The following is a 40,466-nucleotide window of genomic DNA, read 5'->3' on the forward strand; positions in this document are numbered from 1 at the left end:
AATTCGCGGACGGTCTTGGTGGCAGATTGAGTCCTGTCGAATACTTCTAACGCTTTAAGTCGTTGCGCATTCGTGTATCGAATATTAGTCATGCGGAAAATCTCTCCAAGATTTCGTCCGCATCCCCTTTTGTCGTATATCCCCCGTGCGGGGCAACGCAAAGAACCCCGGGTCAGCTGGGGTTTAACCCTAAACTCAAGGAGCTACATCTCAACGCGAAAACACCCCCGCCGCGATGCTTCAGGCTGGGCCTGGTGTTCGGACGAGAGTGCCTTCTATATGGGGTTCAGTATGCCACTTATGGCATCTGCCCTCTCACTAAATGAGAGTATAGATCTATGGCGAAAAAATCAAGGAGACAGGCTCAGCGCGACCAGGATATCCTTAAGCGCATTGGCACCGACCGTATGCATCCCTATCTCATAGAAATGCAGAATAACCCTGGTCGCGCTCTTGATCTTTACCGTTGGAACACTGAATTATCCTCATCATTCTGGCCACTTATTTCGGTGACTGAAGTCAGTCTCCGAAACGCCCTCGACGAACGCCTCGGGCAGTGGTGTCAAAACAACGGCGGCCACCGTGATTGGCTGGTATATATAGATCAGGCTCCCCCTGACCTCAAAAACGAGTTTGGCGGAAAGGCTCGGACATTTAGGAGCAAGGCAGAGGACGCCAAGGAGATCCGTGATACCGGTACCGGCCTGGTGACTGGTTCACATCCTCGAAAAAATGCTCCCTTAACCAACGGCGACATTCTTTCCCAGATCACCCTCGGAGAATGGGGACATTTCATTCCTTCAGCTCCAAGGATCCGTGCTGACGGATCGAAAGCTCCGTTTCCCGATCCCACTACAGCACAGCGACGAGAACGACTCTGGAACGCGGTGATCCGGCACGCTTTTCTTTCTAATGTAGAGACCCACGCGCTAGCAGCAGATCTTAATCGGCTAAGACTCTTCCGTAATCGGATCGCCCATCATGAACCCATATTCGCGGTTGAATACCGCCGCCACAGGAACGAATTGCTTAGGCTACTCGGTAACGTGGCACCACCGGTTCACCAGTGGTACACCTCCACTGATCACCTGCCAGAAGTATTCAAGAATGACCCCCGTAACCCTAAATAAAAATGTAATACTCTGCGTAGAGGAACGGACGAATCGGGTTAAACGACAAATGTCTGCACCCCCTTTTGGCGATTAATACTGCATTGCCAATGGAGAATTCGCTATTCCGCTGGCACGTCGATGTCCTCTAAACGCTGCAAAATCTTCGCAATCGTGCCATCGATGCAGGCGGTGCGGAACTGCCCTGGCACGAAAGCCTCGGCTTGCCGTAGTGCTGACAATGATGCCAGCAGTTCCTCAATGCTCCGTTGAGAAATCAATGCAGGATCACTCACGTTCGGGTAGCTGCCGTCTGCCAAAAACTGCTGCCAGTCTGAGCGGGCAAATTCCGCCAGTGCCTCGTTATATTCGGACTGCAAACTCGCGATGTCGGAATCGGAGGCCCGCGATCCTTCTAGCTCTTCAAATTGTGGGATGAATTTAGTTAGTTCGGCATGTTTTCCTACCAGCTCATCGTGGCCCTCATCTGTGCCGCTCGGTTCTTTGCGCAGCGTGATCACCAAAGAATCAGTGTCGATGTCCAAGTAATGGAACAAACGACGCAGCACAGTCATTTTCTTGTTGGTATTGCAATCCAGCAACACCCAAAGTCCAGGAGTGAGCTCGCCGAAATCTTTTACAGGCTCATTGCTCAGCTCGAACCCGAAGCCATTGTCCTCGGCATAGGCGTACAGTGCTTCGTGGTGTTCACTGAGTAACTGCAGGCAAACGCTGCGCACCATGTCTTTGAAACTTTTGACGGTGTATTTGGAGTCGTCGAATTCATACGCAACGATCTTGCGATGTTTAAAGTCCGTATTTTCCCCGAGTGGCACAGCCGGTAGCGGCTCGACTGCCGGGACGAACTCGGTGTGCAGCATTGGCCAATATTCCAGGGCCTGCCGGGTTAGCAGCTCAGTTCGCTGCGAGATCTCTTCTGCGCCCCAAGAATCTACTTGCCGCACGTAGTTGTTCAGCCGGTACGGCGAGGAGTCAAAGCCTTCGGGAAGCGACTTCTTTTTAGCAAAGCTGTAGTTGCTGTATTCGGAGTTGTAGCCGGTGACGGTCAGGTTTCCGATGCGGTGTACCCATTCTTCGTGCACTTCTTCGGCATTGGTGCCCAGCTCATTTCGCCAATCTTTGGTCAGCGTGCGTGGCATGATGTGCTCGATGGAGACGCTACCGTCTTGGAGAGCAGCAGCGATGTCCAGGCGGTCTTTCGAATCGCGGTTTTCTAGGCATTCAAAGAGATACCGGCGGTAGTGCCTGCGGAATTTATAAAAGTTGCGGGTAGAGAAATCATGCCGGAATTCTTCGTCGTCCGGGAAACGCCCGGAGGTATCCGCACGTTTCAGCAGTAAGTAGCTGATCACTTCTGCTAGCTCGGTGTCTTCGGGGCGGATGCGGGTGGCTTCGTTGTATAGCGTGGCGAAGATCTTGTTCAGCGAATTTGATGCATCGCCGACGACGATGCGTCGGAAACAATAAGAATCAACGATGGTGATAATCCGGGTGAAGTCTTCCGGTGTAATCGTCCCGTTCTTTAGGTCGGCCACCAGCGGCATCATGGTAGGCAATGCGACGTCGCGTTGCACCAGGTTGAAGCGACGAAGCCGACGGTCAGCTGCAGACACCCCAGTCGAGGCTGTGTTGAGTTCGCGGAAATAGCCGGCATATTCGTGCATTTGTTTGAGCACGGTTTCGATTCCGACGCTCTGCTCATGCAAATATGTGCGGAACGCCTCGTTGCATCGAAGCGTGGCGTCTTCCGTGTACGTGAGACCAGGTACAAGCGTACGAAGGTGTCGGTATCGAAGTCGACGTTCTTTTCGATCCGGTTCCAGTAGCGCTCGTACAGATCATTCTGGGTTTTCGTGTCCAGCCCCATGAGTACAAGGTTGCGGATTTTGTCTGATTCCTTGAGCTCTTTACCCGTGGAGTTTAAAGATTCGAATATGCGCTGTGGATCATCGTGTGATTCCAGATCCAAAGCCATGACTTCCAGCCGGTTGACTGCATTCCAGAGCTCGTCGCCGTCGAGTTCTTGTTTGGCGATGCGCTCCCGGAAGTACCGGTAATTCGCCGTTACTGTGGACTTCTCGATCGGCTGCTCGCCGGAAAGCAGACGTCGGTAGGCATCGAGGTCGTCTTTCACTGGCTTGAGCTTGAGCTTGTTTTCTCCGGACATCGTGCTACCTGGACGTACCAAATAGTTCCGTTTGATGATCTTGCCGAGTTCCGGGTCGGAGCTCTTGACGACGCCTTCCTCCAGGCTGTCTGCGATAGCCAGCATAAGGATGCTAGTGGTGGTTAGGCGCTGCTGGCCGTCGATGACTACCCAGGTGAGCAGCTCTGCATTGCCGACGACGGCGCCGAAAAAATGTTTCTTGCGGTCGAAGCGGATAACCTCAATCAGATCATCGAATAAACGGGCACATTGTGCTTCACCCCAATCATAATTGCGCTGGTAGACGGGGATATGTAGCTCATTATCGACGCCGCCGAATAGTTGGACGATGTCGCGGACAGTGCCCTTCATAGACTAACTTTCTGGGTTTAGCTCTGTGTTAAGGTTTTCAATCACTCTATCTCATTGCCTGTTTACGCTCGGCGCCTTTTTATGTTCGCCTGTTTCCTGATGCGAGCTAATAACATCCAATTTCCCTGCCCTGGACGCTTCAAATCGTCGACGCTGCATTAGACCCAAGATGAACCAGGTTGAATAGTACTATATATGGTACTATTTTGGCATCGGGAAGAGTATTGACAGTATCTTGCGTGCAATGAAAAGGTCACCAAAGAATTTGAGGTTTGCCGATTTAGAAAAAATTTGCGATCACTACTTTGAATGCCGTAACTCAAAGAAGACGTCGCACCGCACTTACAAAACCCCATGGCCAGGCAACCCCCGTGTCAATATTCAAAATGCCAACGGCAAAGCCAAGCCATACCAGGTCATTCAAGTTCTAGAAGCTATCGAGAAACTTAATACGCTGAACAAGTAAACGGAGTAATTGAGATGGATATTAACAAGTACACCTATCAAGTCTCGTGGTCGGAAGAAGACCAAGAATACGTGGCTACCGTAGCTGAGTTCCCCTCGTTGTCGTGGTTGGATGTGGATCGGCAGCAGGCAGAGCAGGGCTTGCTTGACCTCGTTGCTGAGGTTGTTGAGGATTTAGAAGCCTCGGGAGAGGTAGTTCCTACTCCGTTAGGTAATCGTCGGTACTCTGGCAAATTCAATGTACGTACGTCGCCCTCATTGCATCGACGGCTATCAATTGAAGCTATATCTGAAGGTATTTCGCTTAACGCATTGGTGAATCAAAAACTCGCATCGGGCTAGTTATAAGGCTTCGAGGTAGAGACAGCTAGCGTGGCCTCGGTGCAATCGGAGCATTGCTAGTCATTGTCCTTGCGCTATTTCCAGGTATACTAATCTCATTAGTATAGTCGGCTAAATCTGGCATGATTCGGTGGCCAGGCTTAGGTCTGCTGGTGATGCATCGGTGGCGTGTGCTCAAGCCTTTGAAGTCCCATGGCTGTTGATGATTCGTGCGGCTTTCTTGTAACTTTTGCGCTAATAAGACCATCAGAATGCATCTTTAACCTGGGTTTTCGCGGGTGTTGACCTATTTATAAAACGAGGAACGATTCAGCTGTAAAACATGGCACATCTGTGTAAGCCGGATATTCGATTCGGTGGTCATAGACACACTAGAAGTGGATCGCCAGTGAGTCTTGTCGGCAAAATATTTCGCAGCCTTGCCCAGAATATAGCGTTTTCGCGCAGTTTAGCGTTTTCTTTTGTCTCACTGCCGGATGCGCTCAGATTCTGTGGTGGCTTGGGCTTTATCGCGTAGGGTTTTCGTGCGGGACTGTGTGCCGGTGCCCTATTTTTTGACCCATGAATGTAGCGATGCCTGGTTGATGCCGAGCTCTGCTGATGCTGACTTCAGTGAGGGCTCCTCACTGTTTTCATACAGGGCTACGGTATTACGTCTAAACTCTTCGGAATACCTGGATGTGGTGGTAGGCTACCAATCTTTCCAGCCCGACTGGGCTGGGGATCAGGCGTCCACTAAACAGGGGTCAGGTCCCAATTTGGTTATTGCGGTTGCGCATAAAATTGCGCACCAAACGCGGGCCATACGTCGTTGAGGCAGTACTGATCACCGAAATGGTGATGGAAAAGGCCGTGCCCGCCACATCCAGGAACGCGGCGACGGCAGAAAGCAACGAACGCGCGCCGCCGACACCAGTGGCAAACAACAGATTGTGTAAGAAAGCCGGGGGAATAGTACTAAACTTAGTGCACATCAGTGGTGCGGAGCAGGAATTGAGTAGAGGCGGAGTCAACGGTGAGCAACAACGAACAATGGGGCCAGCAGAAAACAAGCTATGACTGGGGAAGCCAACCGGCAAGCTCTGGTTATTACTCCAATGACGGTCAGAAACGATCGAACAGTTTGCCGATTGTTGTCGTCGTCATCCTAGTTGCCGTTGCGCTTGCAGCGGGTGCCGGACTGTTTTACTGGTGGCAGGGGAGCTCCGATCATGATGGGGGAGCAGGGGCAGCGTCGACAAATGAAACGTCGACAAGCTCCGAGCACAGCCCAACGGAAAGCTCGACAAAACGCAGTGAAGACAGGGAAACCACCACGACCCGTGCGACCCGTGCATCCGAACCAGCCACACAGGTGAACTTTTCCGGCGGACGCCCAGGAACATCGGTGACTTCCGGAGCATTCGCGGAATCGGTTTACTACGCTTACATGGACAATTACCGCAGCACAGGAAAGATCAATGCACGCATTGATGCCTACAGTCCAGTGACAGGGCAGATGTATTCTATGAACTGCACCGGAAACACGAGCTCCGTGACGTGCCGGGGTGGGAACAATGCTGTAGTGCATATTTCTTAGCGGTACTCTGACAGATGGTCGCAGAAACCAGAAACGTACCCGAGGAGAAGACCAATGGCTAGCCACTATGATTTCTACGAATCGCTGGAACTCGATAAAAATTCCAGTACCGCAGATTTACGAGCCACGCTTTCGCAACGCCTGGAACAACTGACGGCCGAAGGCGCGGATGACTCCGACCCAAAATTTCATGAGCTATCCACTGCCCGAACCATTTTGGGCGAACAGGTGCGTCGCAAGAAATACGACGACCGGCTGGCCGACGATTCCGCCGCCGCAATACAGATCAACGACCTAGTGCACCTGGCCGACTACGGTGAATTCCCCGGCGCTAGCAATTATTCCTGGACAAAGACCGCACAGGATTCGTCAGACAGCGCTGCGCAAATGAGCGCTGTATCGCGAACTTTTAGTATTGAAACGCGCAAAGTGGAAGAAGTAGAACCGACAGGAAAACCAATTGCGCGATTCAAGCTCGCGCCTGCCGTCATGAAAATAGCAATAATTACTGCAATCATTCTTGTTGTCTATTTGGTTTATTCGGTTGTCGACATGAGCTTCGACCTTGCAGGCAGCGATGATTCAGACTTGGGAAGCGGGATGGTCGGATTCCAAACCGCATATAATCAGCAAGCAATGATTGCTTTAGCAGTCGCGGCATTTCTTAACTCAGTATGGGGCGTGTACGTTGCTCGTGCCTGTCTTAGCTTCCCACGTGCAAATGAATTATTTTATATCTGGTGTTTGACCGGTGCTTTTGCAATCATTGATTTTGCGCTGTTCATTAATGCAACTGATGTCCTGGTGCTTTTTGTTCCTTGTTTCCTTGCCCACGTTGTCGTGATCATTCTGCTTTCACTGCGCGCCACCCGTCGCTGGTTCGACGGTTACGTCGAAAACCGGGTGGCGGTGAGCTAGCGCGGGTTTCCGGGTTGTTGCTGCGGCTCGCGCCGTCGCCGCGGCTGGCGAAGGCTCGAGAATTACCGCAGTTCGCGAGGCTGCTGGTTCAGGTGGCGCGGGCCATCCGCTTCCAGCACCACAATATCCTCTAGGCGCATGCCCCACTTGCCCGCAATATAAATGCCGGGCTCGATGGAAAAAGTGAAACCTTCCTGCACCGGCTGCTTATTGCCCTCCAGGTAGAACGGATCCTCGTGCGTCGACAAGCCAATGCCATGGCCTAAGCGGTGGCTGAAGTTCTCGCCATAGCCGGCTTCTGTGATGATCTCGCGGGCAGCACGATCAATCGACTCCGCCGTCGCTCCCGGCTTCGCAGCGTCCCGGGCAGCATGGAACGCGCGGGTGACAACCTCATAGGCATCGCGGAATTCCTGTGGGGCCTTGTCGACGGCGCCATCGACGACGTAGGTGCGGGTGGAATCCGAACGATAGCCATCGCCAAAGGCTCCACCCAGGTCGACAACCACCGGCTCGCCCGTGCGCAATACACGATCCGAGAACGAGTGGTGCGGGTTCGCGCCGTTTTCACCACAACCGACGATGATGAAATCAATGCTGTGGTGCTCGCGCAAGATCAGATCATGCAGCTTATCGGCCACTTCGCGCTCGGTGACGCCATCGCGCAGCAGCGCCGGAACCTGCTCGTGCACGCGGTCAATCGCGGCCGCTGCTGCCGCTAGCTGCGAGATTTCCTCCTCGCCCTTGGCCAACAGCAACTGGCTCATCGCATCCGAACCCAATTCGATGCTGTGGTTCGGCAACGCAGCATCCAGGCGCAACACGTGATCGGCGGTCATCGCATTAGCCACCGCCACGGTTTTATGCTCGCTGTTTTCCTCCAACAGTTTGCGGGTGATCTCATACGGGGACTGCCCGTCGCGCCAGGCCTCGAAGCGGAAACCAAGCTCGTCCAAGTTTTCCTGCTGCAGCGTCAGCACGTCGGTCTCCGGGCACACAGCCACCGGATCTTTGCCCGCACGCAGCACCAGGAAGGTGGCGCGCTCGTGGGAACTAAAAGTGGAACCAGTCAGGTACTGAAACTCTGGGCCCGGGCTGACCAGGAAGCCAGCCAGGTTCTGCTCGGCGACGATTTTTTCCGCTTTGGCTAGGCGCGCGCGGAAATGATCCGCGGTGACGGGGATATACGTGCTGTGAGCAGCAGAATTAGCGGCGGCGCCAGCAGCAGATTCAGCGGCGGTGGAATTATTGTGAGACGACAAAACCTAGGCCTTTCGATTCGTGGTGTTTTCTCGTTATCTATGAACGGGTTTTCCCGCCAGAATAACAGCGAATCGGGCCTAGGTTTCTGGTGTGTGAGGAGTATAAAACTCCCGGCAGGTGCCAGTTGAGAGCAAGTTAAAAGCTAGTCGAGCGCTAACTGAGAGTCTCGAACTTGCCGACGGCGTGCACCTTCTTCGGATCTGAACCCTTAGTTACCTGCGCGTTCCAGGTAGCTGGGGTGTTGGTAGCGGGCCCTGGTTGGGCGCCTTCGCCGCGGAACGTGTAATACGCGATGCGGGCAGGCAGGATCACTGGCTTTTGGAATTCCACCGTGTAGCGCAGCGCGCCGGGTAGTTCGCCTTCCAAACCAGCGACCATCTTCGCTGCCGTCCACATGCCGTGGGCAATCGGGGCCGGGAAACCGAAAGCCTTCGCGCCGATCTTGGACACGTGCAGCGGATTCTTATCGCCCGAGGCTTCCGCATAATCGTCGATGGTGTCGCGGTCCACCTTCCAGTTCACCGTGGCGGTCTCGTCGGCAACGTCCAACCGCTCCAGCAGGGAGCCGGAATCCTCGCCGCGGGTGCGCACCTCATTCGGCGTCTGCGCGGAAAACTTCGCACCCATGCCCAAAAACGCCGACGTCTGGCGCCACACCAGCTCGCCGTCAACAGAGATCTCACTGATGAAATCCACCAACAAGCCCTTACGGTGCGGGCGCAGGTTTTCTGCGTGCACGCGCAGGGTCAGCTCGTCGTCGATGCGCAGCGGGCGGGTCTGTTCAATCTCGTTGGTCAGATGCACCATACCGGCCGCGCGGCACGGGAAGTCCGGTGCCAGCATCACCTGCAAAAATAGCGGGAAGGACAGCACGAAAGGATAAGTGATCGGCAGTTCGTTGCTGTAGCGCAGGCCGGTCGCGCGGGTATAGGCGGCCAGATGCTCGCGGTCCACGGTGAAATCCGCGACCTCAAACGCCGCCTGCGGGTCACCAGTGGCGTGGCGCTTGGTGCCCAACACCGGCAGAGTGTCCTTGACGACGCCGCGCAGCAGCTTCGACATGTCGGGGACTTCCGCCAGCTTGGTGTAGTTGCGGGAATTCTGTGCAGTCATTGAGTACAACTCCTTTACGCGCCCATCATGTTCTGGCCACACACGCGCACGGCATTGCCGTTGACCGCGCGGGAACCAGAGCTAGCGAAAAACGCGACCGTTTCTGCAACATCGACTGGTAGACCACCCTGGTTCAGCGAGCTGATACGACGGCCGATTTCCCGCGGTCCGGTAGGCATGGCGGCAGTCATCGCGGTTTCGATAAAGCCCGGGGCCACAGCGTTGACGGTGCCGCCAGCGGCTGCCATTTTCTCGGCCAAAGCGTCGACAAGCCCGATCATGCCGGCTTTGGTGGTGGCGTAGTTGGTCTGGCCACGGTTACCGGAAATACCCGCCATCGACGAGATGCCGACGATATTGGCATCGGCTGCCAGGCCGCCGTTGTTCAGCATTTGCTCGGTGATGCGTACCGGGGCCACCAGGTTGATGTTTTGCACCATCTGCCACTGGCCCTCGTTCATATTCGCCAGCAGCTTATCGCGGGTAACACCAGCGTTGTGCACGATGATGTCCACGGCCTTGCCGTAGCGCTGCTGCGCGTGCTCGGTGATGGCTTCGGCGGCGTTATCTGCGGTGACATCCAGTGGCAGGGCAGTGCCTTTGACCTTGTTGGCAACCTCGGCCAGTGCCTCGCCTGCCGGTGGGATGTCGATGCAGATGACATCAGCGCCATCGCGGCCCAGCACCTCGGCGATGGTGGCACCGATGCCGCGGGCGGCACCGGTAACCACGGCCAGCTGGCCAGCCAGCGGGCGTTCCCAGTCAACGTTCTCGTTCTCGGTCGCAGAAACGCGAATAACCTGGCCGGAAACAAAGGCGGATTTGCCAGACAGCAAGAAACGCAGCGTGGATTCCAACGCAGAAATCGGTGCGCCCGGTTCCACATAGACCAGCTGGCCGGTGGCGCCTTTGCGCAGTTCCTTAGAAATGGAACGAGAGAAACCTTCCAGGGAGCGCGCGACAATGCGGGCGTCGCCTTCCAGGTCATCCGGGTTATTACCGATTACGACGACGCGCCCCGAAGCGCCGAGCTTGCGCATCTGTGGGTGGAAGAAATCGTAGAGTTCGTGCAGCTGTTCCGGGCGAGTGATGCCGGTGGCGTCGAAGACGATGGCGGCGCGCTTGGAATCCGCCTCGGCGTCGAGAAGCTGGTAGTCCAGCTGCAGCAGGGAACGGATGTCGTCGGCAAGATCGCCGCCACCTACCACCACGGGACCATCCAGGAAGGGCTCGCCAGGGGTGTAGCGGCGGAGCTTGGTGCCCTGGGGGATGCCGAGTTTTGCGCCAAAGTCTGAGTTAATGACGCGTTCCAACATGGATTTCTTCGCCATAATGGGCCTCCTGTAGGGGGTAGAGACGAATTGTACGAATGGTTATGCGTGATTAAGGTTACACGAAATTGTGTAAAGTGAATCCTGGCACCCTATCCTAGGGTCATGGAAAAACTGCAGCAAGCAGACTGTTTTCTGAGACAAAACAAGGGAGAAAATTATGACCCAGCGCCGAAAAGTCGCGATTTTGGGCGGCAACCGCATCCCGTTCGCCCGCTCGAACAAGGAATACTCCTCCGCATCCAACCAAGACATGCTCACCGCAGCCCTCAATGGCCTGGTAGCACGCTACGGGCTGCAGGATGAGCGGGTCGGTCAAGTCACCGCAGGCGCCGTCCTGAAACACTCCCGGGACTTCAGCCTGACACGCGAATGCGTATTAGGCTCGCCGCTTGATTCGCAGACCCCAGGCACGGATATTCAGATGGCCTGCGGCACCGGTATCGCAGCTGCCGTACACGTGGCCGACGCCATCGCAGCCGGACGCATCGAATCCGGCATCGCCGGTGGTGTCGATACCACCTCCGACGCACCACTGGCCGTCGGCGACCGCCTGCGCCGCACCCTGCTGGAACTGTCCCGCGCCAAGACCGCCAGCCAGCGCCTGAAACTGATCGGCTCCATCCGGCCGAAAGACCTGGCACCAGAAACCCCACGCAACTCCGAGCCACGCACTGGCCTGTCGATGGGTGAGCACGCCGCAATCACCGCCCGGAAATTCGGCATTTCCCGCCAGGCACAAGACCAACTGGCTGTGGAATCACACCAGAAACTGGCGAAGGCCTACGACGAAGGCTTCTTCGACGACCTGATCACCCCATTTTTGGGTGTCACGCGCGATACCAACCTGCGCCCAGATTCCACCGTCGACAAGCTCGCTAAGCTCAAGCCAGTATTCGGCAAAAAAGATGCCGAGCGTCACGGCGCCCAGGCCACGATGACCGCTGGTAACTCCACCACTCTGACCGACGGCGCCTCCGTCGCGCTGCTGTCCAGCGAAGAATGGGCACAGCAGCACAACATCCCCGTCCGCGCATACCTGGTGGACTCCGAAGTAGCCGGTGTGGACTTCGTGCATGGCGACGACGGCCTGCTGATGGCACCGACCTACGCCGTGCCACGCCTACTGGAGCGCAACGGCCTGAGCCTGCAGGACTTCGACTTCTACGAAATCCACGAAGCCTTCGCCTCCCAGGTGCTGGCCACCCTTTCCGCGTGGGAAGATGCAGAATACTGCCGCGAAAAACTCGGCCTGGACCAGCCACTGGGCGCTATCGACCGCGACAAGCTCAACGTCAAAGGATCCTCACTGGCAGCCGGTCACCCATTCGCAGCTACCGGTGCACGCATCCTGGCAACCGTCGCCAAGACCCTGGAAGAAAACGGCGGCGGGCGCGCACTCGTATCCGTCTGCGCCGCTGGTGGACAAGGCATCACCGCGATCGTTGAACGTTAAACGTTGAACGTTAAACCAGCGTGAGAACAACCTGAGTAAGACCCTCCTGGAAGGAGAATCCCATGAACCGCATCGCAGAATTTGCCAAGAACCTGGGCAAAGATTCGGACAACGGCGTGAAAGACAACGGCGCTAAAGGTGCCGGTGAAAAAGGCACTGACCTGGAAACCAACTCGGCCAAGGGCACGCCAGAGCCATCGTCGCCACGCACCCTGCCGAAAGAACCAGACCACTCCGCCGCAGCGGGCCTGCAGAAACTGCTCGACGGTAAAGCCGCCCCATACCGGAAGGCAGTGCGCGAGGCACTGGAACAAAAAGACCTGAAACTGAACTTGGATGGTGGCATCGATGCGGTACGTGACCGCATGTACGACCACATCAAGTTCTTGGTGGAATCCGGCGAATCCCGCCACTCTTTTTCTAAGGAAAACGGTGGTTCCGGAAACGCGCTGGCTGCAGTGTCCGGAATTGAAACCATCGGGTCGATCAACCCATCGCTGACCATCAAATCCGGTGTGCAGTGGGGCCTGTGGGGCGGTGCTGTCGACAACCTGGGTAGCGAACGCCACCGCCATTACATCGAGAAGATCAAGAACGCAGAACTGCTCGGCTGCTACGCGATGACCGAACGCGGCCACGGTTCCAACGTGCAAGAGCTGGAAACCACCGCAACCTACGATCCAGACACCCACGAGTTCATCATCAACAGCCCAACTGACTCGGCCCGCAAGGTCTACATCGGTAACGCCGGCCGCGACGGTCGCATGGCAGCGGTATTCGCGCAGCTCTACACCCCAGGCGAAGAAGAATCCCACGGCGTGCACTGCCTGATCGTGCCCATCCGCGACGAAGACGGCAACCCGCTCGACGGTGTGGAAATCGGCGACCACGGCCGCAAGGGCGGCCTGCTGGGTGTGGACAACGGCACCCTGTTATTTAACAACGTGCGCGTGCCACGCGAAAACCTCCTGAACCGCTTCGGTGACGTGGAAGAAGACGGCACCTACGTCTCGCCGATTGACTCACGCAACCGCCGTTTCTTCACCATGCTGGGCACGCTGATCCGCGGCCGCATCACCGTCGGCGGCGCAGGCCTGGCAGCCACCCGTACCGCCAGCGACATCGCCATCCGCTACGCCAACCGCCGTCGCCAGTTTGAAGGCGGCGAAAAGGGCGTCGAAAAGCGACTGATTGACTACCGTCAGCACCGTCGTCGCTTGCTCATCCCGCTGGCGCGCACCTACGCGCTGACGCTGCTGCAAAACCGGATTCTGGAACGCTACGACGACATGCTGTCTAAGCAGGCCAGCGGTCAGTGGTCGGTGACCGACCCAACCGAAGAACAGCTGTTTGCCTCCCGCGAGATGGAATCGCTGGCTGCCGCCGTTAAGGCCGCATCCACCGAGCACGCGAACAAGACGCTGCAAGAAATGCGCGAAGCCTGCGGTGGTGCCGGATACATGTCCGAAAATCTGCTGACCACCCTGCGTGCCGACGCCGACATTTACTCCACCTTCGAAGGCGACAACACCGTGTTGATCCAGATGGTGGGCAAGCACCTGCTGACCGCCTTCGGCCGCGATATGCAGGACCTTTCCCCATGGGACATGGTCAAATACGGCGTGGAAACTGCCGCGGATACTGTGCGTCGCCGCACCGGCATCCGCTCCGGCGTGCAGTCCGTTATTGATCTGGTCTCCAACCGCGACGAGGACTCGCTGTTCGACCCCGGTTACCAGGTCAAGCTCATCGAAGACCGTGAGCAGGCCGTGCTGCGCTCGCTGGTGCGACGCATTGCCCCGGCCCGCAAGGCGGACCGCGCCGAGGCCGCTGAGATCATCGACAAGACCCAGGACCACCTGATTGCCGTGTCCTGGGCGCACGTCGACTCGCTGCTGATGCGCACCATGGTCGAAGCCGAACTGGAACTGCCAGAAGGCTCCGCCGAGCGTCAGGTATTCGAGCAGGTCCGCAGCTTGTTCTTCTTCGATCTGCTGATCAAACACGCCGGTTGGTACCAGGAACACAACATGCTGCCATCCGGCCGCGTGAAAGCCGCCCGTGCCGCCATCAACGACCTGGTCGACTCCCTGGGCCCATGGTCACAGGTGCTTTCTGAGGCCTTCGCTACCCCGAAGAGCGCGTGGAACGTGCCAATGCTGAACGACGGTGGCGTCGACGGCGGCGACAACGAAGCCTAAAAAATCTCCATCCGGCCGCCGGTGGATTCGGTTTGCCGGAGCTGGTTCACCCAGCCCGGTGAACCCGGATGGAACCGCAGCACCGGGCGGGAAGAAATCTTCACCGGCGACACCGATTCACGGCGCGCACCGGTGCGTGCCTCCAAACGACGCCGCGCCCGGTTACCCGCCACAGCCAGCTCACGGATCGACGGCGGATCCTGCGACAGCGTGTCGTGCGCCTCGGCCAACAACTCGATGGCTTCTTCCAATGCTTCGCACAGCGCCACCGAGTTGGTCTCGCACATCGCCTGAATCAACTCCGGGTTCGTGCCTGCCACGCGCGTGGCGTCTTTAAACGAGCCAGCCGCCAGCGATTGCGCCAAAATTCCACCGTTATCGCCGGTGACAGACAACGCCAAGGCCATTAAGTGTGGCAAGTGTGAGACTCGGGCGACGGCGTGGTCGTGATTGACCACCCGTGCCGGGATAGCTTCGGCGCCAGTGGCCGTCGCCATGCGCACGACGTCGGTAAACAACTCGATCCAGCCCGGATCAATGGGCTGGCCTTTTTCTTGCTGCTGGTCAGCGTAATCATAGGTAATTGCCCAGGTAGCGCGCTGGAATAACCCTTTACGGGAGGCATTCCAGCCAGATTCAGAGGTGCCAGCCATCGGGTGGCCACCAACATAGCGCGCCTCCATCCCGCGCTTGCGGATCTCCGCATAGACCTCCCATTTCACGCTCACGACATCGCTGATGCCGCAGCTCGGGGCATATTCTGCGATCTGGTCCAGCACCTTGCCGACCGCAAACATGGGCACGGCGATAACGATCAACGCGTTAACTTCCTCGGCCCGGCGCAACACCTGCGGCAGATCGTCGGAGACATCGTAGCCCTCCGAGACGGCCGTGCGCGTGCCGGACGTCGACCGGTTGTAGCCGAAGGCGGTATCGCCAGCCGCGTGTAAATCGCGCAGCAAAGAACCTCCGATCAGCCCGAGACCGACTAAACACACTGGACGCGAAATTCTGGAGGAAAGCACGGTATCAATTTTGCCAGAATGCGACTAGTCTCACGAGGTATGAACCAGCAAGATTTTGGCCCGAGCTTTTCTGTCGTCGTCACCACCGTCGACGGCGCCTGGACTGTGCGCAGCTACGCGGACGATTTCGACGACATCGCCGAGTCGATAGCCCAGGTGCGCAACCTGCGTTCAGAATCTGCCGCTTTCGCGATGCTGTGCATTGACGACGACTACTTCGTGCTGGTCCGCCCCACGCCCGGCGGGGTGCGCCTGCTGCTTTCTGATGCCACGATGGCCGTCGACGACGACTTCGCAGCCTCCGTGCTCGACCGCCTGGACATTGAGGTGCCGGATATCGCGCTCGAAGAACTCGACGAGATTGAAGGCTGGGCCGACGGCGACTTCGACATCCTGGCAGACCTGGGTTTGTCCGAGCAGATGTTGGAAGTGATGACGGATAACCTGGATGAATCCCCGAGCGATCAGCTGGTGCGCATCGCCGAAGAACTGGGATTCGACGAGGAGTTTTTGGACGTTACCGGGCTGGATTAGTGGAACCCGCAGAGTCGAGAAGGCGTGCAGGGGTGCAGGGGCGTGCAGGGGTGCAGGAGCCCCAGGCGTCGAGTGTCGACCCGGCGAGCGCCAACCCGGCGAACGTCGACCCGGCGTTGCGAGCACTCCCAGAACAGGCGGCAGTGCGGCAAGCCCGATCTCGCATGGACGAAGCCCTCGCGGCTGCGCGAACTGCCCCCGCCGGTGAAGTGCCGGTCGGGGCGGTGGTGTTTGGTCCGGACGGGCAGCCGATCGCGGCGGCCACCAACCGTCGTCAAGCAAATAACGACCCCACCGCGCACGCAGAGGTACTGGCGCTGCGTGCGGCGGCGGAAAAACTCGGGCGCTGGCGTTTAGAGGACTGCGAGCTCGTGGTCACTCTGGAACCCTGCGTAATGTGCGCGGGGGCAGCGGTGGCGGCGCGGGTCGGCAGCATCGTGTTCGGGGCGTGGGAACCGAAGACGGGCGCGTGCGGATCGTACCTGGACGTGGTGCGTGCGCCGGGAGCCTTGTACGTGCCGGAAGTGCGTGGCGGGGTGGCAGAGTACGAAAGTCAGCGGTTAATTCACAGCTTCTTTTCAGACTTGCGGCGGTGATCTCCGGTACAGTGGTTCGTGTTAGCTCCACAAACGTTTCCTAGGAGGGAAAATACAATGGCTGATGCAGAAAGCTTCCTGGACAAGGCTAAGGCTAAGGGCAAAGAGATCGTTGGAGAGGTTCTCGACAACGACGAGATGAAGAACGAAGGCAAGGGCGAGGCTGCAGCTGCTGAGGCTAAGGGCACCGTTAACGACGCCAAGGACCAGGTCGAAGACAAGGCTGGCGACCTGAAGGACAAGGCTTCCGAGACCCTCGGCAAGCTGACCGACGACAAGTAAGACGTCTGTCTCACTCGATATTTGAGTGATCACGCCCCGTTAGTTTTTGGGGCCGGATTTCCGCCCGTTCGCGTGTGGTGCATTGTGTACTGCGCGCGGCGGGCGGTTTTTATGCTTGGCGACGGCCGGATGCGACGGCTGGTTTTGGTGTGCGGTGGGGCGGGCGTAGATGCGTGCCGACGGCTGGGCTGATGCCCGGGTTCGGTTCCCATCCCCCGGGTTCGGTGCGATTTTTGCAAATAGTGGTCGGTTTGGGGCCTGTTTTGGCCGACTATTTGCAAAAATCGCACATTCGCCTTGCACTTCGCACATTCGCCCAGCCAACCCGGCCGTCCACCCGGTTTTGGCCTCTGGGGGCTCGGAAATGGTGCCGTTTTACAAATAGTGTCTGATTTGGGCCCTGTTTTGGGTGCCTATTTGTAAAACGGCGCCATTTTCGCCGTTTATTCGTCCGTGCCCGCCCGGTTTTCTCTCTGCAGCGGCCGTCCACCCGTTTCACCCCGCACCCGCGCCCCGTCTTGCCCGCCCCGGATTTGGATACAGACCGCGGTCTGTTCTATCCTTATCGGCGGTGGCGTGTCCGAGCGGCCGAAGGTGAACGCCTCGAAAGCGTTTGTTGGGTAACCCCCAACCGCGGGTTCGAATCCCGCCGCCACCGCCATTTACAGCAGATCCTTATTTCAAGGGTCTGCTTTTTTAATACCAACACGATTTAATAGAGTTGACGGAATCAGCAACACGGCGAGCAGTGGCGTGGACGCCGGCTACACACCCCTAGACCACGCCCCAAGCAGCAGTGCTTAGCAACAACGCTCAAACGGCAACGGCTCTGTGACGGCCCGACGCCGTAAGCCGCAGCGTAAAAGGCACGACAAGACTAGGCACGACAAGACGAGGTAAGGCGAAAACGTGGCAAAATTTTTATACCGGCTGGGTTTGTTCTCCTTCCGCCACAGCTGGAGCGTCATCATCGCGTGGCTGGTCATCCTCGCCGCGTCCGTCGGTGCAGCACTGAGCCTGTCGGGCTCCTTCACCGGCGACTTCGAAATCGACGACACCCCAACGATCGACACCACCAAACGCGTCGTCGAGCTTTTCCCGGAAGACGGCAACCCGGCCGCCGCGGCAACCGTCAACCTGGTTTTCCAAGCCCCGGAGGGCGAAAAACTCAGCGACCCCGACAACACTGCCGCGATCGACGAAGTCATCGCCAGCCTGGAAGAAAACCTCGTCATCGAAAACGAGATGCGATTCGGCAACCCCGTCACGCTGTCGCCGGAGCTGGTGGAAACCGTCGAGCGCATGGGCGTCGAACAGGGCCTGCCGGAAGAAACCGCCCGCCTGGACGCGGAACACCTGCGTCTTCTTAACGACGATGAAACCATCGGCTGGACCACCTTCCGCTTCGATGCGCCGAACGCCTACGAGGTGCAGCCGGAACAGTACGACGCCGTCTACCAGGCCATGGACATTGGCCGCGATGCGGGTTTGACGGTGGAAGCTTCTGGTGAAGGTTTTGGTGACCCGATCGAGATCGAGTTGTCCAACGAGTGGATCGGTTTGTCCATCGCCTTCATCGTGCTGGTGGTGACTTTCGGCTCGATGATTGCGGCGATTCTGCCGATCGTCACCGCGATCGTGGCCGTGGCCATCGGCGCATTGTGGGTCATCACGGCCACCGGCTTTGCAGAGCTGAATGACATGACCCCGGTGCTGGCGCTCATGGTCGGCCTGGCTGTGGGCATTGACTACGCGTTGTTTGTGATGTCGCGCTACCGCAGTGAGCAGCAGCGTCTGCCGAATGAGAAAGCCATCGCCCTGGCCTGCGGTACGGCGGGGTCCTCGGTGGTTTTCGCGGGGCTTACCAACTTCATCGCGCTGGCCATGCTGTGGGTTGCGCAGATTGAGTTTCTTACCGCGATGGGCTTGGCCGCGGCAGCGACCGTCGCGCTGGCTACCGTTGTCCCGTTGACCCTGCTGCCAGCCATTTTGGGCTTGCTTGGCGATCGCGCCTTCGGCTTCGCACTCCCCGGCATTGCTGGCCGCCCGCGTCGTAACGGCAAGGTGAAGCAGGGCCCGACGCTGGGTCGGCGCTGGGTGGGGCTCGTGCAGCGTTTCCCGGCTGTGATGTTGTTGCTGGTCGTGCTCGGAATGGGTGCGGCTGCTACTCCGTTGACGCGCCTGGAGCTCGCGTTGCCGAACGACACCACTGGTAACCCGGAAACCACTCAGCGCAAGGCCGCGGATTTGAAGGCCGAGGGGTTTGGTCCGGGCACGAATGGCCCGCTGTTGACGCTTGTCGACGCCCACACCGTCAACGAGGATGCTGTCGCGCTGCAGGCGATGATCGAGCTGCAAGGTGATGCTGAAGAGCTCACCCGCGAGGACAAAGCCGCCCGCGCGAGCTACCTGTACACCGTCAACCAGATCAATACCCTGGCTGCCGTCGAGCACGCCCAACTGGTTGCGCTTGCCGACGATGGCCGCGCCGCCCAGATCCTGGTCACCCCGAAAACTGGCCCGGCTGATCCCGCCACCGTCGACCTGGTGGAAAACCTGAACCGCATTAACGCGGAGGTCGAACGTGCTACGGGGGTCAGCGTCGGCCTGACGGGCCTGACCGCGGTGCAGGTGGATATCACTGAGCGCCTGGCCCAGGTTATGCCGGTGTATCTGGCGGTAGTCGTCGGCGTGGCTGTGCTCTTGTTGATCATGGTTTTCCGGTCCCTGCTGGTGCCGCTGGTCGCTGGGGCCGGGTTCCTGCTTTCGGTGGGCGCGGCTTTCGGCGTTACGGTGCTGTTTTGGCAGGAAGGCCTGGGCGGCTTCGTCGACGCTCCGGGGCCGCTGATCTCGTTTATGCCGATCTTCCTCATCGGCCTGACCTTCGGGCTGGCGATGGATTATCAGATCTTTTTGGTCACCCGCATGCGGGAGGCTTTCGCCGCGACGCACGGGGATGGTTTGCAGAAATTCGCCCGGCACGACCCGGATGCGCGTGATTACAACCAGATCGACTATTCCACCATCGCTGGGTTTAGCCAGGGCGCGCGCGTCGTCACGGCCGCAGCTGTCATTATGATCGCGGTGTTCGTCGGCTTCATCGGCCAACCGCTGCCGTTCATCAGTATTTTCGGTTTCGCCCTGGGTGTGGCGGTGCTTTTCGACGCGTTCTTCATCCGCATGACGTTTGTGCCCGCCGCGATGTTCTTGATGGGCCGTGGCAATTGGTGGTGGCCACGCTGGCTGGACAAAGTGATCCCGCACCTGGATGTGGAAGGCACCAGCCTGGAAGATGACGACGAGGTGGCGGCGCTGGATCGGGAAGAACGGCAAAGCGAGCATGCCATGCGTAATGAGCAACCCAGCAAGCATCGCACAATAAATTAAGCGCAGCACGATAAACTAGCGGCTATGACCGATCTGAGTTTCACCGTCAACACCCACCTGGATCTACCGGGAATGCAGGGCCGCACGGGCACGATCACCACCCCGCATGGCCCGATTAATACCCCGGCGTTTATCCCGGTAGCGACCAAGGCGACGGTGAAAACGCTGAGCCCGGAACAAATCCGGCTCACCGGTGCGCAGGCTATCTTGTCCAACGCGTACCACCTGTACCTGCAGCCGGGCCATGACATTGTCGACGAGGCCGGCGGCGTCGCCAAGTTTGAAAGCTGGCATGGGCCCACCTACACCGATTCTGGTGGGTTCCAGGTGATGAGCCTGGGCGTGGGGCATAAAAAGACCATCAAGATGGACTATGAGCAGGAGATGGCGGAGTTCACCCCGCGGAAGGTGAATAAGGACTCGTTGGCGATTGTCGACGAAGACGGCGTGAATTTCCGCAGTGTGTTGGACGGTTCGCGGCACCGGTTTACTCCGGAGAAGTCGCTGCAGATCCAGCACGGTTTGGGTGCGGATATCATGTTTGCGTTTGATGAGTTGACCACGCTGGTGGATACCCGCGCTTACCAGGAAGAATCGGTGGCGCGCACGCATCGTTGGGCGGAGCGGTGCTTGGCAGAACACGACCGGTTGACGCGGGAGCGTGCGCACCGGCCGAAGCAGTCGCTGTGGGGCGTGATCCAGGGGGCGCAGCATGAGGATCTGCGCCGGCAGGCCACCCGTGGGCTGGTGTCGTTATCGCAGGAGGCCGAGGCGGCCGGTCGGCGTGGTTTCGGTGGCTATGGCATTGGTGGCGCGTTGGATAAGGGCATGCTGGGCACGATCGTCGGCTGGGTGTGCGACGAGCTTCCCGACGATAAACCTCGCCACCTGCTGGGCATTTCCGAACCGGACGACGTGTTCTGGGCGATTGAAAACGGCGCGGATACCTTCGATTGCGTCTCGCCGACGCGCCTGGGCCGCCGCGGTGGTGTCTACACGCTGGATGGCCGGATGAACCTGAAGAACAAGCGCTTTGAGCGGGACTTTTCTGGTGTCGATGAGGAATTCGGTGGCTATGTTTCGCAGAATTATTCGCGCGCGTATATCCGGCACTTGCTCAAGGCCAAGGAGTTTCTGGCGGGCACGTTGTGCACGATCCACAATCTGGAATTCATGATTCGCCTGGTTGATAGCATCCGGCAATCGATCGACGGCGGTTATTACCGCGAGTACCGCGATGAATTCCTGGGCCGGTACTATGCACACACCAAATAGCGCTGCTGCGGCTGGTGCTACAGCTAACTCTGCTGGCACCTGGGGTGTCGGCCGCTACGCGCCGTCGCCCACCGGGGACCTGCACTTTGGCAATCTGCGCACCGCGGTGGCGGCGTGGTTGTTTGCGCGTGCCGACGGGCTGGGCTTTGTGGTGCGCGTCGATGATTTAGATTCGCAGCGCTGCCGGGAACACTTCGTCGACAGTCAGTTGGCGGATCTGCAGGCGATTGGCCTGGACTGGGATGATCGCGGTGCAGAGTTGCGACAGTCGGATCGGGAGGCGGCTTATGCCACAGCCGTCGACAAGCTGGCAGGCCAAGGCTTGGTGTATGAGTGTTATTGCTCGCGCAAGGATATCCAGCAGGCGGCGTCGGCGCCGCACCAGCTTCCGGGCGAGTACCCGGGTACGTGCCGGGATTTGAGCGAGACGCAGCGCGTGAAAAAACGTGAGGAACTTGCTGGTCAGGGCCGGGGTCCGGCGTTGCGGTTGCGTGCGGGGTGTAGCGAGTTTAGCATCACCGACCGGTTGCACGGGGAATACACCGGTCGGGTGGATGATTTTATTGTGCGTCGTGGCGGCAATGTGGCACAGGCGCGTGATTATGCCTATAACCTGGCGGTTGTGGTCGATGATGCGCATCAGCAGGTCACGCAGGTGGTGCGGGGGAATGATTTGTTGTCGTCTGCGCCGCGGCAGGCCTATCTGGCGCAGCTGTTGGGTCTGACTGCGCCCGAGTATGCGCACGTCGGGTTGGTGGTCAACGCCGACGGGCAGCGGCTGGCGAAGCGCGATGGCCCGATTTCTTTGCGCACCATGCCTGCCTCCCGGGTCGTCGGTGAGATTTTCGCATCGATTGGTTGCGCTGGTGCGACGTCGTTGCACGAAGCTCTCGAGAGTTTCTGCCCGGAAGCGCTTGCCGACGACTACGTGTGGGCACGAGGCTAGCAGCGCTAGTTCTCTAAATCTTCATCGCGTTTAAGAAGCATGGAGCTGAGCGCGCCCAAGTGTTCAAATTGCGCCTGGAAGGCATGAGCATGCTCGAGATTGCCAACTGTTGCCCCGGACGGCTATGCGTGCAAAGCAAATAATGGTTCAGCCAGACGGATCTGACTGAACCATTATTTCACGATTTTGCTGCTCGTTTCGCTACAGCTTCCCGCCCCAATATATAAGTAGCTCCTACGAACCCGAAAAACGCAATAACCCAAAGAAGAGTCGTAAACCCTGAGCTGGGCAACGAAGTTGCCAGAAGCAGCAAAGCTGAACTCAATAATGCAATTAGAATACCCAGTCCTACGTTTTTATTGTTCCGAGAAGTATTCATCTTAACTCCAAACTCTTCCGGTATTGTGGCTTGAAACACACGTTAGTCGCACCCCAGCGCCACGTCTAGGAGATTGTTGAAAGCTAGTAATCATTACTACCCTTTATTTGGGGGTGCGTGCCTATTTTTTGCCACCCGGAAGCGCTTGCCGACGACTACGCGTGGGTGGGACGCTAGCAGCGCTAGCAGTGCCAGCGCGCTAGCGCGACTGTGCCGCTCACCGGGCGTTACTTACCCAATTGCGCCGCATAGACCTTCGCGAGCGTCGCCAAGCTGGCATATAGGGTGTCGTCGTCACGATCAATCAGCCACAGTTGCGCGGTGCCAAACAGCGCACCGAGGATATTTTCAGCCAGCATATCCGCTGGCTGGGCCCACGTTTTCCCGGTGGTGGTGGAAAGGTAATCCAGGATGCTGCCGATCAATTCACGGTAACTAGCGTTCGATTCCTGCATGATGACCCGCAGCTGCTCATCCCGGGCGCACATTAGCGCGAGTTCTTGCTGCGCGGCTTCTTCCCACGGGTCGCCGATCAAGTTATCGGCGTAGCTGGCAAAAGCGGCGTGCAGAATGCCTTCTGGAGAAACGGCCTGCTCTGTTTGAGCCGGGGTTGCGGCTGAACCGGTGGCCTGCTCTGCGGGGCTTGCCGCATGTTCCGGGGTGGCGTCTGAACCTGCTGCTTGTCCCGCATGTTCCGGGACGTTGGCTTCCGGGGCGGCGAAGCGTCGAAAAGCGGCCGTCGAACGATCAATATCATCTCGGACGACGGCACGGATCAGCTCGTCTTTCGAGTGGAAGGCGTAGTGCACCGAGCCATGCGGCACCCCGGCTTCCTTAGCGACGGCGCGCGTCGTCAAGCCGAAGGCCCCATCGCGGGCCATGACGGTGTGGGCGACGGCGGTGAGTTCGCGGCGGCGTTGCTCCGCGGGGATGCGTTTGCGGGACTGCTGGGAGCCAGAGCCGGAGTGTGTGCTGTTCATCGCGGTGAAATCTCCTGCGGGTGGTGGACGGATTCCTCGATGCGTCGGGAATATTCGCGGATGCCCCACCAGCCGGCGGCTGCCGCGCCCAGGGCGATGAGTGCGCCCGCACCGGTGGCGACATTCATGCCGGTCAGGTAGGCGTCGTTGGCGGCGTCGATGAGCTGGCGTGCCTGGTCGGCGGGCAGGCTAGCGGCGATCTCGTGTGCCCCGCCGAGGGTATCGCGGGCACTGACGGCTTGCGCGCCTTCCAACCCATGCTCGTCGGCATGCAGGTTCCGGGCATATACTCCCAGCCCCAGGGTGCCGAGCAGCGCGGTGCCCATCGCGCCACCGAATTCGTAGCCGGTTTCCGAAATCGCCGAGGCCGCAGAGGCGCGCGCCGGGGGAGCGGTGCTGAGCACCACCTCGTTGGTCAGGGTTTCCGAGAAGCCGATGCCGAAACCAACCGCAGCCGCCGCAACCACGACCAGCAGCATCGCCGATCCGGTGTCCAAGAATGACGCCAGACCGAAACCAAACGCGGTGATCACAGAACCAATGGTGATGACCTTCCGGATGGAGACCCGCTTGGCGACGGACGGCGAAACGAAGGTTCCGGCCATCGTCGCCAAGGCCAGCGGCAGCATCCACAGGCCCGCGCTCATGGAGCTATGGCCTTTGACCAGCATGAGGTACTGCGGATAGAAGAACGTGAGCCCCAGTAATGCGAGGGTAGCCAGCATGTTGACGGTGATCGCGGCGGCGAATCCGGGGCGCGCGAAAAGCTCCAGGTCGATCATCGGGTTGGCGATGCGACGCTGGCGGCGGAGGAACAGCGCGATGAAAGTGATACCCGCAACTAACGCGACGACGGAGGCCACCGATGGTTGCTTGATCAGGGTTTTCAGCGCGTAAACGACTGGGAGTAGACCGGCGATGGACAGCGCAGCCGAAGGGTAGTCGAATTTCTGCGGGTTCGGGTCGCGCGATTCTGGCAGCAGGTACCACGCGGCGGGTAGGAATAGCGCCATGACCGGGGCGTTAATCAGGAACACTGAGCCCCACCAGAAGTGTTCCAACAGTAGCCCGCCGAGCACCGGGCCGAGCGCGCCACCGCCACCAAAGGCGGCTGCCCACACGGCGATGGCTAGGCGTCGTTCGTGCGCGTTGTCGAAGATGGTGCGGATTAACCCCAGTGTCGACGGCATGAGGGTGGCCGCGGAGGCACCCAGGGCGGCGCGGGCGAGAATCAGTAGCTCCGGGTTGGGTGCGAATGCCGTCGCCAAGGAGGCCAAACCGAATGCGGGGGCGCCGATCATGAGCATGCGTTTGCGGCCGAAGCGGTCGCCGAGTGAACCCGCCAGAATGAGCAGGCCTGCCAGCAGGAAGCTGTAAATATCGATGATCCACAGCATTTGTGCGGAGGTGGGGCCGAGGCCTGCGCTGATGGCGGGTACGGCGATGCTGATGACACTCATGTCGATACTGAGCAGCAGTACGGGACCGACGAGTGTGGCCAGCGCGAACCAACGTGCCGCGGGGGATTGCATCGCTGTCATGGGTTTTCAGCACCGCCTTGTGAACTAGATGTGTGATTTCGGATCCTGAGCAGGTGCACAGGACTATTTGGCCGGGTGGCCAAGTTGACTCCAGCTATTGTGCCACATACTTGGCCGGATGGCCAACAATGGATGCTAAGAACGCGCTGAATATACAACGTGATTTATGCGACAGCCTGCCTTATAGTTGCTTAGCAGTTGTCTCGGAATTTGTTGAGAAATGCTGGGAACGGCAAAAACAGCAAAAACAACAAAAACAACAAAGAGAACACACCCCAGAATTGAAGAACAGCTACAAGGAGAGCGGCGATGGCGGAAAACGACGCAGAAGGCGCGGGCACGAAAGCCAAGCGCATCCTGCGGGAGGTGACGTACCCGCACAATATTCACCCCGCGATGGTGCCGGGCGTGTCCGTGGAGGATCAAAAGATCCGGTATCGCGTCGACAAGCCCATGCTCACCGTGGTGGGTGGCTTGGTTGTGGCGTTCATCCTGTGGGGCGTGCTGGCGCCGGAGCAAGTTTTCGACGTGTCATCCACGGCGCTGGATTGGATCATGACCAACCTGGGCTGGGTGTTCACCATGATCGCCGTGGTGCTGTTCTTCATTCTGCTGGTGCTCGCCTTTTCCAAATACGGCCGCATCCCGCTGGGGCTGGACGATGAGAAGCCGGAGTATTCCACGCTGTCCTGGGCAGCGATGCTGTTTGCGGCTGGTATTGGTATTGGCATTATTTTCTTCGGGCCGTATGAGCCGCTCAGCCACTATTTATCCCCGCGGCCGGGCGCGTATGAGGCCGCCAGCGAAGAAGCAATCAAGGGTGCGATGGTGCAGTCGACGCTGCACTGGGGTGCGAGTGCCTGGGCGATTTATGGAATCGTCGGCCTGTGCGTCGCCTATGTTTCTTTCCGACGCGGCCGCGTACCGCTGATGAGCTCGATCATGCTGCCGCTGCTGGGCAATAGGTCGACGGATTCGCTGCCAGCGCGCATTATTGATGGCTTGGCGATCATTGCCACGCTATTCGGTACCGCCGCCACATTGGGTATTGGATCTTTGCAGATCGCCAGCGGGTTCGAAGTGGTTTCTGGCTGGTCGACGGCGGGCAATACGGTTGCACTGATCATCATCATGGTGCTGACCATTGCGACGATCGCCTCGGCGGTCTCCGGCGTGGCCAAAGGCATCCGAGTGCTGTCGAATATCAACTTGGTGCTCTCGATCGGCATCGCGGTGTTTTTCTTTGTCGTTGGCCCGACCGCGTTTTTGATGAACGCATTGCCAGCGGTGATGATCGAGTATTTCGCATCGTTCGGTGATGCGATGTCCGCGCACATGGGGGAAGGCGAAGAGATGCAGGCGTTCTTGTCTGCGTGGACCACGTTCTACTGGGCGTGGTGGATTTCCTGGGCACCATTCGTCGGGGTGTTCGTCGCCAAGATTTCGCGTGGGCGCACCATCCGCCAGTTTGTGCTGGGTGTGTTGTTTATTCCGTCGACCATCATCATGACGGCGTTTGCTGTGCTGGGTGGTACGACGATTTGGCTGCAAAACCGTGATCATTCGATCGCGCCTGATGGCACGGCAGATACGATGCCGGCCCCAGAAGAGATTTTCTTTGTGGTGCTAGACCAGTTGCCGGGCGCGCACATTATTGCGCCGATCATCATCGTGGTGTTGATTATTTTCTTCGTGACGACGGCAGATTCGGCGTCATTGGTGAACTCGCAGCTATCACAAAAAGGTAACCCTAACCCGAACCCGTGGATTACGACATTCTGGGTTTTATGTATGGCTGGTATCGCCGTAGTGATTTTGCTTTCGGGCGGACAGGACGCGCTACGCGGTATGCAGAACCTGGTGGTGGTTACGGCGTTGCCGTTCGCGTTCATTTTGATTTTGATGTCAGTGGCATTGTTCAAAGAGCTGCGGAATGACCCATTTACCGTGCGCCGGATTTATGGCGACCGCTTGGTGGTGAATTCGGTAAAACAAGGCGTGTCGAAATACGGCGACAACTTTGCGTTGTCGATTGAGGAATGCCCACCGGATAGCGATTATTCTGCTGGTGGTAACTGGGATTCGCATGCCACCGAGAATGTTGGGTGGTACACGCGCACCGACGAGCAGGGGCGCGCCATTGAATACGATTACGAGACCGGCGAGTACCTGGAAGACGTAGAGCCGTACGAAGCGACTGAACGTGCTGCACGTGGGATAGCCGAGCAGGTTGCGGTGGACGGCGGGGATGTCGCTGATGACGCTCACGATGCTGGTGGCGCTGGCGATACTGACGACGCTGGTGGCGCTGGCGAAACGGGGTCTAGAAACTCTAGCGGGTCTTAACGTCCATAGTGGTATCTGCAGGACACAATGCGAAGTTCATCGCCGAAAATTTTATAAACTAGCCGGTGCTCATCTGTGATTCTCTGCGACCAGTAGCCTAGAAAACCCGTTGAGTGCCGTCACCACTTTCGAGCTGTTCAATTGAGGCTAGTAGTCGGCGAGCATTAGCCGGGCTTATGGTGGCAATCTTTGTGCTCCTACAATGAAGCAGGTGACTGAATCGCCGCACCTGCACCACGAACCACCCGAAGCGAAAACGGCACGTGCCCCGCAGCAAAAATCAACGATGACCCTGCCACCAGCCGGGCCCGCATGGGCTGCTGCGGTGATGGGCAGTGCCTCGCTCGCGCAGGTCGTAGAAATCTACTGGGGTGTCAGCGGTGCCGGGCACCCCGCCGCGGTGGCGTGGTATTTCATCGCCACTGCCATGCTGGTGTGGGTCATTGCGGGTTTTGTGCGGCACCGCAATCCGCAGTTTGTGCCCGAACACCTCCCGGCGTAGGCGATGACGGCGATGGGGATTCTTGCGTTGTCGATGGCGACGTCTGTGGTGCTCGGCTGGTGGTGGTTACATACTGTCTACTGGGCAATTGGCACGGTGCTGGCTTTTGTGGTTTCGATTCGTTATCTGTCCCACCTAGTGCATTTGCCCAGGGCTGAGTATTTTTCGGTGAATTTCACGTGGTCATTGCCTTTGCTCGCGCCGGTGGTGAACGCGGCGTCGGCGGGAATGCTCGCCCGGCATATCACCGATGCCGGTGGTAGCGGCACACTATCGTTTCTTGTGCATGCTATCGGCGTAGTCGGTTTGTTGCTGGTGTTGGTGACAGCTGTGCCGTTGTTGGTGGCGATTTATAGTGGGTTGGGGCGGAAGAGACTAAAAATACCGTTGAATTTCACCACTATTTATTGGATCCCGCTCGGGTTGGTCGGTCAGGCTACGGCCGCCGCGCAGTTGTTGGGGCGCAGCGAACCGTGGGGCAGTATTGCCTACGGTTTTGGCGTGGTCACCATGGTGATCGGCATTCCCGTAGTGATTATTGCGGTCTCGAAACACTGGCCACAAGTATTCCGCAATTCCATGGCGTATAACCCGACCTGGTGGTCTTGCGTGTTCCCGTTGGGAACTGTGGTCTCGGGCCTTAACCAAATGAATAACGCCAGCGGGCAAGTCGTGTGGATTGGCATCGGTAATGTGCTGTTGTTGCTGCTCATTGCGCACTGGTGCTGGGCGTTTTTCGGTGGTGTGCGTTATGTTCAGCAGCGGCGCGGTTAGTTCGATCTGCCCGGGGCCCGTGGACTAATTACTTTTGCCCTATTTGCCACCGTCGCAGACCAACCCATCCCAGCCCCAACACGACCAGCACCACGAACCCGCCGGAAGCCACCGCCGCCGCGCTATAAAAATTCACAAACACCGAGGCCACAGCCAACACCCCGATCGCCCCGATGCGCCCGACGACGCCCACCAGCGAGGTCACCGCACCGATGCGTTCTACTGACGACGTCCGCCGCACCCCGAAGGCGGAATAGTTGGCAAAAACGATCAGCAAAAACGCCAGCGCCCCGTAAAACACCAGGTAGGCCCAGCCGTCGACAAGATACGACAACCATGCCAACCCCGGGAACGCCACTACGCCGGCAACCACGAGCGCGCGCCGCCGAAACAGCACCTCTGGGCGAATAAAAGAGGCCCCAAACGCCATCCCGATAAACAGCAAATATAAAAACAGCAGGTGCGACTCTCCGAAGCCCTTTTCCAAGCCGACGGCCTGCCACAATTGAAAATGCAACTGTAAAAACGCCTGCGCGACCACCGCAAGCAGCAAAAACTGCCGCAACGCCGCCGAATCCCGCATCTCCTCCACGGTCGCACGCGCGTGTGATCTCAGCTCCTGCCACAGCCTGTGCGCACCGCCAATCCGTGTGGCATCACGCTTGTCGACGCTCGCCCCGGCTTCATTCTCGCCGACGCTCTCTGCGGTTTCATTCCCGCCGACGGTTGCCACCTTGTGCTGCTCCGGGATCCGGAAGAACAACGCGATCGTGACGACGGAAATCACCGTGGCTCCAACAGAAATGAAATAAATATTCGCGCCCACCGACAAATACAGCAGCGCGCCGATGGTGCTGCCGATCATCATGCCGAGGTATGCGCTTTGCCCTTCTTTGCGCACCAACCAGGAAATGCGTGATTCAACGTGATCCGGCGCAGTGGGGCCCGCGGCGCTTTGCGTATCCGGCGCACCCACCGTGCCTGCTGCTACACCCTGCCGGTTTTTCGCATTGTTGATCAGCGCGGCATCCAGGGTGCCGGATTCTAGGGCCGTCGCCAAGCCATAAATGACCCAGGCCAGCAACATTAACGGAAAGCCGTGCCCGAAGATCACTACCAGGAAGAATATGCAGAACACGAGGCGGGAAATAAAATACAGCGTGCGGCGGCTGATCATGTCTGCGATGGAGCCCGAGGGGAATTCGAAAAGCAATACCGCGACGCTAAAACCGGCCTGGACTAGCAGGATCTGCGACAGGCTTAATCCCTTGTCCAGCAGCAGTGGCGTCAAAATCGCGTGCGGGACCGTCAGCGCGAGGTTCATGAGAAACTCGGCGGCAAAAAATGGCGTGGCGACGTCGGCAAGAACGCGCAGCTGCTCCCCGGACTGCATGCGCCCTTGCTGGTTGGTTTTCGGTCGCGCCACGGTGGTCCTTATTGCTGAGTTTTGCCTATCGTGATCATCTGATTGATAGAACAATAGCACTGTGACCGGAGTAAACAATAGTTGATGAAAATTAGGCCCGACGTTGCTGTGATGTAGATCGCGTCTAGAGTGGGGTGGGTGACTACAACGCCGCACTTGCACCATGAACCGCCCGCGCCACGGCCGAAGCGCGTTGCACTGAGCCTGCCGCCCGCTGGCCCCGGGTGGGCGGCGTCTGTGATGGGTACGGCGGCGCTCGCACTGGGCGTCGAAGCCTACTGGGGAGCTAGCGCCATCGGTCACGCAGCGGCTGTGGCCTGGTATTTCGTTGCGACGGTCATGCTGGCTTGGGTGATTGTCGGATTTGTTCGCCACCATAACCCACCGTTTGTGGCAGAACACCTCCCGGCCTGGGCGATGACCGCCATGGGGGTGCTTTCGCTGTCGATGGCTACCTCGGCGGTTCTTGGCTGGTGGTGGTTGCACACCGTCTACTGGATTATCGGCACTGTGCTCGCCTTCGTGGTGACTGTCCGGTACCTGGTTTATTTGGCAAGCGCGCAGTATTCGGCGGCCAACTTCACCTGGGCGTTACCGCTGCTTGCGCCTGCGGTGGCCGGAGCCCCGGCGGGAACACTTTCCCAGCACCTCACCGATACCGGTGGTAACGGCACACTATCGTTTCTTGTGCATGCTATCGGCGTGGTGGGGCTGTTGATGCCGCTGATTACAGCGGTTCCGGTGCTGGTAGCGGTGTATATCGGCCTGGCCCGACAGAAATTAAAAATGCCGCTGAACTTCACCACCATTTATTGGATTCCCCTCGGCGTGATCGGCCAGACCACAGCCGGGGCGCAGTTGCTGGGGCGCAGCGCACCCTGGGATCATTTTGCTTACGTATCCGGTGTGGGGATTATGGTGATCGGAGTACCGATACTGCTCATCGCGGCTTCGAAACACTGGCCGCAAGTATTCCGCAATTCCATGGCATATAACCCCACCTGGTGGTCCTGCGTATTCCCGGTTGGAACGGTGGTTTCGGGTTTGAATCAACTGACCAATGCCAGCGGCCATAACGCGTGGATGATCGTCGGGACCCCAATGCTGCTCTTACTTATTGCGCACTGGTGCTGGGCGTTTTTCGGTGGCGTGCTCTATGTGCACCGGCGGCGCGGGTAGCCCAGAGATTGTCATCAGTGACTGGAAACGAAGAAAGCGGGACTACTCGTAAATGTTGCGGCGGTGGCCCATGTCGAGGACGATGATGGTTACCTGTTCGTCGTAAATATCTGCAATAACCCGGTAATCCCCGACGCGCCAGCGCCATAACCCGGACTTATCTCCCACTAGCGCTTTGCCGCGAGAGCGGGGATCGTCAAGCGCGGCCAGCTCGCGTAAATATCTGCTCACCCGGCGTTGGATCGGTTTGTCTAATTTTCGAAATGTCTTGGCAGCCTGCGGGGCAAAATTAATCTCCCAAGCCACACTCTGCCTCTAGCTCATCTAACGAAATAGTTTGCAACTTTCCTTCGCGCACAGCTTGCGCATCAGCTTGCAAGGCATAGATGTATTCCAATTCAGCAAGATGCGCTTCCAGCGCCCGACGAATATAAAAGGCCCCCGAGCGACCGGTGCGAGCAGACAGCGAATCTAGCCGACGCTTCTGCTCTGCATCAACGCGAAAACTAATTACCGATCCAGACATGTATACAAGTTTACAACTGGGGCTAGGCAACGACAACCGTCATCAATGGTTTAGCTACCATAAATAATTGTTGCCAGAAGCAATTCCTAACCCCTACTTCACATCGCGCTTCTGGTTGGCGAGAAAGCCCAAGCCACACAGCACGACCAGCCAGCCAACCAACACTGCGGCGCCAGCCCAGCCGGTGTGGATGTAGTCGTAGAAAGCGAAGCCGGTGGTCAACGAGCCAAAGGTGGTGTTAGGCAGCAGTTGGGCGACTGGGCGTAGGAATTCGTAGATCATCGCGGCAGAGGCCAGCAGTTGCTCGACGATCAGCATCCAGACGATCGGTAGCCCGACCGCCGCGATCTGTGAACGCACCAGCGCGGCCAAACCAACCGCAGCCACGGCATACAACGGGTAACCAATGAGCACAGCCCACAGGATGCTGGTGGCTCCACTGGAATCTAGGTGCAAACCAAAAACTGGCGCGACCACGAGCGATATCCCGATAGAAACCGCGAGCAACACCAGCACAAACACCCCGGTGACCAGCATTTTTGCCGCTAACCAGTTCCAACGTTGCGGTTGGGTCAAAAATGCCTGCCCGTGCATGCCGTGCGCCAGATCGCGTGAGGTCGATGCCGCAGCATAGATAATCGCGAGCATCTGAAATAGGTCCCCGGCAATCAGCAGGTCATTCCAATAAAAATCCGTCGTGGAATCCGAGGCGAACAGCCCCATCAACACGACGGGTCCAGCAATCGAACCCACCAGCAGGATCGCGTAGACCCACGTGCTGCGCAGACTCGTTAGTTTTGCAATTTCTGAGCGGACTACATTCATGGTTTAAGCGCCTTTCCGGGTGGAATATTCTTGGGCATCGGCGGTAGCAGTCAAGAAACGCTGCTCCAGGTTCTGCGATTCGGTGCGCAGACCAATAATTGGGATTTGGTGTTCGGCAGACAGCTTGCCGACGAGCCGGCGGATTTCAATTTCCTCCGTATTTTCCGGAACCTCCAGCGCCAACACACCAGCATCCCGCGTCGACACGTCCAACCCGGCTGATTGCAAACGCTGCGTGAGCTTGTCGACGTCGTCGCCACCAGCTTCCACCACCACTTTGGTGCCGCCGCGCAGGAATTCCTCCATGCTGTATTCGCCGATCATTTCACCGCGACCAATCACCACTAGGCGGTCGGCGGTCTGCTCCATCTCGGAAAGCAAATGCGAGGAAACCAACACCGCGCGGCCTTCACTAGCCAGGTGGCGGATGGTGTGCCGCATCCAGCTCACCCCTTCTGGGTCCAGGCCGTTGACTGGCTCGTCGAGGATCAGGTGTTTTGGATCACCCAACAGCGCGCTGGCCAAACCGAGGCGTTGTTTCATGCCCAGCGAGTATCCGCCGATCTTTTTGTTTGCGGCATCGGAAAGGCCCACGAGTTCCAGGCATTCGTCGACACGGGCAGCAGAGATTCCCGCACCGTAGGCCAGCACCCGCAGGTGCGCGCGCCCGCTGCGGCCCGGGTTAAACCAGGTGGCTTCCAGCAAAGCGCCGACCTGCGCGGGTTTGTTGCGCACTCGGGAAAATTCCGTGCCATCCACAAAGGCTTGCCCGCTGCTGGGCTTATCCAACCCGAGGATGCAGCGCATAGACGTCGACTTACCGGAACCGTTGGGGCCCAAAAAGCCCGTGACCGCTCCGTCGGGGACCTGGAACGTCAAATCTTTGATGGCGGTTTTCGCACCATACTTTTTGGTTAGTTGTTTAACTGTGATCATGCCACCAGTATGGCAGCAGGCGCTAGCCGTGTATATAGTGCTGCGGGTGGAAATTCAGGCCTCATACCGGAGTATGAGGTTGCGGTTTAGCCCAGCCCATGATGCACGGCATAGAGCACCGCTTGCACCCGGTCGCGCGAGTTGGTTTTCCGCAAAATGTGCGTGACGTGCGTTTTCACCGTCGGCATGGAGACGAACAGCTCCTGCGAAATTTCTTGGTTCGACAGCCCGCGGGCCATCAACTGCAAGATTTCTGTCTCGCGCGGGGTAAGCGGTTCTGTTGTAGCGTTGTCGCTTGCAGAGTTGTCGCTGGAGCGGTGCTGCTTGTCGACGCCCACACTGGCCGCGCCCCCAGCGTTGCCAGAGCGCATGCTGCGCAACAGACGGGCGGTGGCTTTCGGAGAGATGATCGCTGTGGATTCATCCACGGTACGCACTGCCTGCAGCAGATCTTCCGGTTCGCTGTCTTTCAGCAGGTATCCGCTGGCACCGGCTTCGATTGCGCCGACAATATAATCGTCGTTTTCAAACGTCGTCAAGACGATGATGCGCGTATCGGGGTGAATTTTTAAAATTTCACGGGTTGCGGTGATGCCATCGGTGTCCGGCATTTGAATATCCATCAACACCACGTCCACCGGATCATTCGCTGCCTGGTTAATAGCCACCGTGCCGTTGTCGGCTTGCCAGGCCACCGTGATGTCGTCCTGCGACTCCAGCACCATGGCAAAACCGGTGCGCACCAGCAGCTGATCGTCGGCAAGCCCGACCGTGATGGGGCGCGTCGTGTCCATGTTCATCCTTTGGCCGCTCATGTTGGAATCTCCACCGTGACGTTGAAACCGCCTTCATAATACTGCGAGTTGCCCCAGCGCGCGGTGCCGCCATGGATACGGGCGCGCTCACGCATGCCCTGCAAACCACGACCGGTAGAATCCACGGCCTCATACACACCGGTTCCTGGAGCATTGTCGACGCTCACACGCACCGACGAAGCCGCAGACCAGTCGACTTCCAGGCGCGCGTCGGTGGGCCCGGCATGCTTCATGATGTTGGTCAGTGCCTCCTGCACGATGCGATACACCGTCAATCCACGGGCAGGGTCCAACTGCCGACGGGTGCCGGTCTCGTGCCAATCGATATGCACGCCGCCGCGCCGGGCCTCGTGCAACAATTCTTCGATGCGTTCCAGACCCGGCGACGAGGATGTCTCGCGGGTGTCGTCGTCACGCAAAACACTGAGCAACTGGCGCATTTGCGTCAATGCGTCCCGGCCGGTGTGCGAAATGGTGGTTAAAGCCTGCAGCGCGGCCTCGGGGTTATGGCGCGCGGCGTAGCGCCCGCCGTCGGCCTGCGCGATAACCGCGGTGAGCGAGTGGGCGACGATATCGTGCATCTCGCGGGCGATGCGGGTGCGCTCGGTGACTGCGGCGAGTTCCGCGCGGGCGTGGAGTTCTTCTAAGCGCAGGCGTCGACGGCGGCTACGCAACCCCAATTGCCAACACAGCGCGATGGAAAGGAGGGTGATGAAGATGAGTGCGGAATAGAAAACGAAAAATTGTTGTAGGCCGAGGGCGTTATCCAGCCCGAGATTTTGGTGTGCGAAAAAATAGCTGCGCACCGCGGACAGCACCAGCGTGCCGACGGCGCCGAGCAGCAGCAACGTCACCCAGAGTTTGCGGCGCACCGGCAGGTTGGCGGCGATGAAATATGCCTGCCAACAGACCACCGCATAGCCCAGCAACGAAAACCCATTGGTGGCAACCGCCAGCACGGTCAGTGTCGTCGCCAATAGCATCAGGGCTGGCTCCGGGCGGCGTCGTTGCCACAACAAACCCACCCAGAGCACCGCGGTGATAGCTGCGGTAAGCGCACCCGGAGGCTGCGAGGTAAGCCCGGGGTCGAAATCAATGTCTGCGAGTGACAGCAGCACCAGCACAGGTGTTTGCACCAGTACTTGGCGCCACAAAGACTTATCCCGCATGAGGCTCATGCTGCCAGTCTAGAGCGGTGGCGCTAGAGCCGTGGCGCGTGCCTAGCGTATGAGTTCGGCGAAGCGCCGCAGGTAATCAGCGACGAAGTCGCGGGTTTTGTCGTTGTTGAACGTGCCGGCGTCGTCAAGCAAGCTCGGTGATTGTCCCAGGAAGACCTCTGGCTGGCCTGGGGTGGGCATTTCGAAGTAGGAGAGTGCTAGGCGCAGGTTCTTCTGCGAGCTGTAGCCGCCCATGCGACCGACGGAGTGGCTGATGATGCCGGCCGGGAGGTTTTTCCAGGCAACGTCGGAGTTCGGTTTGGATCCGATGTCGATGGCGTTTTTCAGGCAGGCGGGGATGGTGCGGTTGTTTTCGGAGGTCACGAACAAGATGCCGTCGGAGGCTTTGATGGTTTCACGGAATTCGGTGTAGGAGTCTGGGGTCTGCACATCGGTGACTTCTGGGTCGTCGTAGTCGAAGTTGTACAACGGCAGGTGCCCAATTTCGACGATGGTGCCGGTGCAATCTTCCGGCAGTAATTCGATGGCTTGCTTGGCGATTTTGCGCGCGAATGATCCGCCGCGCAGGCTGCCGACCAGCACCGTGATCTGCTTTTTCTTGCTTGTCGACGCTTCCTGGGTGGGGGCTGCTTGGGTTGGGGCTGCCTGGGTGGCCGCTGTTTGGGTGTTGTCAGTTGCTGGGTTGTTCATGCGCAACATCCTTTCTTTGTGCCTAGTAGGCTTGCGGACAATTAGTAGATAAACCAAATGAACAATTAAGTTCAGTAGCATGAAGTCTAGCAAAGTTTGCGTGAACCAATCCCGCCTACAAGGAAGGAGCCTGCGATGTCGCAAGCAGTCGACAAAGAATGCGCCTGGCTGGAAGCAATTAGTGTGTTCCAACAACTACGCAAAGGTAATTACCAAGCCGGGGTGGATGCGCTCTGCCCGCCCAAGGGTGAGGATGTCAAGGGTGCAGGCGTTGAGGGTGTGGGCGTCAATGGAGCAGAGCTCGCTGGGCAGAGTGAGTATTCCCAAAGTGAGCAGCAAGAAATAGCCCACGGCCTAATGCGGATGTTGGCGATCTTGCTGCGTGGCGAAGACCAACAAAAACTCGATGATTTCGTGGACGTTGCGCTGGGGATGGCTCCGCCACCTCGGGGCTAATGCAGGCTGTTCTTGCGGCGGGCCCGTGCAATCATGAGTGTGACAATGATTTGAGGAACCATCAACACCAACATGTAGGCTGCTACCGACGATAGAGATACGGCTCCGAGGAATGCGGAGAATGCTGCACCTCCGGCCATTTGGATGAAAAAGAATAGGCCGGCTGCAACACCCGGGTAATCCAGGTCTAGTTCTAGTAATCCTGCTTGTGTGTAAGGGATTGTCGCTCCGACGCCGAGGAAAACCACGGACATCACGACGGCGACGACTAATGGCTGGTTGATCCAACCGGTAGCTGTTGTCACTCCTGTAGCGATGATGCCAATTGTCCCTAATCCCGCTCCTAATCCGACTGCATAGGGGACGTCAGTCGCACGTTTAACTAGGATGCTTCCTGTTAAGTAACCGATGGCAGAAATGGCCATCAATACGCCGTAGGTTACTGCGGATTGACCGAGAAACTCCTGCAGGATTGTTGTGGAGGCGCTGACGAATCCGAAATATGTCATCCACACCAGGGATATCGCAATCGCATACCAGCGGTAGTCCGCGTTATGCAGTGACTGGGCAATGGCCGCAGAAAATTCGCTTGCCGACGGCAGCCCGGGCCGTTCCGGATTGGCTTTGCCCAGTAAGAATTCGATCATTGGGATGAGCGCAAGCGAAAAAATCGAGAGAATGAGGAACATTACACGCCATGGCAATACTTCTGCGAGTATCCCGCCGAGCAGAGGAGAAAACGACGGGGTGAGCGAAATGATCATCGACATAGACGTCAGAACGCCGAGGCGCAGGTCGGAAGGGTAGCGACGCTGTACGATGATTCGGCAGAGCACTGTAGCTGATGTACCACCGAAGGCTTGGAAGAATCGCCCGATTGCCAGAACCGTGATTGTTGGGGAGGTAGCTGCGATGATGCTGCCGAGGGCGAACAAGCCCAAGCCCAAAGATTGTAAGCGGCTGGCATCGAAGCGGTCGGCGAGAGTTCCGGAGATGAACATGCTCGTCGCATAGCCGATCATATAGACCGTTAAAGTCAATTCAACAGTGGAAACGGAAGTGTTGAGCTCGCCAGCAATCGTGGCATTTGCGGGATTAATTAATGTGAGCCCGAGCTGCGGAACCATCACAATGAGCAATAAGATCCATGTCGCGGGGGCTGGATTAGAAGAAGAATGAGAAGCCATGTGTATGCGAAAGGTGGTCGAAATTGTGAGGCTTACGTCTCATTGTAACGGGGGCTTAACTGCGTTGCTATAGACTTTGCACGCTCTCTGATTTTTGAACTGGCCCCCGAAAGTTGGACTGGTTTAATTCTAGGCGGTTAGGGCTTCAAGGGTTTGATTTCGATATTGCATCGGGGTCAGGCCCTTGAGCCGTTTCTGGATGCGTTCATGGTTATACCAACGAATGTATTCATCAAGTGCCTGGTAGAACTCTGCCAGACTGGCGAATGTTTCACCGTGATACATCTCCGTTTTCAGGTGCCCGAAGAAGTTTTCCATCACCGCATGGTCGTAACAGTTTCCCCTCCTTGACATCGACTGTGTGCCACCAATACCTGTAATGAGTGTGCGCCAACTCGAATGCTGGTACTGGAATCCCTGATCGGTATGCACAAGCAATCGGTGATCTGGTGATTCTTGCGCGATGGCATCACGCAAAGACTGCGAGGTAAACGCCGTATTCGGTGAGGTTGAAACGCTGTACGACACGATTGAACGATCATATAAGTCCATAATTGGCGATAGGTAGACTTTGGTGCCAGCAACGCGAAACTCCGTGACATCGCTTACCCACACCGTATTTGGCTTATCTGGGGTGAACTTGCGCTCAAGTGTGTTCTCGGCAATGTGGCTGATCGTCCCGCTATAGGAAACATACGGTCTGCGTTGGCGGACCTTGGCTCGAAGCCCCATCTCGCACATGAGTTTGTAGACGAGCTTGTGATTGACCACCCACCCCTGGTTGCGCAGGTCAAGTAGCACTCGTCGGTAGCCGTAGCGATGCTTGTTACGCTCAAAGCTTTCCCGGATCGCGTCTTTGAGCGCAGCATGCTCATCCGGCTCGCTGAGTCGTTTCTGGTGGTAAAAGAACGTTGATCTCGGCATGCCTGCCGCATCCAAAAGGTATTGCAGACGATGCCGTGACTTGAGGATGACAATCGCCTGGACCTTCAAGCGTGTCCCTGATTCCTCAAGTCCCGCAATTTTTTTAAGTACGCATTTTCTGCCTGCAGTTTCTCTACCTCGCGGCGTAGCCGATCTTCCTCGGTCAGCGGTGTCGAGCTGGTGCTGCGTTTCGGTCGTCCCTTCGGTTTCGGCTGCAACGCTTGATCACCACCTGCACGCCAAGTCCTTACCCAATGAGTGACGAGTTGATCCGATGACAAACCAAACTCTCTAGCCAGGTCCATCGTGGACTGGCCGCCAATGAACCGATCGACAACTTCCTTTTTCGTCTCGAAGGAAAACTGCTTCTTAGTTGGTTTTTCCACAAGACATAGTCTGCCATGCAGCTGGAAACGACGTTCAAGCTTTCGTACTGGATTACGAGTAACACCAAGCCGATTTGCTGCCGCCGTATAACCCAACCCCTGTTCAAACAAATCAACGAGCTGCTGGCGTTGAGATTCACTCAACGAACTTCGTGCTCTCATAAAAAGTGCTCCCCACTAGTCAGAAACTGATTTTTCAGTCCAACTAATGGGGAGCACTTCAGAAAGTGGCTTTTTCGTTCACTATTTGCAAAAAGGCACATCAAGTCGAGTCCTGGGCGTCAGGTCGCACTCGTATGCATATGCATCCCCGTTGAATCGAGATGCCTCCGTTTGGATATTCGAGACCGATTTGTTGGAGGAGAACCATGTGTAGGACACATCGTATCCATCCCGCAATAGCCGGGACACGACTGCTCGGCCGATGCCCTTGGTTGCGCCGGTGACGAGAGCGTGTTTACTCATCTGAAGACTCCCTACTCTTCGGTGTATTTTCGAAGACTCTCCCGTCGGTGACCACTAGAATTCGTTCTGCCAGATTCACGATGTTTGCATCGTGGGAGGTAAAGATGACTGTGGAATCAGTCTCCAAGAGCTTGTTCATTGACAACTCTGCTGATACTGAATCGAGAGCGGATGTCGGCTCGTCTACAAGGATGACCGGCGATTTTTGAAGGATGGCACGGATGATGGCAACTCGCTGTCGCTCACCTCCGGACAATCCGCTATTGCCGGATCCTACTAATCGGTCTAGGCCCTCGGTACTGGCGAAGTTTCCCAGTCCGAACTGATTTAGCAATGTGCAAAGAATTTTGTCATCGAAACTGTTTTCTGTCCCGAGAGTAAGGTTTTCTCTGAGTGTTCCCGGAAGCAAGTCAGGTTCCTGCTCGACGTAGGTGATCACAGTGCGAAGATCTTTTCTGTTCCAGTCACTAAGATCCCGCCCTCCGACACGGATGTGGCCGGCCGAGGGGTCATAGAATTTCAGTAGAAGACTGAATATTGTGGTTTTTCCCGTACCAGAAGCTCCTGTGAGTGCCACTTTCTCACCTGGC

37 protein-coding genes, 1 tRNA gene and 3 pseudogenes are annotated in these 40,466 nt (G+C 57.8%); 18 read left to right on the forward strand and 23 right to left on the reverse strand.

The annotated features are described in order from the left end of the window. Nucleotides 1-338: 338 nt before the first annotated feature. Entirely contained in the window at nucleotides 339-1,130 is a 792-nt protein-coding gene (locus tag U1140_RS09425) for a hypothetical protein (protein ID WP_369847428.1), read from the forward strand. Between the two features lie 101 nt (nucleotides 1,131-1,231). Here U1140_RS09425 and U1140_RS09430 read toward each other — a convergent pair whose 3' ends face one another. Together U1140_RS09430 and U1140_RS09435 are read right to left on the reverse strand one after the other, a co-directional pair. Then, complete coding sequence (locus U1140_RS09430) at nucleotides 1,232-2,677, reverse strand: HNH endonuclease family protein (RefSeq protein ID WP_369847472.1); 1,446 nt, start codon at nucleotides 2,675-2,677, stop codon at nucleotides 1,232-1,234. Further along, nucleotides 2,674-3,648, reverse strand: coding sequence for a DUF262 domain-containing protein (locus tag U1140_RS09435; protein WP_369847430.1), 975 nt, complete (start codon nucleotides 3,646-3,648; stop codon nucleotides 2,674-2,676). Before U1140_RS09435 ends, U1140_RS09430 begins: the two co-directional genes overlap by 4 nt. A gap of 480 nt (nucleotides 3,649-4,128) precedes the next feature. On the opposite strand from U1140_RS09435, the gene U1140_RS09440 reads away from it, so the two are divergent. After that, the gene (locus U1140_RS09440; protein WP_369847431.1) at nucleotides 4,129-4,455 is read left to right on the forward strand and encodes a type II toxin-antitoxin system HicB family antitoxin; all 327 of its coding nucleotides are present in this window, start codon (nucleotides 4,129-4,131) and stop codon (nucleotides 4,453-4,455) included. Between the two features lie 547 nt (nucleotides 4,456-5,002). On the opposite strand, the pseudogene U1140_RS09445 reads toward U1140_RS09440, so the two are convergent. Continuing rightward, nucleotides 5,003-5,125 (reverse strand): annotated as a pseudogene (locus tag U1140_RS09445) (transposase); the annotation flags it as partial. A gap of 76 nt (nucleotides 5,126-5,201) precedes the next feature. Beyond that, on the reverse strand, nucleotides 5,202-5,381 hold the full coding sequence (locus U1140_RS09450; protein WP_369847432.1) for a DUF2254 family protein: 180 nt from the start codon (nucleotides 5,379-5,381) through the stop codon (nucleotides 5,202-5,204). A gap of 89 nt (nucleotides 5,382-5,470) precedes the next feature. On the opposite strand from U1140_RS09450, the gene U1140_RS09455 reads away from it, so the two are divergent. Continuing rightward, the gene (locus U1140_RS09455; protein WP_369847434.1) at nucleotides 5,471-6,034 is read left to right on the forward strand and encodes a hypothetical protein; all 564 of its coding nucleotides are present in this window, start codon (nucleotides 5,471-5,473) and stop codon (nucleotides 6,032-6,034) included. Between the two features lie 54 nt (nucleotides 6,035-6,088). Beyond that, nucleotides 6,089-6,952, forward strand: a complete 864-nt coding sequence (locus tag U1140_RS09460; protein WP_369847435.1) for a hypothetical protein — start codon at nucleotides 6,089-6,091, stop codon at nucleotides 6,950-6,952. A 62-nt stretch (nucleotides 6,953-7,014) separates the two neighbouring features. Here the strand turns inward: U1140_RS09460 and U1140_RS09465 are convergent, their stop codons facing one another. The 3 genes from U1140_RS09465 to U1140_RS09475 form a co-directional block, all read right to left on the reverse strand. Then, nucleotides 7,015-8,214 carry a M24 family metallopeptidase gene (locus tag U1140_RS09465; RefSeq protein ID WP_369847436.1) on the reverse strand — a complete coding sequence of 400 codons (1,200 nt, stop codon included), beginning with the start codon at nucleotides 8,212-8,214 and terminating at the stop codon, nucleotides 7,015-7,017. Between the two features lie 154 nt (nucleotides 8,215-8,368). Continuing rightward, nucleotides 8,369-9,328, reverse strand: coding sequence for a MaoC/PaaZ C-terminal domain-containing protein (locus U1140_RS09470; protein WP_369847438.1), 960 nt, complete (start codon nucleotides 9,326-9,328; stop codon nucleotides 8,369-8,371). A 14-nt stretch (nucleotides 9,329-9,342) separates the two neighbouring features. Next, nucleotides 9,343-10,659 carry a 3-oxoacyl-ACP reductase gene (locus U1140_RS09475; RefSeq protein WP_369847440.1) on the reverse strand — a complete coding sequence of 439 codons (1,317 nt, stop codon included), beginning with the start codon at nucleotides 10,657-10,659 and terminating at the stop codon, nucleotides 9,343-9,345. Between the two features lie 160 nt (nucleotides 10,660-10,819). Between U1140_RS09475 and U1140_RS09480 the strand changes: the two genes are divergently transcribed. Together U1140_RS09480 and U1140_RS09485 are read left to right on the forward strand one after the other, a co-directional pair. Continuing rightward, nucleotides 10,820-12,115: an acetyl-CoA C-acetyltransferase gene (locus tag U1140_RS09480; RefSeq protein WP_369847441.1), complete on the forward strand. Its 1,296-nt coding sequence runs from the start codon at nucleotides 10,820-10,822 to the stop codon at nucleotides 12,113-12,115. Nucleotides 12,116-12,177: 62 nt separating this feature from the next. Then, complete coding sequence (locus U1140_RS09485; RefSeq protein ID WP_369847443.1) at nucleotides 12,178-14,316, forward strand: acyl-CoA dehydrogenase family protein; 2,139 nt, start codon at nucleotides 12,178-12,180, stop codon at nucleotides 14,314-14,316. Here the strand turns inward: U1140_RS09485 and U1140_RS09490 are convergent. Further along, the gene (locus tag U1140_RS09490; protein WP_369847444.1) at nucleotides 14,313-15,341 is read right to left on the reverse strand and encodes a prephenate dehydrogenase; all 1,029 of its coding nucleotides are present in this window, start codon (nucleotides 15,339-15,341) and stop codon (nucleotides 14,313-14,315) included. The two genes, U1140_RS09485 and U1140_RS09490, sit on opposite strands and share 4 nt — an antisense overlap. A gap of 39 nt (nucleotides 15,342-15,380) precedes the next feature. Here U1140_RS09490 and U1140_RS09495 point away from each other — a divergent pair, with 39 nt between their 5' ends. From U1140_RS09495 to gluQRS, 7 genes are all read left to right on the forward strand, one after another. Continuing rightward, nucleotides 15,381-15,875 carry a tRNA adenosine deaminase-associated protein gene (locus tag U1140_RS09495; RefSeq protein ID WP_369847445.1) on the forward strand — a complete coding sequence of 165 codons (495 nt, stop codon included), beginning with the start codon at nucleotides 15,381-15,383 and terminating at the stop codon, nucleotides 15,873-15,875. Between the two features lie 164 nt (nucleotides 15,876-16,039). Then, on the forward strand, nucleotides 16,040-16,471 hold the full coding sequence (locus tag U1140_RS09500; protein ID WP_369847446.1) for a nucleoside deaminase: 432 nt from the start codon (nucleotides 16,040-16,042) through the stop codon (nucleotides 16,469-16,471). A gap of 57 nt (nucleotides 16,472-16,528) precedes the next feature. Beyond that, the gene (locus tag U1140_RS09505; RefSeq protein WP_369847449.1) at nucleotides 16,529-16,753 is read left to right on the forward strand and encodes a CsbD family protein; all 225 of its coding nucleotides are present in this window, start codon (nucleotides 16,529-16,531) and stop codon (nucleotides 16,751-16,753) included. A gap of 570 nt (nucleotides 16,754-17,323) precedes the next feature. Then, nucleotides 17,324-17,414: transfer RNA gene (locus U1140_RS09510), tRNA-Ser, on the forward strand. 248 nt (nucleotides 17,415-17,662) lie between these two features. Next, on the forward strand, nucleotides 17,663-20,140 hold the full coding sequence (locus U1140_RS09515) for an MMPL family transporter (RefSeq protein ID WP_369847451.1): 2,478 nt from the start codon (nucleotides 17,663-17,665) through the stop codon (nucleotides 20,138-20,140). A 24-nt stretch (nucleotides 20,141-20,164) separates the two neighbouring features. Next, nucleotides 20,165-21,415 carry a tRNA guanosine(34) transglycosylase Tgt gene (gene tgt / locus U1140_RS09520; RefSeq protein WP_369847453.1) on the forward strand — a complete coding sequence of 417 codons (1,251 nt, stop codon included), beginning with the start codon at nucleotides 20,165-20,167 and terminating at the stop codon, nucleotides 21,413-21,415. Next, nucleotides 21,399-22,361, forward strand: coding sequence for a tRNA glutamyl-Q(34) synthetase GluQRS (gene gluQRS, locus U1140_RS09525; protein WP_369847454.1), 963 nt, complete (start codon nucleotides 21,399-21,401; stop codon nucleotides 22,359-22,361). Before tgt ends, gluQRS begins: the two co-directional genes overlap by 17 nt. 606 nt (nucleotides 22,362-22,967) lie before the next feature. Here gluQRS and U1140_RS09530 read toward each other — a convergent pair. Both U1140_RS09530 and U1140_RS09535 read right to left on the reverse strand, forming a co-directional pair. Further along, entirely contained in the window at nucleotides 22,968-23,720 is a 753-nt protein-coding gene (locus U1140_RS09530; protein WP_369847456.1) for a TetR/AcrR family transcriptional regulator, read from the reverse strand. Continuing rightward, nucleotides 23,717-25,261 (reverse strand): MFS transporter, encoded by a 1,545-nt coding sequence (locus U1140_RS09535; protein WP_369847458.1) that lies wholly within the window; start codon nucleotides 25,259-25,261, stop codon nucleotides 23,717-23,719. Before U1140_RS09535 ends, U1140_RS09530 begins: the two co-directional genes overlap by 4 nt. Before the next feature lie 309 nt (nucleotides 25,262-25,570). Here U1140_RS09535 and U1140_RS09540 point away from each other — a divergent pair, with 309 nt between their 5' ends. Beyond that, nucleotides 25,571-27,607: a BCCT family transporter gene (locus tag U1140_RS09540; RefSeq protein WP_369847460.1), complete on the forward strand. Its 2,037-nt coding sequence runs from the start codon at nucleotides 25,571-25,573 to the stop codon at nucleotides 27,605-27,607. Here the strand turns inward: U1140_RS09540 and U1140_RS09545 are convergent. Next, nucleotides 27,604-27,714: pseudogene (locus U1140_RS09545) on the reverse strand (type II toxin-antitoxin system YoeB family toxin); the annotation flags it as partial. The gene U1140_RS09540 and the pseudogene U1140_RS09545 overlap by 4 nt on opposite strands. A gap of 104 nt (nucleotides 27,715-27,818) precedes the next feature. On the opposite strand from U1140_RS09545, the gene U1140_RS09550 reads away from it, so the two are divergent. Further along, nucleotides 27,819-28,109, forward strand: a complete 291-nt coding sequence (locus tag U1140_RS09550; RefSeq protein ID WP_369847461.1) for a hypothetical protein — start codon at nucleotides 27,819-27,821, stop codon at nucleotides 28,107-28,109. A gap of 12 nt (nucleotides 28,110-28,121) precedes the next feature. Continuing rightward, nucleotides 28,122-28,883: an SLAC1 family transporter gene (locus tag U1140_RS09555; RefSeq protein WP_369847462.1), complete on the forward strand. Its 762-nt coding sequence runs from the start codon at nucleotides 28,122-28,124 to the stop codon at nucleotides 28,881-28,883. 28 nt (nucleotides 28,884-28,911) lie between these two features. Here the strand turns inward: U1140_RS09555 and U1140_RS09560 are convergent, their stop codons facing one another. Further along, the gene (locus U1140_RS09560) at nucleotides 28,912-30,309 is read right to left on the reverse strand and encodes an MFS transporter (protein ID WP_369847464.1); all 1,398 of its coding nucleotides are present in this window, start codon (nucleotides 30,307-30,309) and stop codon (nucleotides 28,912-28,914) included. 138 nt (nucleotides 30,310-30,447) lie between these two features. Here U1140_RS09560 and U1140_RS09565 point away from each other — a divergent pair, with 138 nt between their 5' ends. After that, nucleotides 30,448-31,488 (forward strand): SLAC1 family transporter, encoded by a 1,041-nt coding sequence (locus tag U1140_RS09565; protein ID WP_369847465.1) that lies wholly within the window; start codon nucleotides 30,448-30,450, stop codon nucleotides 31,486-31,488. Between the two features lie 42 nt (nucleotides 31,489-31,530). On the opposite strand, the gene U1140_RS09570 is transcribed toward U1140_RS09565, so the two are convergent. The 7 genes from U1140_RS09570 to U1140_RS09600 form a co-directional block, all read right to left on the reverse strand. Continuing rightward, nucleotides 31,531-31,731 carry a type II toxin-antitoxin system RelE family toxin gene (locus tag U1140_RS09570; RefSeq protein WP_236658192.1) on the reverse strand — a complete coding sequence of 67 codons (201 nt, stop codon included), beginning with the start codon at nucleotides 31,729-31,731 and terminating at the stop codon, nucleotides 31,531-31,533. 46 nt (nucleotides 31,732-31,777) lie between these two features. Next, the gene (relB, locus tag U1140_RS09575; RefSeq protein WP_018120155.1) at nucleotides 31,778-32,014 is read right to left on the reverse strand and encodes a type II toxin-antitoxin system RelB family antitoxin; all 237 of its coding nucleotides are present in this window, start codon (nucleotides 32,012-32,014) and stop codon (nucleotides 31,778-31,780) included. 93 nt (nucleotides 32,015-32,107) lie between these two features. Next, nucleotides 32,108-32,839 (reverse strand): ABC transporter permease, encoded by a 732-nt coding sequence (locus tag U1140_RS09580; protein WP_018120154.1) that lies wholly within the window; start codon nucleotides 32,837-32,839, stop codon nucleotides 32,108-32,110. Between the two features lie 3 nt (nucleotides 32,840-32,842). Then, a complete protein-coding gene (locus U1140_RS09585) occupies nucleotides 32,843-33,775 on the reverse strand; it encodes an ABC transporter ATP-binding protein (protein ID WP_147579085.1) in 933 nt (310 codons plus the stop codon). Nucleotides 33,776-33,861: 86 nt separating this feature from the next. Beyond that, on the reverse strand, nucleotides 33,862-34,569 hold the full coding sequence (locus U1140_RS09590; protein ID WP_249620209.1) for a response regulator: 708 nt from the start codon (nucleotides 34,567-34,569) through the stop codon (nucleotides 33,862-33,864). A 17-nt stretch (nucleotides 34,570-34,586) separates the two neighbouring features. After that, nucleotides 34,587-35,768, reverse strand: a complete 1,182-nt coding sequence (locus U1140_RS09595; protein ID WP_369847468.1) for a sensor histidine kinase — start codon at nucleotides 35,766-35,768, stop codon at nucleotides 34,587-34,589. Nucleotides 35,769-35,810: 42 nt separating this feature from the next. Continuing rightward, on the reverse strand, nucleotides 35,811-36,467 hold the full coding sequence (locus U1140_RS09600) for an NADPH-dependent FMN reductase (RefSeq protein ID WP_369847469.1): 657 nt from the start codon (nucleotides 36,465-36,467) through the stop codon (nucleotides 35,811-35,813). A 126-nt stretch (nucleotides 36,468-36,593) separates the two neighbouring features. On the opposite strand from U1140_RS09600, the gene U1140_RS09605 reads away from it, so the two are divergent. Beyond that, on the forward strand, nucleotides 36,594-36,914 hold the full coding sequence (locus U1140_RS09605; protein WP_284585713.1) for a hypothetical protein: 321 nt from the start codon (nucleotides 36,594-36,596) through the stop codon (nucleotides 36,912-36,914). Here the strand turns inward: U1140_RS09605 and U1140_RS09610 are convergent. The 4 genes and pseudogenes from U1140_RS09610 to U1140_RS09625 all read right to left on the reverse strand — a co-directional run. After that, nucleotides 36,911-38,101, reverse strand: coding sequence for an MFS transporter (locus tag U1140_RS09610; RefSeq protein ID WP_284585711.1), 1,191 nt, complete (start codon nucleotides 38,099-38,101; stop codon nucleotides 36,911-36,913). The genes U1140_RS09605 and U1140_RS09610 overlap by 4 nt on opposite strands. A gap of 129 nt (nucleotides 38,102-38,230) precedes the next feature. Continuing rightward, nucleotides 38,231-39,527: pseudogene (locus U1140_RS09615) on the reverse strand (IS3 family transposase). A gap of 127 nt (nucleotides 39,528-39,654) precedes the next feature. Next, nucleotides 39,655-39,876, reverse strand: a complete 222-nt coding sequence (locus U1140_RS09620; RefSeq protein WP_348650463.1) for an SDR family NAD(P)-dependent oxidoreductase — start codon at nucleotides 39,874-39,876, stop codon at nucleotides 39,655-39,657. After that, on the reverse strand, nucleotides 39,869-40,466 hold a 598-nt coding region (locus U1140_RS09625; RefSeq protein ID WP_369847470.1), incomplete at its 5' end, for an ATP-binding cassette domain-containing protein. The genes U1140_RS09625 and U1140_RS09620, both read right to left, overlap by 8 nt.

It is taken from the genome of Corynebacterium drakensteinense, assembly GCF_041224285.1.
Classification (GTDB): domain Bacteria; phylum Actinomycetota; class Actinomycetes; order Mycobacteriales; family Mycobacteriaceae; genus Corynebacterium.

Bases quoted from the DNA above. Each gene is read 5' to 3' on its own strand.
- U1140_RS09580 (WP_018120154.1), bottom strand. From the start codon at position 32,839: ATGAATGTAGTCCGCTCAGAAATTGCAAAACTAACGAGTCTGCGCAGC.
- relB (WP_018120155.1), bottom strand. From the start codon at position 32,014: ATGTCTGGATCGGTAATTAGTTTTCGCGTTGATGCAGAGCAGAAGCGT.
- U1140_RS09470 (WP_369847438.1), bottom strand. From the start codon at position 9,328: ATGACTGCACAGAATTCCCGCAACTACACCAAGCTGGCGGAAGTCCCC.
- U1140_RS09485 (WP_369847443.1), top strand. From the start codon at position 12,178: ATGAACCGCATCGCAGAATTTGCCAAGAACCTGGGCAAAGATTCGGAC.
- U1140_RS09530 (WP_369847456.1), bottom strand. From the start codon at position 23,720: ATGAACAGCACACACTCCGGCTCTGGCTCCCAGCAGTCCCGCAAACGC.
- U1140_RS09605 (WP_284585713.1), top strand. From the start codon at position 36,594: ATGTCGCAAGCAGTCGACAAAGAATGCGCCTGGCTGGAAGCAATTAGT.
- U1140_RS09595 (WP_369847468.1), bottom strand. From the start codon at position 35,768: ATGAGCCTCATGCGGGATAAGTCTTTGTGGCGCCAAGTACTGGTGCAA.
- U1140_RS09480 (WP_369847441.1), top strand. From the start codon at position 10,820: ATGACCCAGCGCCGAAAAGTCGCGATTTTGGGCGGCAACCGCATCCCG.
- U1140_RS09540 (WP_369847460.1), top strand. From the start codon at position 25,571: ATGGCGGAAAACGACGCAGAAGGCGCGGGCACGAAAGCCAAGCGCATC.
- U1140_RS09610 (WP_284585711.1), bottom strand. From the start codon at position 38,101: ATGGCTTCTCATTCTTCTTCTAATCCAGCCCCCGCGACATGGATCTTA.
- gluQRS (WP_369847454.1), top strand. From the start codon at position 21,399: ATGCACACACCAAATAGCGCTGCTGCGGCTGGTGCTACAGCTAACTCT.
- tgt (WP_369847453.1), top strand. From the start codon at position 20,165: ATGACCGATCTGAGTTTCACCGTCAACACCCACCTGGATCTACCGGGA.
- U1140_RS09440 (WP_369847431.1), top strand. From the start codon at position 4,129: ATGGATATTAACAAGTACACCTATCAAGTCTCGTGGTCGGAAGAAGAC.
- U1140_RS09495 (WP_369847445.1), top strand. From the start codon at position 15,381: ATGAACCAGCAAGATTTTGGCCCGAGCTTTTCTGTCGTCGTCACCACC.
- U1140_RS09505 (WP_369847449.1), top strand. From the start codon at position 16,529: ATGGCTGATGCAGAAAGCTTCCTGGACAAGGCTAAGGCTAAGGGCAAA.
- U1140_RS09620 (WP_348650463.1), bottom strand. From the start codon at position 39,876: ATGAGTAAACACGCTCTCGTCACCGGCGCAACCAAGGGCATCGGCCGA.
- U1140_RS09555 (WP_369847462.1), top strand. From the start codon at position 28,122: ATGGGGATTCTTGCGTTGTCGATGGCGACGTCTGTGGTGCTCGGCTGG.
- U1140_RS09585 (WP_147579085.1), bottom strand. From the start codon at position 33,775: ATGATCACAGTTAAACAACTAACCAAAAAGTATGGTGCGAAAACCGCC.
- U1140_RS09475 (WP_369847440.1), bottom strand. From the start codon at position 10,659: ATGGCGAAGAAATCCATGTTGGAACGCGTCATTAACTCAGACTTTGGC.
- U1140_RS09425 (WP_369847428.1), top strand. From the start codon at position 339: ATGGCGAAAAAATCAAGGAGACAGGCTCAGCGCGACCAGGATATCCTT.
- U1140_RS09435 (WP_369847430.1), bottom strand. From the start codon at position 3,648: ATGAAGGGCACTGTCCGCGACATCGTCCAACTATTCGGCGGCGTCGAT.
- U1140_RS09460 (WP_369847435.1), top strand. From the start codon at position 6,089: ATGGCTAGCCACTATGATTTCTACGAATCGCTGGAACTCGATAAAAAT.
- U1140_RS09500 (WP_369847446.1), top strand. From the start codon at position 16,040: ATGGACGAAGCCCTCGCGGCTGCGCGAACTGCCCCCGCCGGTGAAGTG.
- U1140_RS09535 (WP_369847458.1), bottom strand. From the start codon at position 25,261: ATGACAGCGATGCAATCCCCCGCGGCACGTTGGTTCGCGCTGGCCACA.
- U1140_RS09430 (WP_369847472.1), bottom strand. From the start codon at position 2,677: ATGATGCCGCTGGTGGCCGACCTAAAGAACGGGACGATTACACCGGAA.
- U1140_RS09590 (WP_249620209.1), bottom strand. From the start codon at position 34,569: ATGGACACGACGCGCCCCATCACGGTCGGGCTTGCCGACGATCAGCTG.
- U1140_RS09600 (WP_369847469.1), bottom strand. From the start codon at position 36,467: ATGTTGCGCATGAACAACCCAGCAACTGACAACACCCAAACAGCGGCC.